This window comes from Gardnerella sp. KA00771 (assembly GCF_049244045.1).
GTDB lineage: Bacteria > Actinomycetota > Actinomycetes > Actinomycetales > Bifidobacteriaceae > Bifidobacterium > Bifidobacterium swidsinskii.
This window is the reverse complement of the sequence record NZ_CP058368.1, coordinates 1,326,441-1,384,111: the sequence shown is the minus strand read 5'-3', so window position 1 is coordinate 1,384,111 and position 57,671 is coordinate 1,326,441. Positions and strand designations below refer to the sequence as shown.

Genomic DNA, 57,671 nt, shown 5'->3' with positions numbered 1-57,671 from the left:
TTGTGCAGCGAAGTTATGGATGTTTTTGTAGATCATGGCGTTGCAGCTGAACGTTTGGCTTCGGCGTGCCAAGCTAAGTATGCGCAAACTGAAGCTGATTCGGATTGCCCACAGTGCGGTCTTGGTGGACCTGGCAGTGTGCGCGTGCTTGTGCGCGAATGTTCGGAAGCTGCAGTTCAAGCTATTTGTGAGGATTTGCAGAAGTTGGATGTTGTGTGTGGAAAGCCGCTAGTTTTGCGCGTTATAAAGTAGAGAAGCTGCAGGTGGTCGTATGAAGCCAGTGTGTAACAGTGTTTCCGTGCGCGTGCCAGCGACTAGCGCAAATCTTGGTTCTGGTTTTGATACAGCCGGTATTGCGCTTGATTATGCGGATTCTTTAGTTTTTACTCTGGATGATAATCATTCTAAAAATTCGCTTGATTATGCTGGAAACGTGCGCGTAATTATTCACGGCGAAGGCGAGGATACGCTTCCAAAAGATGAAACGCATCTAGTTGTAGCGACTTTTCGCAAAGCTTGCAAAATATTTGGTCTGCCAAACTTGCGATTTACGTTAGAAGCGCATAATCGGATTCCGCAAGCGCGCGGTATGGGCTCTTCTGCAGAAGCGATTGTTGCTGCAGTTGCTGCTGCTTGGGCTTTTGCGCACGAAGGTGAGCTTAATCGCGAAGCAATTTTCGAAATCGCGGCCGCAATTGAAGGTCATCCAGACAATGTTGCTCCTGCAGTTTTTGGCGGTTTAACGATGAGCTGGAAGCTTGATGCTGGGGAAGGCAAAGGTTCTGTGCGCGTGGCTGGAGATTGTGAAACTCCGCTTTCTACCGGTTTTCATACTGTGCGATACAAAGTTTCGCAAGATATTTCCGTGTCTGTATTTGTTCCTGATTTCGAGCTTTCTACAGAGCTTGCTAGGCGCGCGCTTCCAGCAAAAGTGCCGTATGGTGACGCAATATTTAACGTGTCGCGAGTTGCAATGCTACCGGTTGCTTTTGGTGAGTTAAATAGCGATTCTGAAAATGAATTAGGCACAATAAAATCTGATATTTCGAGAAATGCGTTACTTTTTGCAGCAACTCAAGATGCTCTTCATCAACCGTATCGTGCAAATCTTATGAAAGATTCATGGAAGCTAGTGGAAACGTTGCGCGAGCATGGTTTTGCTGCAGCGATTTCGGGAGCAGGATCGTGCGTTGCTGTATTTTATGCAGGAGACGCTGAGTGCAATAAGAGTGCGGTTCAAAAAATCGACGCGATTGCTGAGCCGTGGCTTTCGCGTGCTGGCTGGCGTGTTTTGCATGTGCAGGTTGATTCTATTGGCGTTGCAATAACTCGCGAATAACCTATGTGAAGTTGTAAAAGGGAAGGGTAAGGTATGACAGTTTCGTTGATTTTGGCCTCACAGTCTCCAGCGCGTAGGGCTGTTTTGGCGGCCGCTGGCGTGATTCCGGTAATTCACGTAAGCGAAGTGGATGAGCCGGCGGCTTTGCGTGATGCCGCTAGTGAGCGAGGTACGAGCGTTGAGCAGTTGAACGTTGAGCAGCGAGTTTCTATTTTGGCTCGTGCAAAAGCTCAAGCTGTGTACCATGCGTGGAAGTGTGTGGCGGATGCGGCTGCTTCGGCTAGTGGCGATTTAGTTGTGGGGTATCCGCTGGAAGCTGAACCTGCGGGATCTGAATCTTCTGAATCTGCTGGTAATGCTTTAGCAAGCGATTCGCAATCAGACGTAACGCATAACGTAGATACGGCGCAAACTCGCGATTTTTCAGGCGTTACTGTTCCTACAAAAACTTTCGATATTCACGATTTTGCATATACGAGTAAATCTTCTCATGATTGTAGCGGTGTGCTGATTGTTGGCTGCGATTCCATGTTCTTACTCGATGGTGAGTGCTACGGAAAGCCGCATACTCCTGAAGTGGCATTTGAGAGAATCAAGCAGATGAGTGGAAAAACGGGACAATTGTGGACTGGTCACTGCTTAATCGACGCAAAAACCGGCAAAACTATTTGCAAAACAAGTCATGCAAGCGTAACTTTTGCGCAAATGAATGACGCGGAAATTCGCGCGTATGTAGCAACTGGTGAGCCTCTGGAAGTGGCAGGATCCTTTACGTTAGAAGGTTTTGGCGGAGCTTTTATTGAAAGCATTAATGGAGATCCTCACGGTGTTCTTGGAATCAGCTTGCCGCTGCTGAGACAAATGGTTTCGGAGCTTGGATACGCTTGGCCGGATTTGTGGAATAAGGAAAGCTTGGAAGAAACTGGCGAAAAGAATGATCCGACTTCCACGGAAGTGCCTAAAGAAAATGTGCATCAGCCGGGAGATGGCTGGGTGCATTGCGATTGTGGCCGCAGACATTGGGGTCATAACGGAGCTGCTGGAGTGCTGCTTGCTAGGCGAGATGCTGAAACTGGTCGCGTGACGCACGTTGTGATGCAACATCGTGCTCTTTGGAGCGCTGAAGGTGGCACTTGGGGCATCCCTGGTGGCGCAATTTCCGACGGAGAAAGCGCGATTGAGGGCGCGTTGCGTGAGTCTTTCGAGGAAGCAAATATCACTTCGGGAGATATTGAAGTTGTTGGAGCTTACCGCGAAGATCATGGAAATTGGTGTTATACAACGGTTTTTGCGTTTGAAAAGCCGGGGCATAGTGTGGATCCTTGCGCGCACGACGACGAGAGTATGGAAATTAAGTGGATGCCGATTGACGACGTGCCTAAGCTGAAGCTGCTTACGGCAATGCGCACTGATTGGCCGTCGTTCCGCGCTCGTCTCGATTCTCTTGCCTCGATTCGCTAGTTGCGCAAAGGTAAGTGCGCAAAGATAGCTTCAATTTGGAAGTAGACTTCTAAGTATGAGTTAGTTTTGCGGAATTTGGAAGTAGACTTCCAACTTTTGCCATTTTGCACTAAACTTGGAAGTAGACTTCCAACTTGCGAAATTTTATTTAGAGTATTGTTTTGGGACTTAACTTTTTTATTTTATCTACGTGTTTGCGTTGCTTTTAATCTATGAAATCTTATAAAATACTACTTATGCGCTGGTGCATGCTAGTTTTCTGCTAGTTGTTAGATGTTTTGTGGCTTGTGCTTGATTTTGTAATTTTGCTTGTGATTCATGGGTTTTGTGTTAAGCGCATAGAAATAAAGTAAACAAATCAAATAAAGCAACTAATTGCGTAAATTTGCGTAAATATTAGGGGGCAATTATGTCTAATGCATCAAATATTAAAAAAGATATTATTACAGCAAAAGGCTTTACAATTCAGGTTTATACGGAAGATTTTAGGAATGATTACGTTAGTTTAACCGATATTGCGAGATATAAAAACAAAGAAGAGCCTAAAGATGTTGTTAAAAACTGGCTGAGAGTGAAGAATACTATTGAGTTCTTGGGATTGTGGGAGAGTATTAACAATCCTAATTTTAAAGGGGTCGAATTCGACTCCTTTAAGAATGAGGCTGGTTCTAATGCTTTTACTTTATCTTCTAAAAGATGGGTAGAATCAACAAATGCTATTGGCATAGTTTCCAAATCTGGTAAGAATGGCGGAACTTACGCTCATAAAGATATAGCATTTAAGTTTGCGGCTTGGATCTCAGCAGAATTTGAACTATATATTATCAAAGATTATCAAAGACTTAAATCTGATGAGGGTTCCAGGCTTTCGTTGAATTGGAATTTGAACCGTGAGATTTCGAAGATTAATTACAAGATTCATACGGATGCTATTAAAGAATATTTGTTGAAGGATTTGACTTCTGAGCAGTTGATGTATAAGTATGCAAATGAAGCAGATTTGTTAAATGTTGCATTGTTTAATAAGACTGCTAAGCAATGGAGAGACGCAAATCCTAAGTCAAAAGGAAACATTCGAGACGAGGCGAGTATTAATGAACTTCTGGTATTGGCGAATATGGAAAGCTATAATGTTGTTTTGATTTCTAAGGGTTTACCACAGGAAGATCGAATGGTGGAACTTAGAAATTTGGCGCGAGCGCAGATTTTATCCCTTGAGAATTTGAATAATTCTGGAATAAAGAGTTTGGATTCCGTGTTAAAAAGTTGAGTTTAATCACTTTTTTAATTCTGCACTTAATGCTGATATTTACCTCGTCTTCTGGTACGTGTGCAGTACAGTTTCCGCGCGTGTCTTGATTCTCTTGCCTCGACTCGTTAGCTGTGCAAAGATAGCTGCGCAAAGGTAGCTTCAATTTGGAAGTAGACTTCCAAGTATGAGTTAGTTTTGCGGAATCTGAGAGCAGACTTCCAACTTTTGCCAATTTGCATTAGGCTTTTTGCATGCTTTTATTAGTTCGATTAGCCATATTTTGATAATCTCTGGCACAATGTGATAATATTTCGTATACGAAAGTATTGAGAGTTGGGAGATAATATTTATGAAGGTTTTAGTGCATCCTAGAGTTATTCGAAAACGACCTTGGTTCAGCGAAACTGAAGTAATAAATATGTGGAACTCATCTTGTAGAGAGCTTCCCAGGCAAGGTGAATATGAGCTCTTTCCGCTTTTATTGACAATGAGAATCTTCGAGCTTCCCAGGCAAGGTGAATATGAGCCTAGTCAGATGCTTTCATTTGCTTGGGATTCTCGCGGAGTTATTACGGAACTTATTGCATATAAGGGCGAAGATGGGGAATGGATTATTTTTCATGTAGTGCCTGCAACTAAAAAGTTTCTTGCTGAAATGGGATTTAGTCAAGAAGAAATTAGACAAATTTTTGGTAGAAGATAGGTAGGAGTGATTATGGCTAATTTTCGTGGTGAAGGTGGCGTTGATGTCACTGATGAAATGCTTGATAAATGGGAAAGTGATGCTGAAAAAGGCAAATATCACGGTAAAGCTGGTAATTTGCGTATTAAAAAGCCGCTCGGCAGACCGCCTCTTTACAAAGAAGCTATGTTGCCTATAACTTTTCGTATATCTGCTGAAGATGCTGATGCTCTAAAAGCTTCTGCGGATAAGCAGGGTGTGAAGATTGGGGATGTTGTGCGCGAAGCATGCAAACTGCTTCTTGCTCAAAAAGCAAGATGATTACAAAGTGTTGTGATTGCAAAGTTCTACGATTGCGCGCGGATTAATCACCCCAAAATAGCGGCGATTACTGCTATGCAAATTGGGCTAGTGACAGTAGAAAACAGTATGCCGTCGCGCGCAAAACTTAAGCCGACGTTGTAGCGCGCAGCATAATTGTAAACGTTTTGACCGGTTGGAAGTGCCGCCAGCACAACGCACGCATACAAAGTCGCCCCGCGAAAACCCATAACAAAATAAGCTAGCAAAAATGCAATTGCAGGCATAATAAGATTTTTTAGCACAGCAACAGTGGCAATAGCAGCGCGATTGGAATCTTTTCGTAAAGGTTTGCTTCCGTAAAGCGACATTCCAAAAGCCATTAAAATCATTGGAACTGCAGAATCGCCAATCATCTTAATTGGATCGTAAAGAAAATTAGGAACAGGGAAGTAGCCAACTTTTGCGGAAATTGCAGAAATAATAATTCCACCAAGCGAACCAATTAAAAGTGGCTGTTTTAAAGGCTGCTGAGCGATGCGTTTAAGCGAACATTTTCCAGTAGTTGTAATGTCGAGAACCGTCAAACCAACAGGAGTAAATACAGCCTGTTGCATAACTAAAATCGGAGCAACAAGCGCAGGATTTCCCAAAATATAAGTCGCAACCGGCAAGCCAATATTGTTGGAATTTAAATAAAGAGAATTGAGAGCACCTACAGTGCAGTCGGCTGCAGGAAGATGGAAGCAAAAGCGATTAAGCAGCACGAACGCAACTCCAACAAGCATTGCAGAAAAGAATGCAACAAAAATCGAAGAGTGAAAAATCTCAAAAATAGGCTCTTTAGAAAGTATTGCAAACATTAAGCAAGGGCTGGAAACGAAAAAACTTACGCGATTTAGGACCATTTGAGCCTGTGAACCGCCAACGCGCATGCGAGCAGTAACATAGCCTGCAGCAATAACAATGCCAATTACGCAAAAGCCTTGCATTGCGCTGATTAAGCCCATTTCTTGCCTCCAAAATTCGTTAATTGCACGCAAATTGCATGCGTGCGAACCTATGCTGTAACTATAGGAGAGATACGCAACTTTTATGTGCGTTATGGATGAGTTTGAAATTATTGGAATTTTTAGTAACTGCTAATTGGCTTAAAACAGCGATGCAAATTTTAATATTCAACGAGTCATATATTTGACTCGGCAATATGGCATACTAGAGAGCGGTGGCACTGCAAGCCGCCAGGCAATCGATGGCGTCGATCCCCTCGTGAGCGTTTTCCGAGGCTGGCGTCCGCTGTCGCGCAGCTAGACTTTGTAAAGAGCTTTGGGGTGGCTCGCGCACGTGCGTGCTCAACTTAAAGCCAGGGATGCGAGGCGATGCAGCGTCTCGTGAGGAGCATAGTGCCCAGAATAATAAGAGAACGCTTCAATGAATCTGAAGCTGAAAATAGTAGAACTGTGTCTAAAACCGCTACTTCTGCGGAAATGTCCGGAATAATGCAATCTACAGATTTTGCGGAAAGTAATATAGCTGCCGGCGATACTTTGCAGCAAAGCTCTGGCGTTACGCGTCGCCGTCGCGGTCGACGAGTTACTCGTGGTGCCGGTGCGGCTGGAGAAGCAATGGAACTAAAAGTTGAGGATTCTAGTACGAAGGATTCTGAGCCGCATGTTGTTAAATCGCGCCCGATAACTTCGCTCCTATTCCAGGAGCCAGTTCTTCCTAAGGTAGTGAACAATCGTAGTGAAGAAAGCAGCAGTTCGCGTGATGACTTGCGTGACAACTCGCGTGATGTCTTGAATGATGATTTGCGTGATGATTTACGTGATATTTCTCGCGGAAGGCGCGGTGGACGCAACAGCCGCGATAGCCGTGATAGTCGCGATAGTCATGATAGCCGTGATAGTAGCGAACGCAAGTCACGTTCTGAAAGACGTGAGAATTCAAGCGAAATAAAGCGTGATAGTGGCAGAGGGAATAGTCGTGAAACATCGCGTGAAACAAGTCATTCTATGTATTCTCAAGATTCTGGGTACGCTAAGAATTTTCAGGATTCGCAAGATGATCGCGATGAAAAAACTCGCAAAAGCCAGCGTTCTCGCCGTTCTCGCAGATTGAATGCTGTTGAGCGACGTGCTGCAGCTGAAGTTGAGCAAATTGAAGAGGATCTTGCATACGACAATATTGTTTATGCTCCCATTGATACGCGCATCGATGAAACTCTTGATATTAGCGATATTTTATCTGCGGAAAATGCTTCAAATAGGCGTTCTAATCGTCGCAATATGTCGAATAACATCTCTAATGATGATGACGCTCGAAATGAAAATGGTGCAGTAGGCAGCAGAGATGGTAGCAATATCAGAGATAACAGAGATAGCCGCAATAGCAGTGACGAAGGCGATAACAGAGGTATAAACGACGATTATAATGCGAATAATGGCAACGATGACGATGAAATAATGATTACGCGTCGCCGTCGTCGCCGTCGTAGCTCTCGCGCTGATCGCAACGAAAGTCGCAACGAAAGCCGCGATTTTGACATCGATATTTCTAATGATATTGACGATGACGCGAATTCTCGCACAAAACGCGCAAGAATAGATGAAGTTTCTCAAGAAGATCGCGATTTAATTCCAGATCCAGAAGAACTTCGTGAGCAAGATGAGGAAGAAACTCTTTATACGCGTCGCCGTCGTCGCCGCCGTTCTAAATCCTCCGATGACGCAAATTCCGCGTCTTCTCAGGAAGAGTCATCCGACTACACTAATGCGAACGAGGATGACTTAACTTCTCGCCGCTCGCGCAAGCAGCAGTATATAGACGAAATTACGGATATTGAAGGCTCTACGCGACTTGAGGCAAAGCGCCAACGACGTAGAGATAATAGACGTGAGCGTAGCCGTCAGAACCTTCTTATGGAGCAAGATTTCCTTGCTCGTCGCGAAAATGTTGAACGATTAATGGTTGTTCGTGAGCGCGATCGCCACACGCAAATTTCCGTTATTGAAGACAATATTCTTGTAGAACATTATGTTTCTGATATTCAAGAAGTTGCTACTGTTGGAAATATTTATCTTGGGCGCATTCAAAACGTGCTTCCAAGCATGGAAGCGGCATTCGTAGATATTGGTCAAGCCAGGAATGGCGTGCTTTATGCAGGCGAAGTTAATTGGGATATGGCTCGTCTTGAAGGTCAGCCTCGTAGGATTGAGCTTGCGTTTAAGTCTGGTGATCCTGTGCTTGTGCAGGTTACTAAGGATCCAATTGGGCATAAGGGTGCTCGATTGACTTCGCAAGTAACTCTTGCAGGGCGTTTCTTAGTGCTTGTGCCATCTGGCGGCATGACCGGTGTGAGTCGCAAGCTTTCGGATCGAGAGCGCTCGCGTTTGCGTGCTATTGTGTCGAAGATTGCACCAAAAGATATGGGCGTTATTATTCGTACTGCTGCTGACGGCGCAAGCGAGGAGTCGATTGAAAAAGATTTAGATTCGCTTGTTAAGCAGTGGGAGCGCATTGAAGCTAAGCGCGAAGAATACTTGCATGGAAAGCGCCCTAAGCTGTTACAGGGTGAGCCTGATGTGGCAATTCGTGTCGTGCGCGATATTTTCAACGATGACTTCCAAAAGCTTATTGTTGAAGGCGAGGGAGTGCGTCAGCGAATTGATGAATATCTTGAGATGATGGCTCCAGATTTGCGCAGCAAGGTTGAATATTGGGATCCTGCTGAGCATGAAGGCAAGGACGTTTTCGATAAGTGGCAGATTGATAGTCAACTTCGTAAGGGTATGGAGCGTCAGGTTTATTTGCCGGCTGGTGGCTCTATCGTGATTGACCGTACGGAAGCAATGACTACGATCGATGTGAATACTGGACGATTTATTGGGCGTGGTAAGTCTTTGGAAGAAACGGTTACTCGTTGTAATTTGGAGGCTTCTGAAGAGATTGCGCGCCAGCTTCGTTTGCGCGATATTGGTGGCATGGTCATGATCGATTATGTCGATATGGTTATGCCAGCGAACCGCGATTTAGTTTTGCGTAGGCTTTTGGAATGCTTGGCTAGGGATCGCACGAAGCATCAAGTTGCTGAAGTTACGTCTCTTGGTCTTGTGCAAATGACGCGTAAACGCGTTGGTCAAGGCTTAGTTGAAGCGTTCTCTGAAGAGTGTCCAACGTGCAAGGGACGTGGGTTTATTTTGCACGATGAGCCTACTGTTTCTTCGGAATATGCAGATCCTTACGCGCTTAAGGGCGGAGATCCTTTTGTTAAAACAAACAAGTATGGTCACGGAAGCGCAACGGAACAGCCTGCGCCTGTTAAGCAGCAGGGTTCTAGTGCGGAAGTGAGAGCTAAGTTAGCGCGTATAGCTGCCGCGTCTGTAATTACTGACGCAGCTCATAAATCTGAAGAAGAAACGCAGTATAGCAATTTTTTGAATTCTGATGAAGAGTCTGTATCTTCTAAGGCGGATGAAACTAGCGAAGTTGCGGATGCTGGCGAAACCGCGGAAACTAGTGAAGTGGATAAAACTTCTGAAGACTTAGTTGAAAATAATTTAGAGGATACTACGCAAGAGATTGCTGAGTATACTGCGGAGCAACCTACGCAAGAAACTATGCAGGAAACTGCGCAAGATAATACGCAGGAAATTATGCAAGAAACTACAGAAAGTGATGATTGAGCCTCTGAATAGTGACTAAGTATATGCCTTGAGTACAATATTGAATATTGTCTGCATTGACTCATGAATCTAGCGACTTGACGTTAGTACATGGGTAGGTGTATTTTTGATAGTCGGTGTCTTGCCGCGCGTGTTTTGCTGTGCGCAAGGCAAAAGTAAGCTTTCAATTGAGCTAAGGAACGAATTATGTACGCGATTGTGAAGGCCGGTGGCCATCAAGAGAAGGTCGAGGTTGGCGACGCCATTCTCGTGAACCGTCTCGATGCAAAGAAGGGCGATACCGTGGAATTCCCGGTCGCGCTCGTTGTTGACGGTGCTAAGGTAACCTTGAGTGCCAAGGATCTTGCTAAGATCACGGTGAAGGCAGAAGTCTTGAACGACGAAGCCAAAGGTCCAAAGATTAGCATTATGAAGTATAAGAACAAGACTGGTGTGGCTCGTCGCAAGGGTCATCGTCAGAAGTTGACTCTCGTCAAGATCACGGCCATCGCCTGATTGACGGTGTTATAAACCTGAAAGGACAGTGAGATGGCACATAAGAAGGGTGCGTCTAGCTCGCGCAACGGTCGCGACTCACAAGCGCAATATCTTGGTGTTAAGAAGTTTGGCGGTGAAGCTGTAGTGGCTGGCAACATTATCGTTCGTCAGCGCGGCACTAAGTTCCACGCAGGTCAGAACGTTGCTTTGGGCAAGGATCACACGCTGTACGCTTTGGTGGACGGCAATGTGAAGTTCGGTATTCGTCGCGACCGCAAGGTTGTTGACGTTGTTACCGCCTGAATCTTAGCTAAGCCTAAACAGATTCGACAATAAGTCGACAATAAAACGTTTAAGCCGCACCCCCGTTCGGTGCGGCTTTTTTGTTCTCGCATGTTCCCGAGAATTTAAGTGTTTATCTTCGAGTAAGGTAGCAGTATGAGTGATTTTGTAGACCGAATAACAGTGCATGTAAAAGGCGGAGATGGTGGAAACGGATCTGCCGGAGTTCGTCGCGAAAAGTACAAGCCATTAGCAGGTCCAAATGGCGGTAATGGCGGTGACGGTGGTTCCGTTATTTTTGTAGCTGATCGTAACGCAAACAGCTTACTTGACTACCGCTTCATGCCTCACCGTACTGCAGAAAACGGTACGATGGGCTTAGGTGACACTAAAGACGGTTCAAAAGGTGCAGACTTAGTGCTTCCGGTGCCTGTTGGAACTGTTGTTTTTACAGCACGCGGTGCCGCAGGCTCTCAAAAGCGACCTGGCGAAGTTTTGGCGGATTTGCAACATGTTGGAGACAAATTCGTTGTGGCGCAGGGGGGTGCCGGCGGTCTTGGCAACGCAGCACTCGCAAACAAAACTCGTCGTGCCCCAGGATTCGCGCTTTTAGGCGAGCCTGGCGAAGAACGCGATGTAATTTTGGAACTCAAGTCTATCGCAGACGTAGCTTTAGTTGGATTCCCTTCTGCAGGAAAATCAAGCTTAGTTGCTTCAATTAGTGCAGCTAAGCCGAAAATTGCTGACTATCCGTTTACTACTTTGGTGCCAAACCTAGGTGTTGTAAGCTTCGGCAACTATCGCTACACAATTGCAGACGTTCCAGGCTTAATTCCAGGAGCTTCCGAAGGAAAAGGCTTAGGTCTTGAGTTTTTGCGTCATATTGAGCGCACAGAAATTATTGCGCATGTAATCGATTGCGCAACGCTGGAGCCAAATCGCGATCCAATTAGCGATTACCACGCTCTTGAGCATGAGCTTGCGCAATACGCTGATAAGCTTGAGCTTCCGTTGGGTGCAATCCCAATTCCAGAGCGTCCGCGCATTATTGTGCTAAATAAAGTCGATGTGCCTGAAGCTAAAGAATTGGCTGATTTTGTACGCGGTGAATTTGAAAAAATGGGATTGACTGTATTTGAGATTTCTACCGCGTCTCACGAAGGCTTGAAAGAGCTCGGTTTTGCGCTTGGACGATTGGTTGAAAAGATGCGCGAGAAGCTCGCTGCCGAGGAAGCAGCGCGTGAAGAAGAGCGTGTTGTCATTCAGCCTCTTGAGCAGCAGACTTCAGCTTTGCGTCGTCGCCGCGATGATGGACGTGGAAATAGTGCAGACTTTGAAATTAAGCGCGAGGAAGACAGGAATGGTGATTTTTGGTTCACTGTTACTGGCGCAAAACCTGAGCGCTGGGTTATACAAACGAATTTCGACAACGACGAAGCCGTTGGTTATTTGGCGGATCGCTTGGCAAAGCTTGGCGTTGAGGATGAATTGCGCAAGAAGGGCGCGCGTCCAGGAGACGAAATTCGTATTGGCACTAGGAATCATATGGTTTGCTTCGACTGGGATCCAAGTATCGCTGCCGGTGCAGAAGGATTGGACGGCGCTAACTTGGGTGCGCGTGGCAAGGATTTGCGAATCGAAGCGAACGATCCTCGCGGAGCAAGGCGCACGAATGCTGAGCGTAGACGAGATTATCACAGCATGATGGATGCAAAGAGCGCAGTTCGAGACGCGATGATGGCTGAGCGAAAGTCGGGTCACTGGGCGGATCCTTCTGTGGATGACGATCGCCATGATGAAAATAGTTTGTTTGGTCGTGGAGAAGAGCAGAAAAACTAGAAAAATCAAGGTCAAGGGGAATCTTATGAATAATCCAGAAATTGAGCTTACCGAAGATGGGGTTCGGTGTTCAATTCGTGAGGCGCGCACAATCGTTGTAAAAGTTGGCTCAAGCTCACTTACGAGCGCGTCTGGGCAGCTGGATGTGCAAAAGTTGCGCGCTCTTGTGACTGCAATAAGTCACGCGCAAATGCAAGGTGCTCGCATTGTGCTTGTGTCTTCTGGTGCAATTGCAGCTGGATTTGGTTTGCTCGGCTTTAATGAGCGTCCTAAAGATGTGCCAACTCAGCAGGCAACGGCTTCAGTTGGCCAAGGATTGCTTATGGCTCAATACGAAGCAGCATTTTCGCAATTTGGTTTCAGAGTCGGACAAATGCTTCTTACGGCGGACGTTACTATTTCGCCGTCGCGCTACCGAAATGCGCAACGCACAATGCTACGTTTGCTTGAGCTTGGCGTAATCCCAATAGTAAACGAAAATGATGCACTTTCTAGCAACGAAATTCGATTCGGTGACAACGACCGTCTTGCAGCTCTTGTAGCAAATATTGTGCGAGCGGAAGCTCTTGTGTTGCTTACGGATGTGGATTCTCTTTATACTGCACCGCCTAGTGAACCGGGTGCTAAACGTGTGAGTTTTGTGCCAGATGTGACGCGCGCGATTGAAGAAGTGAAAGTTGGCGCAAGTGTTTCGGGCGTAGGTACCGGTGGTATGGTGACGAAGATGGAAGCTGCGCATGTTGCTGCAGTTTCGGGAATTCCAACTGTGCTAACTTGCGCTGGAAATGCCGGTCCGGCACTGGCTGGAGATACTGTTGGTACTGTGTTTGCGCCGGTGCATACGCGCGATTCTTCAAGGCGACTTTGGATTGGTTTTGCTTCGCATCCGCACGGAGTTTTGGTTGTTGATAATGGTGCTGCGAAGGCGGTTCGCGGAGGTCGCGCGAGCTTGCTTGCGGCTGGTATTGTTGGCGTGCGCGGCGAGTTTTCGGCGACGGATCCTGTGTGGATTGACGATGAGCAGGGTAACCATTTGGCTAAGGGTTTGGTTGCTTTTGACGCGGAGGAAATTCCGGAGATTATGGGGCGTACGAGCGATGAGCTTGAAGAATCACTCGGCCGTCAGTATGCGCATCCGGTGGTTCATCGCGATAATCTCGTGCTTGTGTAATTGCTAGCGGCTTGTGTTTTGTCGATTTCATCGGTTGGTTTGGTGTTTTCGACAGTTTCGCTTGTTTCGCCCGTTTCGCGGCTTAAGGTTACACTGTAAATCATGGCAGAGAATATTGCAGAAACTTCATCCTCAGAAAATTGGCGCGTATTAAGCGAGCGTATTAACCGAGTCGCTCCGAGCGCAACTTTGGCAGTAGACGGCAAGGCAAAAGCTATGAAAGCTGACGGAATTGACGTCGTAAGCTTTGGTGCAGGAGAGCCAGATTTTCCTACTCCTTCTTACATTGTTGATGCTGCAACACAAGCGTGTAAAGATCCGCGCAACTATCGTTATACTGCTACTGCAGGTTTATCTGAGCTTAGAGAAGCAATTGCTCGTAAAGTGCAGCGAGATTCCGGATACGAAGTTTCCTCAAATCAAGTCGTAGTTACAAACGGCGGAAAGCAAGCTGTGTACGAAGCTTGCCAAATTCTTTTAAATGATGGCGACGAAGTTATTATTCCAGCTCCGTATTGGACGAGTTATCCGGAAGCAGTAAAGCTTGCAGGCGGCGTGCCTGTGCCGGTTTTGGCAGGTGCAGATCGCGGTTTTGAGCCAGATGTTGAGACAATTGAGTCCGCTCGCACTTCACGCACGCGCGCAATTATCGTAACTTCGCCTTCGAATCCTACAGGTGCTATTTGGAGCGCGCAAACTATTCGCGCAATCGGCGAGTGGGCTGTAAAACACCATATTTGGGTTATTTCTGATGAGATTTACGAGCACTTGCATTACGACGGCATTTCGACTTCGTATATTGGCGTCGAGGTGCCGGAAATTCGCGAGCAGCTGCTGATTTTGAATGGTGTTGCTAAAACTTACGCAATGCCTGGCTGGCGTGTTGGCTGGATGGTGGCGCCGGAAGATGTTGCTAAAGCTGCAATTAAGCTTCAAAGCCATATGACTTCTAATGTTTCTAATATTTCACAGCGCGCAGCAATTGCTGCAGTCGGCGGTTCGCTGGATGTGGTCGCCACTATGCGTGAGGCTTTTGATGCTAGACGCAAAGCAATTGTGGAAGCGTTGAACAATATTGACGGCGTTACTTGCCCTCTTCCTCACGGCGCTTTTTATGCGTTTGCTAACATTGAGGCGTTGCTTGAGCGTCCGCTTGGCGAGAAGCGCGAACTGCCGCATACTTCTTCTCGATTTGCTGAAATGTTGCTTGACGAAGCGCATGTTGCTGCGGTTCCGGGAGAAGCTTTTGGTGCTCCTGGCTATTTGCGATTCTCTTGCGCTCTTGCTGACGACCAGCTTGCTGAGGGCATGCGTCGCATGAAGAAGTGGGTTGAAGCTTAAGCAAGTATGTATTGCAAAATAAGAACTTGCTTGCCGTTGCACAATGCGACACTCGCTTTTTGTGCGACGATATAACGAAATCATGCCCATGAGATAGTATGTCTATCTGGCGGTTTGCTATTTCGTTCCTTTTGGGGTATGATGAGCGAGTTCACCTTAGGGATGTGGCGCAATTGGTAGCGCAACGGTCTCCAAAACCGTAGGTTGTGGGTTCGAGTCCCGCCGTCCCTGCCAGTTTTTTGTTCAAGTTTTTACACGAAGGATTCAAGCATGGCGCAGGCACGCAGTACTAAGAAAGCAGTAAAGCATAACTTGTTCGTGCGTATTGGCATGTTCGTTAAGCAAACTATTGACGAGACGCGCAAGGTTATTGCACCTCATGGCAAAGAGTTGTTTGCTTGGTCGTCTGCAGTTTTCATATTTGTTGTATTTTTGATGGCTTTCGTCACCTGCATGGACTTCGGTTTGGGTAAGTCCGTAATGTGGCTGTTCGGCTGAGTTGAAATTGGCTGAGTTGAAATTTTGAAGGTGTATGCAAGATGACTGATGAATTCAATTTCGAAGAAGCAAGTGAAGCTGATGAGGCTTTTGCTTCTCATGATGCTGACGAAGCAAACGAATCAGCTGTGAATAATGAAGTTGCTGCTTCTAGCGAGTCCGTTGAAGCTGATGTGGATGAGGAATCTGCTGATGTTGCAGCTGATGTAGCTGATGGCGCTGCTGCTGACAGTGTTGCTGATGTTTCTAACGAAACTGACGAAACTAGCGATGCTGATGAAACTACTGATGCTGACGATGCGAACGAAGCCGACCCAACTGATGCCGGCGCAATCGCTGTAGCAGAATTTTCTAAGAAACTTCGCACTTTGGAAGGCAAGTGGTACGTTCTTCACACGTATTCTGGTTACGAAAAGCGCGTAAAAACTAACGTTGAATCCCGCGTGCAGAACTTTGGTTTGGAAGATAAGATTTTCCAGATTGAAGTTCCTATGGAAGAAGTCGAGAAGCATACGGAAAAGGGTAAGAAGGTTATTACCCGCGTGCGTGTGCCAGGATATGTGTTGATTCGCATGTGGCCGGATGAGAACGCTCGCCGCATTGTGCGCGAGACTGAAGGCGTGACTGGTTTCGTTGGTCCTTCTAGAGAGCCTGCACCATTGAGCCGCAAGGAAGTTGTATCAATGATGGCTCCGATGATTGCTTCTGAAGCTTTGAAGAATGCTGGCGATAAGCCGGCTGCAGCACGTAAGCGTAAGGTTGAGGTTGCTTACAAGGTTGGCGATCAGGTAACAGTTACTGATGGTCCATTCTCAACGATGGCAGCTGTGGTTTCGGACGTGGAGCCTACAACTCAGAAGCTTACGGTGTTGGTTTCCATCTTTGGACGTGAAACTCCTGTGGAGCTTGGATTCAACCAAGTGGAGCCGATTGTTTGAGATGAAAGACTGATCCAAAAGCTTGAGTGAAAAGCTTTAAGTTTTTGTAACTTTTACAAACCGGGGTGTGTTAATTCGCGCCCCGGTTTTTATTATTTACTGCAACACGCCGTAAAATGGGGAAATAATCCTAAATTTTCTTGCAATTACAGTGCTTTTATCAATGTAAATAATAAATATTTCCAAATATTTCGTTTGGCTTGCAAATAGGCGTGGGGGGGGGGTATAGTGCTGAGTGTTTAAGCAGAGTAATTGAGTTGTTTTTTTTTTAAGTGTCATCGTAATGATGACATCATGATTCGTAAGCTTTGCAGATTAGAAGGTAGGTGTATATGTTTAATTCGCATATATTTAGCCGTTTCCTTCGACTAGTGCGCTCAATTCGTCGTTCGTTATTTGCTTTTTTCGTGGCGATTGCAATGTTGCTTGCTACATTTGTGATTGCTCCAACTTATGCGTTGAGTGCTGGTGAGAATACTACTGTTACTGAGAAGGTTGAAGGTGCTAAGTCTGGTTCTGCTAAAAATGATGATGAGAATAAGCAGCAGACTAAGCAGAGTGAATCTATTAATACTGAGCCTAATAAGAAAAATACTGATACTTCAAGTACTTTAAATAAAGATAATAAGGAATCGCAGTCTGTTAAGCGGCAGAAGTCTGATAGTAACAATGGTGTTGATAAGGCTAAGTTAGCTGAGACTGCTGTAAAGAAAAGCGTTAAAAAGAAAGACATTGATTCTGCGGAAGCTGTTAAAGGCACTGACAGAGGCGCGAATGAAAAGCCTGAACTTCCGGAAGCGTGCAAGAATAATAGAAGGTATAATACTCCTGAAAAATGCTACAGCATTACTTATGGTAATAAAACAATAAACATTAAAAGTAAGAATGGCGAGCCTTATAATAGGGTTCCTCAGATTCTTACTCCAACAATAAAAGTTGCAGGTAAAGTGCAGCAAACATTACCTGCTGGCGTGTGGCTTGGGTTGGAAAAATATAGTGGAAATAATGATTCCGTAAAGTATGCTTTTTTCAAGGGTGAGAATGATAGCTACACTGCTAAATCTACGAAAAATAGCGATGGTTCTATACGTTTTTTTGCGAGCAAATGGTTAGTAGCTAATACATATAGGTTTTATGTTGTAATACATTATCCAGGTGGTTCTAAATCCAGCACTAGGATTAAAGCGATACTTGCTAAGGATGATTTGCCTAAGGCTCAGCCCGATGATTTATCGCTGAGCTTATACGATTTTGGGAGTGCGCAGGATGGTGTTGCGGTAAGTGGTAATAAAATTATTATAAAACCAAAGTCTAAGGGTTCAACTCCTAGCGTAGGTACTGTTGTCAGTGATGATAATAAAGACGTTTACGATCCTATTAATAAGCTTTTTATTGAATCGAAATCGACAGATAAGCCTGGTTCTATCTATCACCGTATGATTTGCCATGAAAATGGTAGCGATAATTATACGTCAGACCGTGTTAATGATTTGAGTTTAGTTACGCAGACTCAGTTCAAGCATATGGAAAATCAGAATCGACCTGATAAAAATGCAGAGAATTCTGCTGTGTATGAGAATGATGATTATACTGAGCGCTCTCAAAGCTGGATTAGTGGCACGCCTAAAGAGGCTGGCACTTTTGAGTGCAAAGTGTTTGCTATTAAGGATGTTGACTTAAAACAAGACTTATCAACTCATAAAAAGCCACAATCGTCTAAATTGGCAGAAGAGTTTGGCAAAAGAGTCAAAACTAATACAGATATGAAGTTATTGTTCGATAATCCAGAACGAAACATTGTTGAAGATAAGTGGGACAATAAAACATCTATTGCGAAGGGCGTTGACTGGGATTATAAGACTGTAATAATCCAGTTTGGAGATAAGCCAAAGCCAAAAATTGGTGATAATGATCTTACGCTGAAAGTGTATCCGTTTAAAAACGGCACGGATCCGTTGCCAGCGGCGTTGACTAGCACCAATAACAATATTTCTGCGATGCTCGGTATGGAGCTTAAGCCGTTTGTTGATGCTACTTCTGCGGCGGATAGCACGAAGAAGATTACGTTGCGCGTGCTGTGCTCGAAGGGCGAGAAGAAGAATAAGTCTCTTGAATACAATACTTGGAGCAGAAATCTTGACGAGCTTGGGTTGAGTGTGCCTGGGGATAAGGATCAAACTAGATGCAATAAAGCAGGAAAAGGCGATAACGAATGTACTGCGATAAAGATTGCGTCTCAAGCTTCTATGGAAGTGAGCATAAAGCCGACTAAGGTTGGCGATTACAGTTGTGTTGTATACGCGCTGAAGCCTGAAGCTCTAAATAAGTTTGATACTTTAACAGGTACCTTAACTCCTGATTCAATAAAATCTGCGCTAACTTCTGCAACTCCTACTGCTTTTAAAGAAAAGAAGGAGTTTGCTGCTTTTACGTTCAATATTCACTTGGCGAGTAATTTTACTTTGCCGAATACGGGCGGTCAGAGTTGGAATTTGCAGTTTGGTATTCTTGCTGCTCTGTTGGTAAATCTGCTGGCGGCTGGCTTCGTGGTAAGTCAAAGTGAGTGCGCTCGCAAATTAATTTTTGGAAGGCGGCGAGGCTTATGCAATCACGTATGAAGCAGTTGTATATGCATTTACTCGCCGTGCTTCGCATAAGGCGACTACGTACGCATTTGCGCATCAAGCCTTCCTGTTTCGCGCATTGTTTTATTGCGTATTGTTTTATTGCGCAGTCTTTCGGGATTCGGGAGCGTGATAACACAAGGTAAATGCCAAAAATTTTAAAACTCTACTCGTCAAGAGCATTATCAATGCAAACTAATTCTCTACTTGCCGTAAAACGGCATACGAAAGGAGTGAACATGAAAAAGTTCACTAATAAATTCGTGGCGGCGGTTGCGTCGCTTGCGATGGCTGGCACGCTGTGCGTCGCTGGCGCTGTAACTGTGGCTGGAGTTGCGTGGGCTAATAAGCCTGGTGTTTCACAACCTTCTGTTAATAAGGGTTCTAAGGCTCCATGGGAGAGTAAAGCTCCGACAACCGGTAGTTTAACTATTGTTAAGTGCAGGAAAAAGGATGTCTCTACAACTACTACTACCGTTGCTTCGTCTAGTACTGCTAATGCGTCCGCATCTAATGAGACAGGCAAAACGCAAGATACATCTTGCCCTGCTGGTTTTGAATCTCTTAAAGATGTTAGTTTCACTGTAACTAAAGTTGCATCCATTAAGGAAGGAACTAATGATGTTACTTTGAATCTTGCTCAGTATGATTCTTGGCAGAAGATTGCTGGTATTGTTTCTAAGTTAAATGCTCATCCGGAAGAAGCTGGAGTTGTAACTCTTGGAACTGGAACTGATGTGCACAATATGACTGCTACAGACAAGGATGGTAAGTCTACACTTAATAATCTTTCTGTTGGTTTGTATAAGATTGTTGAGAAGGTTCCTGATGGTTATGGTGCTTACGATTTCAGTAGTTTCTACATGACTTTGCCTTTGATTGAACAGAAGACTGATAATGGCAAGACCACAACTGTGTATGAGTATAATCCTGTAGTTAAGCCAAAGAATATTGATCTTTCTTCTGCAATTAAGAAGAATGTTGATAAATCTCACATTTTTGCTGGTGTAAAAGATAAAATTTACTACACAATTACCGCAAAGGTGAACAAGACTAAGATTGACAAGGATTTGACTGAGAAGAATCTCAAGGATTACGCTGTGTTCGATGATGCTCCAACCTCAGCGTTTACAGAACCTAATAATCAGGGACTTGATGCTGCTGTGCAGTCTGTAAAGTTCGGTACAGGTAGTGATTCTACCTTTACTAAGGGTGAGAACAACGACTACACCGTTACTGCAATGGCTAATTCTGATAATGCTGAGATTACTACAGCTGGAGATACTAAAGGTCTTGCTGCTGGTCACACTCGCATTCTTGTGAAGTTCACTGAAGCAGGTTTGAAGAAAATTGCTTCTAAGTTGAATAACGTTGCTGCTGGATCTGAGGCTCCTCAAGTTGAGGTTGAGCTTGCGTTTGACATAAGTAAAGCCTTCAAGGATTCTACTACAGATAAGACTATTACTAATAAGTCTGGCTTCTTCCCAGCTCATGATGAGGGTACTACTGCACCGAATCCTATAATTCCTAATGTTGATGGCAGTAAGCCTACAGTCAAGTTTGGTTATTTGCAGGTTGATAAGTACAATTCTGAAGATGAGAGTAAAAAGCTTTCTGGTGCTGAATTCAAGATATTTACCGACAAAGGTAAAGCAGATTTGTGCACCAAGTCTCTTAAGGAAAATACAGCAGTAGATGCGAAAGATAGTCCTTGCAAGGCCGCTTCTGCATTTGATGAAACTACTGTTGAAGGCGGTAAATTCTCTAATCCTTACAAGGCTGAAGCTGGTTCAACGCTGTACGTTGTTGAGGTTAAGGCTCCTGAAGGATTTGCTTTGTCTCCTGTGGTTAAGGAAATAACTGTTAAGGATACAACTACCAACGATAATCCTGATACTTTGAAATTCCCTAACATTCCATTGCATGGTGAAAAAGGCGGTAACAAGTTCTGGTTCAATCTTCCTGCAACTGGTGCTGCTGGCGTGATTCTGTTTGCGCTTGCTGGCATGGGCTTGATTGCAGCAAGCGTGTTCCTCTACATGCGCAATCGCAAAGAAGAGGAACAGCAGCAGAACGCTTGATCCGCTTTCTAAAGCTGGTCTTGTAGTCTAATAGCAAAGTGTGAGTCTAGGGTTTACTGAACTAAATCCTAGACTCACTTGCTCTAAAAACGTGTGTTTTCACGCGTAATTTGAAACAAAATTTACGTGTATAAACGTTACAAGGAAGAAGCATGAAATTAAACGACGCTGTTGTTAAAGTATATGCTTTCTTCAAGCAACTCAAAGCAAAACCCGTCGCTTCTGCAACCGAAACAACACCAGCCTCCACAGCAACGCAAACCGCAGCCTCCGCAACTGCAACAAAACCCGCTAAAAAACCCAAATCCAAACTCCGCCGTATTTTAGAGCCAATCGTTCTCGCGCTTGCAGCGATTCTGTGCTTCACGTACCCGATTGCGTCAACGTTGTGGAATAACAAGGTGTCGAAGGAGATTTCTGTAGCTTATGATCGGCTGAGTCGTAAGCAGACTGCGAGCGCTAGAGAGAAGATTTTGAACGCGGCTCGTCGTTATAATGCGCGCCACAAGTCGATTATTACGGCTGATCCGTACGATGGCACGACGGATTATATGAAGACGCCGGAGTATAAGGAGTATGCGAAGCAGCTGGATGAGCCGATGGGGATTATGGGTATTGTGAAAATCCCGAAGATTGGCGTTAAGCTGCCGATTTACCACGGTAGTTCGCAGGAGGTTTTGGCGTATGGCGCTGGACACTTGTATGGCACAGATTTGCCGGTTGGGGGTAAAACGCGTCACGCTGTTGTGACGGCGCATACGGGTTTGCCAAATGCGACCATGTTTGATGATTTAGTGGAGTTGAAGAAGGGTGATTTCTTCTACTTTGACGTGCAGGGGGAGACGCTGCGTTACAGGGTATTCCGCATTAGCGTGGTCGATCCGCATGATATTAGGTTGCTTCAACGCGAGAATGGGCGTGATCTGGCGACGCTGCTTACGTGTACGCCGTATGGTGTTAATACGCAGAGATTGCTGGTGACAGGCTATCGCGTGCTGCCGGATCCTGTTTCCGCGCCGGGCGATAAGTTGCAGTGGCCGCTTTGGATGACGATGTTTGTGCTCGCGCTTATTGGTTGCGCTGTGATTCTTACGACGATGATTATTGCCGCGGTTCGCAAGCGCCACCGCCGTGCTGCTTCACTTGCTCATGCCAAACATATAACTGCTTAGAATTGCTGTAATGCAGCGTGTCGCGAAGATTTAGAGAAATAACACCTTGATTTTCGTGAAAATTCGGCATATATTTACCCCTGATTTCGTGAAAATTTAGCATAAATTGACATTGATTTTCGTGAAATATATACTATAAAACAATAGTATTTTCAACGGTTTTGTGGTAATTAAGAGTGGTGTTATATGTTAAGGCGAAAATTTTATCAAAAAATGCTCGATTGGAAGAATGCTGATCGCGGTTCAACAGCGCTTTTAGTAACAGGTGCTCGAAGAGTTGGGAAAAGTACTATAGTTGAAGAGTTTGCAAGAAACGAATACAAGTCTTATATTCTTATTGATTTTTCGCAAGCATCAAAAGATGCGCTTCGGCTATTTGAAGATTATCGTTCAGATTTAAGCACTTTCTTTACATACATATCTGCACTATATGGTGTGAAACTTTATAACCGTGAATCGGTAATGGTTTTTGACGAAGTGCAATTTTTCCCACAGGCTAGAGAATTTGTAAAACAACTAGTTGCAGATGGCAGATACGACTATATAGAGACTGGCTCGTTATTGTCTATTAAACACAATGTTGAAACAATATTGATTCCATCTGAAGAACAAGAAGAACGCATGTATCCTCTTGATTTTGAAGAATTTTTGTGGGCTTTTGGAGAAGAAAATCTATCGAAAGTTATTAAAGATTCATTTGATGAGTTAAATCCTTTGCCAGATGTTTTACATAAAAAAGCGATGCGACTTTTTAGAGAATATATGCTAGTTGGTGGCATGCCGCAGTCTGTAAATGAATATGTTGATTCGAGAGATTTTGCTCGAGTAGATAGGGTTAAGCGTCGTATTCTTTCGCTCTATAGGCAGGATGCTGCAAAGTTTGCAAAAGGTTATGAAATGAAAGTTATGTCTGTGTTTGATGGAATACCAGCACAGCTTTCCAGACATGAAAAAAGATATAGGATTACTTCCTTAGGTAAGAATGCTCGTATGCGTGACTATAAGGATGCGTTTTTTTGGCTTTCGGATGCGAGTATTACAAATAATTGCTACAAATCTACAGATCCAAATGTGGGATTGAATCTTAATGCAGATGATGCGTTAGTAAAATGTTATATGGCTGATACCGGTTTGTTGACTTCTATGATACTTTCAGATAGTAGTATTGCGTCTAATGATCTGTATAAAGAAATTTTATTTGGAAAAATCTCAATTAATGAAGGAATGCTAGTTGAAAACGTTGTTGCGCAACAGCTAATAGCATCTGGACATCGCCTATTCTTCTATTCAAATAGAGACAAAGAAAATTCGGAAAATACTATGGAAATAGATTTTTTGATTTCTAAAGCTTTTCAGGATTCTGCTGGCAAAATGCGTATATCTCCTATTGAAGTTAAATCTGGGAATGTGTTTAAAACAGTTTCTCTTGATAAATTTAAGAACAAGTTTTCAAAAAGAATTGGAACTAGTTATGTATTTGCTCCTAAACAGCTTAGCGTTAGAAAAGATTTGAATCTCGTAATATTACCACTTTATATGTGTGGATTGGTGTAGCGTTCCGACCTGCCTTCGCGCTGCTATGTAGTGCACTTATTCCTCACGGCTTAGCCGTTTGGCTGATTTGGCATGACATGCCGTAAATCAGGTACAAGCGCACTACATAAATGTGCTGTGCGTTTGTATTAAAACCGATTTTTTTGTTGCTTTTTATTTGTGGAATCTTATAGAATTATATTTATGCGCTGATGCATGCTAGTTTTGCTAGTTGTTAGATGTTTTATGGCTTGTGATTGATTTTTGGGAATAACCCTGATTGCTTGCGATTCATGGGTTTTGTGTTAGAAATGTAGTTTTTGTTGTACAGCGCTAGGTTTTACGCACATTTTTTAGGAGTGATCTTATGGTAGAGGGGAATAAAAATCTAATTATCGCTGACTCTAAAAACGCGTCTGTTGGAATGATAATAGACGCTGAAACAATAAAAGAGAAAATCTACAACATTCGTAATCAAAAAGTCATGCTTGATTTTGAGCTTGCTGAAATATATGGGTATACTACGGCAAGATTCAACGAGCAGGTAAAAAATAACATAGAAAAGTTTGATGATGACTTTATGTTTCAGCTAACTGCTGATGAGTTCAAAAACTTGATGTCGAAAAATTCTACATCAAGTTGGGGTGGTCGCAGAAAGCTTCCATATGCTTTTACGGAGCAAGGTATTTATATGCTCATGACTGTGTTAAGAGGCGAACTTGCCATAATTCAGTCGAAAGCGCTTATTAGAACCTTTAAGCAAATGAAGGATTATATTGTTGAAAATAAGGATTTTATTGGCGCGAAGGAATTAGCTAAGCTTGCGATTCAAACGAATCAGAATACTAATGATATAGCGGAAATAAAATCTCAAATGGCAACGAAGGAAGATTTTAATAAGGTAATGGATAATTTTATTAATCCAGATTCGTATAAACATTTTCTTCTTATGGACGGCAATAAAATAGAAGCGGATCTTGCGTATTGCAAAATATATAAATCAGCTAAGAAAAGCATTTACGTTGTTGATAATTATATTGGTCTTAAAACATTGGAACTATTACGGTTTGCTGGTGAAGGGGTTGAAATCGTAGTTTTTAGTGATAACGCTAGGAGCAAGAATATGCTTACGGAAAGCATGTTGGGTGATTTTGTAAGCGATTGTCCTGGTGTTGATTTGAAGTTTAAGACTGCTGGCAGAAAGTATCACGATAGGTATGTGGTTATAGATTATGGAACGGATGATGAGGCTGTTTACGTTTGTGCGCGACGACCTACCTTTGCGCTTAAAGCGTAGCGCGCAAAGGTAATTCGGAGCGCTGAGCTTGCTCAAAGTTGAAAGCACGGTGTGCTTTCAATGCAAGCGAAGACGTGAGCGCGCTGTAACGTGCGAGCGACAGGATCTGCCTTTGCGCTTGTATCATGCGATGTTTGATGAGTTGTTAAAGAATCCTGAGTTAGAGTTTTAACATTTTATAATGTTCTAGTGTTTTGCGCTCAACTTGGAAGTAGACTTCCAACTTTTGCTGTTGCGCAAATGTAGTTGCGCAAAGGGAGGTGCGTATGACAACAATCTTTAACGTGGCATCGTACATCCTTGATATTGCTGGAACTATTACTACTATGAAGCTTCAGAAGTTAGCTTACTATTCGCAAGCGTATTCTTTGGCTACTACTGGATATCCATTATTTAACGAGGATTTTCAGGCATGGAGAAATGGTCCTGTTTGCCCAGAATTATTCGCATTGCATCGCGGTAAGTTTTTGATTCGTAAAGGGGAGTTTGTGCTTCCTAGCACTGATAAGTTGAATGATGATTCTTTAACAGATGGTCAAAAGCTTCTTGTGGAAAAAGTGTGCAAAAAGTTTGCTGAGTGTTCTGGTAGTGATTTGAGTGCTATGACACATCGTGAGGATCCATGGAAGAATGCTTATGATGCTACTAATAGTTCGGCAATATGCGTTCAAAAAATTACTAAGGATTCTTTGAAAGAGTACTATTCAGTTCATAATTTGCTTAAGTAAATGTGATATTCTCTTGTTCTCTTATTTGCTCTGAGTTAGTTATAGCGTTGCTCGAGATTTGTGGAGTTTGTATTAAGAGCATAGAAGTAAAGCATGATATGGTAGCTTGAAAACAACGCAATACTTATAATTCATGCAAATCGTCTTACAAAGGGATTTTTACAAGAGATAAGGGATGCGAGATGACTAGGGATACGTATACTGCGGAAAACGGATTCGTTATTACGGACGATATTGTTGATAAGTGGGCTGAGGAAGCAGAAGATAATTTTTCTGGTACCACTATTACACAGTTTGCCGGAAGAGCTTGGGAAGATGAAACTCAGCCGTTGAAACCGCGTACTGTTAGGTTAAGTGATACCGTTTGGCATTTAATCGAAGCCGATGCGAAGCGTAGAAAGATGACTGTAAGTGCGTGGACTAGAAACGCTATACTTAACGAATTATCTAGTGAGATAGTTACGCAAAAATAGCTATGTAAAAATAGCCGCAGCTTTCGTAATGATGCGTGTCGCGAAGATGTGGCATAATAGGAAGGCTTGTGACTGGAGGAGGAATCCGCTAGCACAGCACAGCAATACAAGATGCGGGAGGAAGCTGCAAAACAGCTTTATAGCAACGTTTCGTAAGTGCTTTACTTCTGTAAGAAGCGACTATATCAGCGTTTGCAACAACCGTTTGAACCGCTTGTACAAGAAAGAAGAACCATATTATGGCTCCGAAAAAGAAAGTCTCCGCGCTTATTAAGCTCGAGATTCAGGCTGGTAAGGCAAATCCAGCCCCACCACTGGGTCCAGCATTAGGCTCCCACGGCGTGAACATCATGGACTTCTGCAAGGCGTATAACGACCAAACGAAGGACAAGATGGGCCAGATCGTCCCAGTTGAGATCACCGTTTACGAAGATCGTTCCTTCACCTTCATTTTGAAGACCCCACCAGCCGCTGCTTTGTTGCTTAAGGCTGCTGGCATTCAGAAGGGCACCGAGAATCCATTGACTCACAAGGTTGGTTCTGTGACCAAGGCTCAGGTGCGCGAGATCGCCGAAATTAAGATGCCTGACCTCTCCGCACGTGACGTCGAGGCCGGTATGAAGATCATCGCGGGCACCGCTCGCTCGATGGGTATTACCGTTACCGACTGAAAGGGAGTGTAGAAATGGCTAAGCGTTCTAAGAAGTATCGTGAAGCGGCTGAGAAGATCGACCGCAATAACCTGTACACCCCAGCTGAAGCTATCGCTTTGTTGCAGAGCATGCCAAAGCACGCTTTCGACGAGTCCGTTGAGGCTGTTATGCGCCTTAACGTGGATCCTCGCAAGGCTGATCAGTTGGTTCGTGGCGTAGTTAACTTGCCAAACGGCACCGGTAAAACCGCTAAGGTTTTGGTGTTCGCTCGTGGCCCAAAGGCTACTGAGGCCCAGGAAGCTGGCGCCGACATTGTTGGTGATGACGAGCTTATCGAAAAGGTTGCCGGTGGCTTCCTTGACTTCGATGCAGTCGTTGCAACCCCAGACATGATGGGTAAGGTTGGTCGCTTGGGTCGTGTTCTCGGTCCTCGTAGCTTGATGCCAAACCCAAAGACTGGCACCGTGACTATGGATGTAGCCAAGGCTGTTGCTGATATTAAGGGCGGTAAGATTGAGTTCCGCGTGGATCGCCAGGGCAACCTGTCCTTCCTCTTCGGCAAGCTCTCCTTCGATGCTAAGGCTCTTGAAGAGAACTTCAAGGCTGTCGCAGACGAAATCCGCCGCTTGAAGCCAAGCACCATCAAGGGTCGTTACATTACTAAGGTAACTGTGACTTCTACGATGGCTCCTGGTGTTCCAGTGGATATTGCAAGCATCGCTGCCTGATTTATTGCCTGCGTAGCTTATGCGAAAGCATGGCTGGTAAGTAGTAAATTAAGTTTAGAACTTATAAACGCTGAAAATGTGCTCTTTTGAGTCATGTTTTCAGCGTTTTTTGTTACTTGCGTTACTGCATTTCTGCGTTAATAACGAATAATTGATGTTTTGCGTTACTGGCGCAGTACGCTATCTGCATTAATAACGAATAGGTGATGGGAGAGGTTACGCCTCTAGAGAGTTCGCGGCGCATGTAGGCGCGCGGCGTGTCGTCCAGGAATGGCGGTTTTGCAACGTTTTGTGGCGCGATGGCCTGCTTGAGTGTAGCATTGCGCGCACGAAAGCAACTCGGAGCGCCGAGCTTGCTCAAAGTTGAAAGTCCAGTGGACTTTCAACGCAAGCGAGGACTGCCTGAGTCAGTAAAGACGAAGGCAGGGTAGATTTGTGTGGTATTGCATTGGGAATTCGATCGCGCTTACGCAAATGTAGTTTCGGCGTGTCGCGCAAGAGTGGCTATATTGCAACGGTTTTGCGGCTGGTCTGGGGAGTATTCAGGAGTTTTCTGAAAGTTTTCTGAGAAAAATCTTTAAAAACCTTGAAATTGATATTTTTACGAAAAGTAACGCATAATACTGTATTTTTTATTCTTAAAAATAGTTTGACTGAAATATTTCCGTAAAAATATAAATGTTTTCTGTTAATGAGTTGTGCGTCTGCTCTTGACTTTTTCGAACGGGGGGGGGGGTATGTTAATAACAGCTTTCAGCTAGATGCTCTATCTGAAAGTTATCCACAAGAGATTGATTTTGTGGGTTTATGTTTTTCACCATGTGTTTTAAGCGTGGTGGAGAAGAAGAAAGGAAAATATTATGTTGAATAAGAAGGCTATCGCCGCATTCGCTGCTGGCGCAACTTTGCTTTCCGGTCTCGCTTTCGCGGCTCCAGCTTTCGCTGAGGGTGCCGGTGATCAGACTACTCCAAAGACTGATCAGACTACTCCAAAGAATGATCAGACTACTCCAAAGAATGATCAGACTGCTAACGATGATGATAATTGGCAATATGAGACTGAGGACCCTGGTGCTCTTGCTGATCGTTTGAATGCTGAGAAGGCTGCTAAGGTTGCGGCTGACGAGAAAGATAAGTATGAGCATACTCCATTTGGCAATATGGACACGGATTACAAGAAGTGTGTGAAGCTTTACGGTGAAGATGCTCTCGAGTGCAAAGCTGTCGCTGACTACCTCAAGCGTCATGGTCAGAAGGTTGATGACAAGGCTAACGACAAGAAGTCTGATAAGAAGTCTGAAGCTAAGAAGTCTTCCGAGAAGAAGGCTGCTCCATTGGCTAAGACCGGTGCTGCTGTAGCTTTGGCTGCTGTTGCTGCTTCTGTGCTTGCTGGCATGGGTGTTGCTCTTCGCAAGATCCGTCACTAAGCTTTTAGCACATTAAGTGTGTTGATTGTTTAATGATTTGTGAGCGCACTGTATGTGAGTATGGTGCGCTCACTTGTTAAATCTTTCACTCAACGTGCTGCGAATGCTGTTTAGTGTTTTGTGGCGGGTTTGCTTTCGGGCTTTTGCATGATTCTACTGTTTTGCCAAATCTCTTTCTTCACGGTAGTGTTGTGCGCTGGTTTTCGGGGGCGTGACTGTTGAGTGTTTGGCTGGCTTGTTTGTTAGGGAAACGAGTCGGTTTTGTTAAAGGGCTTGGGTTTGGTGCTACTAGGGGCATCAGGCTCCAAGCCCTTTCTTCGTATGTGTCTGCTTGCTGACTGTACTATTGCTAGATGTTGTTGTTGCGATGCGACCAAAACGACTCAGCGGTGAGTAGTTTAGGTCGCCTACGCAAGAAAATCCGGTCTAAACATCACGCGCGCGAGTAGTTTAGGCCGCGCGTCTTTATTGTCGTGCACTTCGTTTTAGTGCGAATCACGAATTCTACCAATTGTTATAGCTGTTTGCAGCACATAAGCGGCGCGCGGATCCGTAGCATCCCATCCTGTAGTTTGCGCAACTTTACGTAAACGGTAACGAACAGTATTTGGATGCACATTAAGTTCGTGTGCTGTTTGGTCAAGAGCTCCACCAAAGCGCAAGAACATGTCAATAGTTTCCAGAGTTGGATCGTCATGATTGTAAGGAGCCAAACTTTGATACACCTTGTTGTAAAGAGTATCAAAAGCTGTGGCATCGCCAATAAGCGCTCGTTCTGGAAGCAAATCATCTGTGTGAATGATTTGCGGCAAATGCTTTACTGCTGGAGCAACAGCAATCGCGGCAAGAGTAGCAGTAAGAGCGGAAGAAATCTGCTCAACGCCTTCAACCATGCTGCTAACACAAATCGTCTTATGAGAATTCTCAAAAACTTTGCACAGCTTCTCTAAAGCCTGATCGCTAGGATTTTCGCGCACAGCAAGCAAAATAATATGAGAAGGCGCTGCAAAAGTAGAAGAATTTTTCGTAGATGCCGATATCAGTGCTTGCGTTTTTTGCCAAGCTCCCGTAATGCGCTGCAAAGCACTACTTTGTGTGCGCTCAACTATTGCATCATACGCATTGCAACTACCAAGCTGTGGCCAAATATTTCGGCGCAAAGTGTCAGTGTTATCAGGTGGAATATCTGGTGCTGGCTTGCGATTTGGTCCGTCATCTGGCTTAATTGCAGTGCCGAAAGTTCCTGCAATAACAATAACTTTTGGCGAATCTGACCATTGAAGTAAATGCATGAAAGCGTCAATACGAGCGTCTGCAATACCATTCATTAAACACGTGGCAATAATCGAGTGTAATTGCAAGCGCATCGCCGCGTCAAAAACTTGGCCATCACGATTGTCGAAAATTCTAAGCGGTTCCGAGCTAGTTGATTTTTGCGCGCTGGGCAATGGAGTAAAACTCGGTGAATTATTACCTTTAGTATTTTCAGAAGATTGACTTGAATGACTCGAACGACTTTGATTTGATGAAAGACGATGCCACAAGTGGTGTTTGTGCTTTTCTTCGTTTTCTTGCTCTGCTTTAGATTGCTTTGCTGTAGAAGATCTTTCTTGATCATTTGATACAGCGTTTACTTGCGTTTTGTTTAACTGTTGGTTCTCAAGAGAATTGGCAATATTAGAATCCTCCGCGTGCTTTTCTGCTGCCTGTACGCTTGCTAGTATCGAAAGAAAATCGCTACTAAGTAAGCTGTTTCCTGCAAGTTTATCTTCATAATTTTCTTCGGACATAACAGAAGAAGCAGCGCTGCTATCTTGCGCAAACTGAGGTGTATTCTTCTCGTCCATCTTATGCCTTTAATCCTAACCTTCTCTACTATTATAGCGCGATTGAGTAAAAGTATCTCGCCAAAAAGTAAGTGCTACAAAGCAGAAAACAAAAGCTAACGGTAGCATGTGTCGCTCAAAATTATTAGCTGGAGCAAGAATCATAACTCCAACTAGCAAGGCAAGTGGAATGTGCCATAACAATGTGCGCCAACGGCGAAGAATAATTTCTGCAACTCCAATAAGTAGTGTAAAAATAACGAAAGTATTTCCGTGAATTGGCCAACTTAAAACAGGAATATCACTAAACGTGCTAATGTCTTCTGCAAATTTAGTTCGCCACTTAGGATTCCAATATTTAATCCAATCAGATTTGTGTATGCTGTCAGTGTCTATGTAATATTCTGGCCCAACATACGGGCGGTCAAAAATATCAAAGTATCCGTAAGTCTTCGCAAGAAAAGCGTCAGTTGCAACGAGTGGACTATGCGTAATCATTTGCCACCAAGCGAAATCTAATTTACGAATATTATCTTTAGTAACGTATCGCCAACGATAACTCACTTTTTTAGACTGCAATCCGGAAGATTTCACAGGATCTGCGTCATAAGGTTTGTATGCTTCTGCAGTTTGATCCAGATTAAAAATTGGTGCAATAATGCGCTTTGCGCTACGCGGTATGCTATGCGGATCGAGCTTAGCTATACGTGCAATTTGTTGTAACTGAATGCCGCGACTCTCAATAGGATCGCCGCTAATAATAGCACCGCTCGAAATAAGCATAATTAACGAGCCGTGAATCACAACGATTGGAAGCAAAATTCCGCAAACCCACAAACGCCAGCGTTTGCGCTCAAAAATAATCAAAAGCACGAATTGAACAACCAGAATATACCAAGCGTATTTTGCAGCAATAAGCATTACGCACACTGAAACAATTAATTCCAAAACAGTGTGAAGTCTAGGCTTTTGCGCATTTGGCTTTGTGCTAGGTGTATTTTTAGTGTCCTTCGCATGATAGCAATTAGTTAACTCGTAATTTATACCAAACCACCAAACAAAAGCGAATGCAAAAAGCGGAGATTTTGTAAGCGCAATAGTTGAGCACAACACAAGCGGATTAAGTAAAAACATAAGCAGAATAACGAATCTTGCAAAAGTTGTTGTGCTGCAATTTGTTGAGCTAGATTCTGCATCAAGCCAAGGTTTGTTTAAGAAGCGGTGTGCTGTTGCAGAAACGCACCATGCTGCAAATACAAATTGTGCAAAGGCAAGAACTACAATTCCAGCGTCGTTTGAGTCGGTAAAGTATCTGGAGACTGCTGTTGTTGCGCCATAAATAACAGTTAGAACAATGTTGTGCTGATTTGTTAAATAAGTTGGATAAGTTGGCCACAAGTAGTGCGCAGTTGGGTAAATATCCATTGGGACAAAGCTAAAGAAGCCGATATAAGGCTGATCTAAGCCTGTAATTTTATTCCAAGTCCAACTGTACTCGCGAATTTGCGAGCATATATCTGCACCGTATGCGGCAAGTAACGTAACTGGAACCCAAATCCAGCCCACGAAAAAAGTAAGAAGTAGGTTTCTTCTGTTGCGAGTGGAGTGGTTAATGAACCATTTAGCGCAATTAAAAAATAGTTTTGCAGATTTTAAAAGAAAATGCGAAATATTGCGGAAAATAGTGTGTTTAGTAGTAAAAATTTGTAATTTTGAATGTTTTTTATTTTCACTATTTTTTCTTAACGCAATTGACTTTATTAATTTCGTAAAACGTTGATATTTAGGCAAAAACTTTTTATTTTTACCATAGTAAATAAGCGCAGTCAGTATTAATGCGTATATTATGAAGGCAGCAACGAAAATAAAAGCATTAACCAACGAAAAATCAGCGATTGATCCTAAATGAACTTTAATATCTTGACTGCGGAAAATTGGTCCCAAGCTAGTGCAAAAAGCAAGTACAAAGCATAACAAAGCAGCAAGAGTGTAATCTAAAAAACGTGCTACAACAGCACGCAATTTGCGCGGCTTCTTGTACTGCGTTTTGCGACGTATGCGCTCCATGTGTTAACACCTGCTTAATTGATGCTCAGCTACTTTGTTTGCTATTGCGCGCAAAACATGCAATGACGCGCGCAAAAATATAATCTGATGTAAATTATACATATGACTATTTTTTCTTCGCAAAGTGTGGCATTGATGCCGCAGACATCAGAAGTAGCAGATTTGGTAAAATATTTCGCAATTACAGATTCTACGCAAAATATTGCGCGAGAAATGATACAAAAAGGCGAAATAATCGCGCGAGATGACGGAAAGCCAACAATAGTTGCGATTGTGGCATACGAGCAAACAGCAGGAAGAGGACGATTAGGGCGTGCGTGGGTAAGTCGGCCGGGAGAAAGCTTTTTAGTTTCATTCGTAACGTTGCTGCCGAAGTCAATTGTTATGGACGCAAGTCACAATGGCTGGCTGCCTATTATTGCAGGGCTTGCAGCTCGTGACGCACTTCTAGAAACGTTTAAAGAGTGCGGAAGTTCGCCGATACACGGTGATGCTTGCGCGATAAAACTTAAATGGCCTAACGACGTGTTTTTGCACGATTGTAAAGAAGGCGGAATCTTAACAGAAATTGTAGCCGATCCAAGCAAAGACAATGTTGTTGGAGTAATTTTTGGAATCGGATTGAATTTGTGCGTGCCGCAAGAAGTGCTGCCAATTAAGATGGCAACTTCGTTGCAAATGCATATGACTGATTTGCCGGAATCTAAAGAATTGCGTGATACGATTGCTGCAAAAATAGTTACTGGATTGAGGACGAGATTGTGCGATTTTATGCGTGATTATCCAAGTAACGCTGCCGATTTGCTTAAAGAGGTAAATGGTGTGTGTTGGACTCTTGGACGCGAAGTTAACGTGCATCCAATTGACGGAAGCGTGGTGACAGGAACTGCTGTGCGGCTTGGAGAAGATGCGTCGCTTACAATTCGTGAGGCATCTGGCGAGGAAATTGTGGTAAAAAGTGGCGATGTGCACGCAGTTGCGTATGAAGCGCGACGACATGCTTGAGCGCAGCACAGCGCGCGAAAGCAACTCGGAGCGCCGAGCTTGTACGGAAAGTCCAGTGGACTTTCCGTGCAAGCTCAACAGCGAGCGCTTAAAGCGCAAGCGTCAGCTGTTTGCTAGTTATCTCAGTCAAAGAGCAAGTGCGCGGCAATCTTATACAAAACGGCATTTCCTTTACAGTCGTGTAAAGGAAATGCCGTTTTTCTGCAATATAACGTTTCTGTTATGCACGCTTTTTGTTAAGTGCGTTGTACAAGCCGGAGCAAGCCGCGCTCGCAACAAAAGCCTTAATCAAATCGCCAATCATGAAGATAATCAAGGTTGCGGCGGCAGTTGAAAGTGGCATGCCAGTTAGGTAGCTTTGACCGAAAATACCGAATGCGTAAATCACGATCGTGCCGATTATAGAAGCTACAGAGTAAGTGCAGAAGCGTGCGAAAGTCTTCTTGAAGGAGTTTTCTTGCATCATTGCGTCAAGAGCTACGTCAAATACGCGCTTCAAAGCTGCAGTTGCAGCAACACCAAATATGAAACCGGCTAAGAATCCTGCAGTAGGGCCAACAAAAACAGCCCAGCCGCCCTTAAAGCCAGCAAACACAGGCAAACCTGCTGCGCCAACAGCAAGGTACATAACTACAGAAGCTACGCCTTCGCGCCAGCTCAACGTTAAACCAATAATGCACAAAACAAGAGTTTGCAACGTAATAGGCACAGGAGTAATAGGAAGATAAATTGCGCCTGCCATGGTAGAAAGAGCCAAAAGCACAGTGAGAAGCGCTGGCTTTGCAAGCCATGCTGCAGCTACTTTCAACTTATTTGCAACGTTTGAATTTGCTGATGCTGTTGCTGCATTATTTTGATCTATGTTGGTCATGAAAACCTTCTTTTGGTTATTTCCGGTTTGCCGTTTGCAGCTAATAGGTTGTCAATTAAACGGTTTTGCCGGTTGTTTTCCGTTTCGCTAATCACATTACGTGTTATAAAAATCATGTGCATTGGAGAAGTGTACAAAATTTTGCTCTAGCTTTTGTGTATGTCGACTCATCCGTAAACGCAACTTTTCTAATATCTTGTAACGTATGGTTACGAATATCAAAAAAATCCTCATCGCAAACCGCGGTGAAATTGCCTTGCGAGTTATTCGCACGGCTCACGAAATGGGCATTTCTACCGTTGCTATTTACGCACCGACTGATCGCAACGCGCAGTTTGTAGAAATGGCAGACGAAGCGTACGCACTTTCCGGAGACACATATCGCGATACTTATTTAAACGAAGATGCGATTCTTGACATTATTAAAAGAAGCGGCACGGATGCTGTGCATCCGGGTTACGGTTTCCTTTCGGAAGTTGCGTCTTTTGCGAAAAAAGTTAACGATGCTGGAGTTATTTGGATTGGTCCTCGTCCGGAAGCGCTTATTGATTTGGGAGATAAGATTACGGCTCGTCGCGTGGCAGTTCGCGCGAAAGTGCCGCCAGTTCCAGGAATTTCGGAGCCTGTGAAAGATATTCGAGAACTTTTAACTTTTGCGCAAACTCACGGCTATCCAGTGATGATGAAGCGCACGGATGGCGGCGGCGGACGCGGCATTACAGTCGTTCGTAACGATGACGAGTTGCGAGGCTTTTATATGAATCACGACGCTCTTCAAGGCGGCGACTTAGATGAATATTTTATTGAGCGTTTTATTGACAAAGCTCGCCACGTAGAAACGCAGTGCGGCCGCGACGCTCACGGAAATTTCACCGTATATTCCACGCGCGATTGCTCGGTGCAGCGCCGAAACCAAAAGTTGGTTGAGGAAGCTCCTGCACCGTTCTTGACTGACGATGAAAAGGATCAGCTTTACCGATATTCTCGTAACCTATTTGAAGCTGTTGATTACGTTGGTCTTGGCACGTGCGAATATATGGTGACTTCTCAGCATAAAGTCTACTTCTTGGAAGTTAATCCGCGATTGCAAGTTGAGCACACGGTTAGTGAGGAAGTTAGTGGACTTGATTTAGTGCGAGAACAGCTCAATATTGCTGACGGCGGCGAGTTGATTAAGGATCCAGAGCCTCGCGGACACAGCTTCGAGCTTCGCATTACTTCGGAAGATCCTGCTACGAATTTGACTCCAAGTTCCGGCACTTTGACGAAAATAAAGTGGCCTTCCGGTCCTGGTATTCGCGTCGATTTTGGTGTTGAAGTTGGCGATAATATTTCGCCAAAATTCGATTCGATGATGGGCAAACTTATTATTACTGCGCAAAGTCGTGAAACTGCTGTCGCTCGTGTGCGTCGCGCTTTGAAGGAACTTTGTATTGAGGGCGTGCCAACTCCTGCGAAACTTTTTGAGCAGATTTTTAACGACCCTGAGTTTACGGCAGAAAATCACAGTTTTGACGTGTCTACTAAGTGGATGGAACGCAAGTATTTGAACCGCGTTCCTGCAGCTTCTTTGGGTGGTCAGCCGGCTTCGCTTGTTTCTGGAAAGTCTGCGGATGAATCCGAAAATAAGCAGCCTGCAATGGAATCCTTCATTATTGAGGTTGATAATAAGCGCGTAAAGCTTACGATTCCGCAAGATATTGTTGACAATTTGACCGGCTCTGCGCGAGTTCGTAGCGTTTCTAGAGCTTCGCAGCCTTTGCGTGGACGTTCGCTTCGCGGAAGTACTCACAAATCTGAAGAACAAAAGCAGATTCCTGGCGTAATCGCAGCGCCTATGCAAGCTGTTATTACGCGCGTGAATGTGGCTGAAGGTCAGCAGGTTGCCAAGGGTGATTTGCTTGTGGTGCTTGAGTCTATGAAAATGGAAAATTACGTTTACGCTCCTGCAGCTGGTACTGTTACTGGAATTTTTGTGGGTCCTGGTGACGGCGTGGAATCGGGTGCAAAGCTTGTGACGATTGATCTTGCTGGAGATAAAAGCGCGGATAAGAGCGCAGATAAGTCTTCTGAATCTTCTGAATCTTCTGAAAAGTCTTCTGAAAAGCCGGAAGGAGAGCAGAAATGAGTACTTTAGCAAAAGAAAAGTCTGAAATCTCTGAAACTTCAGCGAAAACAGTTAATAACTCTTCTGTTAATAGCTCTGCTGACGATACAAACTTGCAGCCTCGTCGCGGGAAAGCTGCAGTTCAGCACGCAGCACAACTTGCTCGTGACGCAGAACAAAAAGCTTTAGAGCGTCAGCACGCAAAAGGTAAAAGCACTGCTCGCGAGCGTCTTGACTTGCTTTTTGACACCGGCTCATTCGTGGAAATCGGGCGTTTTAACGGCGGTGACATAAATAACGACGTTGCCGGATGCGCTGTAATCACCGGCTTTGGCGAAGTTTATGGCAGAAAAGTTGCAGTTTACGCACAAGACTTTTCTGTGCGCGGTGGAACTTTAGGCAAAGCTGAGGGCGAGAAAATCTGCCATCTTTTAGATATGGCTGTTGAACTTCGCGTGCCAGTTGTTGCCGTAATTGATTCCGGCGGCGCTCGCATTCAAGAAGGCGTGAGCGCGCTTATGCAATACGGGCGTATCTTCAAAAAAACTTGCGAAGCGAGCGGCTTGATTCCGCAAATCTCAATTATTCTAGGTCCTTGCGCTGGTGGTGCAGTTTATTGCCCTGCATTGACAGATTTGATTATTATGACTCGCGAGCACTCAAATATGTTCGTAACTGGTCCGGATGTTGTTAAAGCTGCAACCGGCGAGGCTATTAGCATGGACGATTTGGGCGGCGGTCTTGTGCATAACGCAACTTCCGGTGTCGCTCACTATTTGGGAGAGGATGAAGCTGACGCAATCGACTACGCGCGCACAGTTTTGGCTTATTTGCCATCTAGCTGTGAGGTAGAGCCTCCAACTTTTGCCTACGCTGCAACGCGCGCGGATCGCGAAACTGCGCGCGAGTTGGTGAATATTGTGCCGGATAACGACCGTCAGCCTTACGATGTGCTTGACGTGATTCGCAGAATAGTTGACTACGGTGAGTTCGTGCAAGTGCAGGAATTGTATGCTGCTTCTGCAGTGGTTGGTTTTGCTTGCATTGAGGGTCATCCTGTTGGAATCGTAGCAAATCAGCCGAAGGTGAACGCTGGTATTTTGGATGTAAATTCTTCCGAAAAAGTCGCGCGATTTGTGCGATTGTGCGACGCGTTTAATTTGCCTGTGGTGACTCTAGTAGATACTCCTGGTTATAAGCCTGGTTCAGATCAAGAGCACGCAGGAATTATTCGCCGAGGTGCGAAAGTGATTTATGCGTACGCGAACGCGCAAGTTCCGCTGGTTACGGTGATTTTGCGCAAAGCTTTCGGTGGAGCTTATATCGTTATGGGTTCCAAGTCGATGGGTGCGGACGTAAATTACGCGTGGCCAACCAGCCAGATTGCAGTTTTGGGTGCGCAAGGTGCCGTAAATATTATTCACCGCAAGGATTTGCAAAAAGCTAAAGAGCGTGGGCAAGACGTTGCAGCTCTTAGAAAGCAGCTGGTTGACGAGTATGAGGCGACTACTGTGAACGCAAATCTTTCGTTGGAAACTGGTCAGATTGACGCAATGATTGACCCGGAGCAGACTCGCGATATGATTGCCGGCTCATTGAAGCTTTTGCGAAGTAAAAAGCGAGTTTCCAGAACTGGAAAGCATCACGGGAATCAGCCAATGTAAGTGATTTATAAAAATTATAGGGGTTATCAAACTTATAACTAAAAACTATAGAACTTACAAAACTTATAAACCTTACAAAACTTACAGAATTTATAAAACTTATCCAAATCAACGAGAAGGAAACATCATGACAACATACTTTTTCGACCAACTCGCTAATAATCCGCACGCACTCGTGTTTGCAGGTCAGTCGACTCCGTGGGTTGAAGCTTTGCGCGAGCTTGGTTCAGACGAAGAATTAAACGCAGAACTTCATGAGTACGAAGCAGGCGCAAAAGCTTTGCTATCGCCAATTTATTCTGAGCTTTTAGCAAATGCAGGCGGCGACATAAACGTGTTTGACGCGCTAGAAAATAAGCATATTAACGCTGCAAACGCGCTTCTTAGTGTGCCTGGAATTACGCTTGCACAATTCGGTGCAGTGCGCGACTTAACAAATCTTGGATACAACTTTGAAGTAAACAAGCCGTGCGCAGTTTTGGGTCATTCTCAAGGCGTAATCGCAGCAGAAATGGTAAAAGCTCGCATAAAAGCAAAGTCTTGGCAAAAAGCTCGCGCGCAAATCGAAGAATTACTTGCAATTGCCTACTTAATTGGAGCTGCAGGAGATCGTGAATCTCGAATGCTTGAAATTACTGGTGACGGCGAGCACACGCCAATGCTGTCACTTAAAGGAGTTACTAAAAAGCAGGCAGAAGCGTTAATTTCCCGCGTAGAGCGCACGCGCGGTGAAGTGTCAATTGCTGTTAAAAACGCTTACAATCACGTGGTTATTGCAGGATACCCGGAAGATATGGAAGCTGTTGCAAACGAAGCGCAAAAAGAAACAAAGCGTTCGAAAAAATTGCGCGAAATGAAAGTTCGCGGTGGAGCTGTATTTGCGCCAGTTGCTGAATATTTGGATGTTACAGTTCCATTCCATTCGCCAATGCTTCAATCTGCAGTTGAGCAGGTAGTAGAGTGGGCAAATGAGGCTGGTTTGAACACTACAGTTGCTCGCGAATTGGCTGATGCAGTGCTTGTAACTCCTGTTGATTGGGCTACGCAAATTGGCGAAGTTTTGGAGCAAAACGACGCGCGCTCGCTTTGGATTTTAGACATGGGTCCTAGCGAAGTTCTCGGAAAGCTTACTGGAGTACTTGTGCAAGGAACCGGCGCTGGAATAGTAGAGGCTGCTACCTTGCGCTCGCGTGCAGAGCTTTCGACAGCTGACTCTGCTTCTGAGCCAGAGCGTACGGGCTGCTGGGCTGATTTTGCGCCTCGAGTAATCAACACGCCTGCAGGACGCAAAGTACTTACCAAATTTAGCAAGCTTACAGGCAAAGCTCCTGTGCTTCTTGCAGGAATGACACCAACGACAGTAGAGCCGGAAATCGTTGCTGCAGCAGCAAATGCAGGCTACTGGGCTGAGCTTGCTGGCGGCGGTCAAGTAACTGCAGAAGTTTTTGATCGTCATATGAAGTCGCTTGAAAATCAGCTTCGTGAAGGCGCAACTATTGAATTTAACGCCATGTTTATGGATCGCTACCTGTGGAATTTGCAATTTGGTTCGAAGCGAATCGTGCCAAAAAAGAGGCAGTCGGGAGCTCCTATTGATGGTGTAGTTATTTCTGCAGGCATTCCAGAACTTGACGAAGCCAAGGAATTAGTAGCATCCTTGCAAGCTGATGGATTCCCTTACGTAACATTTAAGCCTGGAACAGTTGATCAAATTCGTCAAGTTGTGCGAATTGCTAAAGCTGTTGCTCCAGCAACGATTATTGTGCAGGTTGAGGGCGGTGCTGCAGGCGGTCACCATTCGTGGGAATCTCTTGATGATTTGCTTATGACAACTTACGCGCAAGTGCGTGAGTGCGAAAATTTGGTGCTTGTTGCAGGTGGCGGTATTGGCACTCCTGAGCGTGCTGCAGACTACATTTCTGGCGAATGGGCGAATGAATACGGTTTACCAAATATGCCAGTTGATGCTGTAATGATTGGCACAGCTGCAATGACAGCAAAAGAAGCGCATACAAGCCCTGAAGTAAAGCGTATGCTTGTGGAAACTCCGGGTATTGCGATGCCGAAATCTTCCAGCATTGAAGGTTTTGATGAGGATCCGTTCGCACCTTTGGGTGAGCGTTGGGTGCCTTCTGGCAAAGTGATTGGCGGTGTGACGAGTGGTTTAAGCCATTTGCACGCAGATATTTACGAGTTAGAAAACGCTTCTGCTCGCTGCGGTCGGTTGCTCGTTCATATGATGAAACATCCTGAAGAGCTTGAAGCGCGTCGCGATGAAGTAATCGAAGCACTTAACTCTACTGCAAAACCATATTTTGGTGACGTAGAAAGCATGACTTACGCACAATTTGCTCAACGTTTCCTAGATTTGGCATACCCTTGGGTGGATCCGACTTACGTAGATCGCTACATGCATTTGTTGCAGCGTATTGAAGCGCGTTTAATTAATCAAGATTCAGGCGAATTTACTTCTATTCTGCCTTCTATCGAAGAAGTTTCTAAGCACCCTCAAGCTGCTTTATATACGCTGATTGACGCGTTGCCTCAAGCTCGCGAGATGAACGTTGTGCCGATGGATGCCGCTTGGTTCCCAACTTTGGTGCGCGAATATCCTAAGCCAATGCCATTCGTGCCAGTTATTGACAACGATTTGTTGCGTTGGTGGGGTCAAGATCAGCTTTGGCAGTCGGAAGATTCGCGTTACTCAGCAGACGCTGTGCGCGTAATTCCAGGACCGATTTCCGTGGCTGGAATTACGACTATGGATGAGCCGATTGCCGATATTCTGGGACGTTTTGAAGCAGCTATGCTCAATCGTGCAGAATTTGGCTCGGAAACTGGAGTAGAAGCAGAAAATAAGGAAAATGCTGCAAGCAAGTCTTCAAAATCTGCTTTTAGTCAGATTGCTGATGCTAAAAACGTTGAAGCTTACGTGCGCGCATGCCCGAATATTTCTTGGGTTGGTCATGTAACTGCAAACCCTGCTTACGGAACGTCTTTAGGAGACGAAAATTACGTAATTACAGTAACTTCTAGTAATAATGACGTAATTTCGCTTGATTTAGATATTAAGCTAGATACATTCTGGGATGATCAAGAAAATCAGGAAGCACAGAATGCTGCTAAACACTCTACAAAAAACGCTGCAAACTCGCTAAAACGCAAGCACGCGGTACGAGATATTGTAATTCCGCTAACTGTTGATGCAAGTCAAGCTGGAAGCATACCAGTAGTTGACCGCGAGCGCTTGCCAAAGCACGTGTACGAAATGCTTGCAGCAACCGCAGGTATTGGAAATACAGCGATTACTGGCGATGTGCTTGATGCTATGCCTAAGGTTGAAACAGTAAAAGAAGATGGCAGTTTGGCAAAATTGCCGGAAGATTTGCTTGCAGAAGGTTATAGAGATTTCCCATTTGGATTGGTTCATTCTTCCTATACTTTCTCGAGAAATCTTGGAATTGACCACGAGTCTGCTACTGCTGGAAGACTTCCAGATGGATTGCTTGCTTCTCGCATTGTGCCAGACGCGTTAGTAGGCCCTGCTTGGCCAACTATTTACTCGGCTTTGGGTTCCGTAATGGTTGATGGTTACCCGATTATTGAGGGTCTGCTTAACGCTGTTCACCTAGATCATTTAGTAGAGCTTGACGTCGATGCTGAAGCCTTTAAAAAGTATGTCGACAAGCGAATTAATTTACTAGGCTGGGCTGAGCCGTATGCAGAATCCGCTTCTGGACGCGTGGTAACTATTCACGTAGTGCATACTGCAGCTGACGGCACGCGACTTGCTCACGAAACTGAGCGTTTTGCTATTCGTGGACGAAGCTTCAGCAATGCGCTTCCTGCTCCAGCTGCGCAATATGGCGAAGCTGCAGGATTGCACGGATATGAAATTGAAGACACGCCTCGCAGAGCTTTGCGCAGAGTAGTCGTTCGCGCTCCTCACGATATGACCGCTTTTGCGCGTACTTCTGGAGATTTCAACCCAATTCACACTTCTAAGCGAGGTGCTGCAATTTCCGGTCTTTCTGCTCCTTTGGTACACGGTATGTGGCTTTCTGCAACAGCTCAACATGTGGCTCAAGCAGTTGATGAAAAAGGTGCTCGCTACGAGCTCATTGGCTGGTCATACAACATGTACGGCATGGTTCAACTTGATGACGAAGTAGAAATCACAGTTGAGCGCGTTGGAAAAGTTCGTCGCGGCGGACTTGCTTTGGAAGTTACGTGCAGAGTTGATGGGCAAATCGTGTCTAAAGCAAGCGCGCTTACTCGCGCTCCACGTGCAGCATTCGTATACCCAGGTCAGGGTATCCAAAAACAAGGAATGTCGCTGGATGAGCGCGCAAAGTCGCCTGCTGTGCGCGATACTTGGGAGCGAGCAGACAAGCTTACTCGCGAAAAGCTTGGATTCTCAATCCTCGCAGTCGTGCGCGATAATCCAAAGGAGCTTACTGCTCACGGCGTAACTTATCATCATCCTGAAGGATTGCTTAATTTAACACAATTTACGCAAGTTGCGCTCGCAACAGTTGCCTTTGCGCAAACCGCGCGTTTGCGTGAAGCAGGATGCGATATTTGGCCTGCTTACTTTGCAGGACACTCGCTTGGAGAATACAATGCTTTGAGCTCCTTCGCGCAAATTATTCCACTCGAAACTGTGCTTGAATTGGTGTTCCACCGCGGATCTACAATGCATCACTTGATTGAACGCGATGCGCAAGGTCGCTCGAACTACCGCATGGGTGCGCTTCGACCAAACCAGTTTGGAGTGTCAGACGAAGGTGTGAACGCTTACGTTAATGGCATTTCCAAGGCTACTGGCGAATTCTTGCAAATTGTAAACTACAACTTGGCAGGTCAGCAGTACGCAATTGCTGGAACTATTAAAGGCTTGAAGGCATTGGCTGCAGACGCTTCTAAGCGCGCTAAGGAGTATGGTGGTAAGCCTCCATTCATGTTTGTTCCAGGAATTGACGTGCCGTTCCACTCTCGAATTCTTCGAAAGGGTGTGCCGGAATTCCGCGACAAGCTCGATTCGCTGCTGCCGAAGCATATTGATTACTCTGTGCTTGTAGACCGTTACATTCCAAACCTCGTGGCTTGCCCGTTTGAGCTTACGCGAGAATTTGCACAAAAGATTTTGGATGTTGTGCCATCTGAGCGCATTGAAGCAGCTTTGGAAGATGAAACTACGTGGAAATCTTATGCAGAGGATGAGCAGAAGCTCGGTAGATTGCTTCTTACGGAGCTTCTTTCATGGCAGTTCGCTTCTCCAGTTCGTTGGATTGAAACGCAGGCTCTTATGTTTGCCGATCGCGCTCGCGGCGGTCTTGGCGTTGAAGAGTACGTTGAAGTTGGTTTAGGAAACGCGCCAACTTTGGCAAATCTTGGCGCTAAAACTCTTGCTTTGCCGGAGTTTAGTGGCGAAAAAGTGACTGTTTACAACGTTGGTCGTGACGAAGGTCGCGTTTATATGACTGACACGGATTCGCTTGTGCCTGAAGTGTTTACTGAGGAAGATAGTCAAGAAGTAAGTAGCACTGCTGATGCAGCTGCTGCTCCTGCAGCTCCTGCCGCAAATGTTGTCTCTGCTGCTCCTGCGGCTGCTCCTTCTGCTCAAGTTGCTAACGCAGCAGCAAGCGGACCTGTAGCAGACTTGCCGTTCAAAGCATCCGACGCAATCTCAATGCTGATTGCGTATAGTGCAAAAATCCGTCTTGACCAAATCGGCGACACTGACACAACTGATACGCTTACAAACGGCGTATCTTCGCGCAGAAATCAGCTTCTTATGGATATTAGTTCCGAGCTTGGCGTGGCTAGCGTGGACGGTGCTGCAGAAGCTCCAATGAGTGCGCTTAAAAAGTTAGTTGATTCGGTTGCTCCACGCTACAAGGCTTTTGGTGCAGTGCTTTCCGATATTGTGCGCGAACGTTTGCGTGCACTTTTCGGTGCAGCCGGTGTGAAACCAGCGCAAATTGACAAGCGTATTTCGGAAGTCTGGCAGCTTGGCGAAGGCTGGCGTGCGCACGTGCTTGCGGCTTTGGTTTTGCAAACGCGTGAAGGTGCTAGCGTGCGCGGTGAAAATCTTGCGCAACTTTCAACTGATCCTGCAAAGAATACTGCTGCAGCTGACGCTTTAATCGACGCAGCAATTCAGCAAGTTGCACAAGCTCACGGCGTTAGCGTTTCTCAGCCTGGTGCTGCTGGCGCAGCCGGTGGTGCTGTTGTTGATTCTGCAGCTCTTGACGCTTTTGCGCAGCAAGTTGTTGGCGCAGACGGCGTACTTGCTGCAACTGCTAAGTTTGTGCTAGCAAAGCTTGGTGTTGAAGCTCCTAAAGCAGAAACTGAAAGTGACGAAAATGCTGCTGTTGTAGCTGCTGTTGAAGCAGAATTAGGTGCGGATTGGCCAAAGCAAGTGGCTCCTCGATTTGATGAGCGAAAAGCGATTCTTTTCGACGACCGCTGGGCTTCGGCTCGCGAAGACGTTGCTCGCTTGTACTACAAGTATGCCGGAAAGAATGTTGATATTCAGGTAAATGAAGTTTCTGAAATCTTAAATGATTTTGGTAGTTTCCTCGGTGCCGGGGAAGCAGTAGCTTCGGAAGCTGAGTGGTTTGCAAGTCTTTCTAAATCTCGCGAATTAAACAATCTTGCAACAATATTTAATGGTATTGCTCGCGATTCTCGCACTAAACTTGCACAAAACAACGCCGATACTGCTCAAGCAACTCGTTTTGCAGGAGAAGTTGCAGTAGTTACAGGCGTTGCTCCTAACTCGATTGCTGCTCGCGTAGTAACGGGTTTGCTTAAGGGTGGAGCTACGGTTATTGCAACTTCGCACAGTTTCAAGCCGAGCGTTAAGTCTTGGGCGAAGAAAGCGTATCGCGAAAACGCTCAAATGGGCGCAAAGTTGTGGCTTGTGCCAGCAAACTTGTCTAGTTATCGCGATGTCGATGCGCTTGTAAAGTGGGTTGGCACGGTTTCAAAGAAAGTAAGTGGCGCAACTACTACTATTTTGAAGCCTGCTTATGAGCCGAGCATGTTCTTCCCGTTTGCAGCTCCTCCAGTTCACGGTACTTTGTCTGATTCTGGTTCGCTTTTTGAATCGCAATCGCGCTTAATGCTGTGGGGAGTGGAGCGTGCAATCGCTGGATTTGCGCAGATTGGAGCAGATACAGATGTACAACATCGTATGCACGTTGTGTTACCTGGCTCTCCAAACCGCGGTATGTTCGGCGGCGACGGTGCTTACGGCGAAGTCAAGAGTGCTTTCGACGCGATTGTGAACCGTGCGCATGCGGAAAGCGTGTGGTCGGATCGCGTGACTTTCGCGCATCCTAAGATTGGATGGGTGCGTGGAACCGGCTTAATGGGCGGAAATGATCCGCTTGTGGCTGTAGTTGAGCGTCACGGATTAACTACCTACTCTACGCAAGAAATGGCAGATCGTTTGCTCGATTTGTGCACGAAGGAAGCGCGAGAGCAGGCAGCAATTGCGCCTTTGGATGTTGATTTTACGGGCGGATTAGGCAAGGAGCCTCTTGATTTGAACGCGCTTCGTGCAGAAGCGTTGGAAGATCAGAAGCGTGCTGAAGTTGCGGAAGAAGCGGTGGAAGCTGTAGAAGAAGCTGCAGAATCTTCTGCTAAATCAACCAACAAAGCACTTCCAACTCCTTACGTGCCAACTCAGCCGCGAGTCAACTTGGCTGATTGGAAGAACGTAACAGCGCGTCCAGAAGACGAAATTGTGATCGTCTCCGTTGGCGAGCTTGGACCATGGGGTTCCGGACGTACTCGTTTCGAAGCAGAACTTGGAATTCGCGAAGACGGTTCCGTGGAGCTTTCTGCAGGAGCAGTACTGGAATTGGCTTGGAATATGGGCTTGCTTACTTGGCAGGATTCGCCAAAGCCAGGCTGGTATGATGCGGACGGCACGCTTGTTCCAGAAGAAGATATTGCAGAGAAATATCGCGATGAAGTAGTAGCACGTTCCGGTATTCGACCATTCGAAACCGGTATGGGCGGCGATTACAAGGATGGAGCAAACGAAGAAGAAGCAGAAATCTTCCTCGATCACGACGTGAGTTTCAGCGTTCCAACAGAAACAATTGCGCGCGAATACGTGGCACTTGACGAATCGCATACTGAGATTGCTCGCGATGCAGAATCTGGCGAATGGACTGTTACGCGCAAGGCAGGTTCTATGATTCGCGTGCCGCGTAGGGCTGCAATGACCAGAACCGTCGGTGGACAATTCCCTAAGGGCTTCGATCCGCTGAAGTGGGGTATTCCAGCTTCAATGGTTGGAAGTGTTGACACGATTGCGCTGTGGAATATTGTCACAACTGTAGACGCTTATATTTCTGCTGGTTTCACGCCTTCGGAGATTTTGCAATCTGTGCATCCGTCAATGGTTGCTTCCACGCAAGGAACCGGTTTCGGCGGCATGAGTTCAATGCGAAAACTGTATTTGGATCGCTTCCTTAACCACGAAATTCCTACGGACGTATTGCAAGAGGCGCTTCCAAACGTTGTTGCAGCTCACGTAATGCAAACCTATATCGGCGGCTACGGAAATATGGTTCAGCCGGTGTCGGCATGCGCAACTGCGGCGGTTTCGCTCGAAGAAGGCGTCGACAAGATTGCTCTCGGCAAAGCTGATTTCGTAGTAACTGGCGCAATTGACGATATCGGCGTGGAATCCGTAGTTGGCTTCGGCAATATGAACGCAACTGCCAATAGCGAAGAAATGTATGCGAAGGGCATCAATCCACGATTCTTCTCTCGCGCAAACGATCGCAGACGTGGAGGCTTCCTTGAAGCACAAGGCGGCGGTACGATTTTGGTTACGCGCGGCGATATTGCTTTGAAGCTTGGCTTGCCTGTTGCTGGTGTGGTTGGTTTCATTCACTCCTACGCTGATGGCATTCACACTTCTATTCCTGCTCCGGGCTTGGGTGCTTTGGCTGCGGGCATGGGTGGAGCTAAGTCTAAGCTCGTGCGTGATTTGGCAGCTCTCGGCGTTACTCCGGACGATATTGCTGTGGTTTCTAAGCATGATACGTCTACGAATGCAAACGATCCGAACGAATCTGAGCTGCACAATACTCTTGCGCACGCAATCGGACGCACGGACGGAAATCCGCTGTTCGTAATCAGCCAAAAGACGCTGACTGGACATGCAAAGGGCGGCGCGTGCATCTTCCAAATCAACGGTTTGACTCAACTGTTTAGAAGTGGCGTAATCCCTGGAAACGCATCACTTGACTGCGTGGATCCTAAGCTTGCGCGCGACGACCACATGGTTTGGTTGCGTGAGTCGATGCGCATTGGCGATGGTGCAGGTTCTTGTGCAGTGAAGGCTGCTCTCGCAACTTCGCTCGGCTTCGGTCATGTTAGCGGATTTGTGGCATTGGTTCATCCTGGTGCTTTTGAGGCTGCTGTAGCTGCTAGCGCAGGTGTTAATGTGCTTAAGAATTGGCGTACCAAGGCGAATGCGCGTTTGGCTGCGGGTCAGAGGCGATTTGAGGAAGGCATGATGGGTCGATCTGTACTGTTCGAGCCTGTTGAGAATCGTCACTTGCTGAAGGATGGCACGCGCCTTCCGGATGGCACTCGCTACGATGGTCACGAAGCAGAAAAGGCGATGTTACTTAATCCTGAAGCTCGCCTTAATGCGAACGGATACTACTGCTGAGTCGCTGCTTTAGCTGCTAATGTATCGATGCTTAATTGCGGATGTATTGACGCATTGAAATAAGTGCGAAACCAGAGCGGAAACATTTGCTGTGAATATTCCCGGCATTTGTTTTCGCTCTGGCTTTATTTGACCACATTTGCAGGAAAAATGTAAGGCGATTGGAGTTGCGTTAACAATCACGTAAGTAGCTCTGTAGTTCAGTATGCCATATTTAGTACGTGTAGCATTGCGTATGTCGCCTGATATTACTTAATGTCAAGTACGCTGTCATTATCGCAGTGGTGTGCTATCTCGCTACCAGTACCCAGATCATTTAATGGCATCTATGTATCGCACCTATACCTCTATGGCCTATAGCTCTACAGATTTACTACAGATATAACAATGCTCCGTGGTTGAAGGGTTGTCGTAAATTTCGCGAACCCTTTTATCACGGAGCATATGTATATTATTTATTCAATTTTAATATTTGTTGCAACACCAACGTTTAGTCGCGCTTCTTCCTGCGAATAATGACTGCGAGTGCAGCACCTATTGCGGCTGCGAGTGCAGCAACAGCACCTGCTGCAGCAATTGCAGAGCCTGTGTTGGTTAACTTTGATTGCGCAACCTGGCCGGAGGAGTGACGTGCAGGAGACTTAGGAGCTTGTAACTGAGTGTTATTGCTCTTATTCCTGTTGTTTTCACTGTTGCCAGTGTGTTCATCAGAATCATGAGAACCAGATTCATGTTCTGGGGTTGGAGCAGGGGTCGGTGCAGGTGTTGGTTCTGGTTTCTTGGTTGGGTTGTTTCCGACTTTACCGTTTGCCGTGTTGGATGGTTGACCATTCTTCTTGGCTTGCGCGGTAATCGTACTACCATCCTTGATTTGGGTTGCAGGGATGGTGACTTTACCAGTCTTAGGATCAACAGTCACGCCGGTTGGAGTGTTACCGTCAATAGTCCAGTTACCATTCTTATCTTTCTTCACGGTAATTGTTACAGGAGTCGTTGTATCGCCTTCTGGAGTATACGTGATTTCGAGAGTATCAGCGTCTGCTGGTGGGGTAACAGTTGCGGAACCTTGCTCAACACCATCTTGTGGCGTGAGTATAGTCGGCTCACCCGCAGGCGTTGGTGTTGGTTCTGGTGCAGGCTGCTCCTTTTCGCCAACTTTAGCAGTTACCACTTCTGACTTGCTCTTGCCAGTCTTATCGCTACTGTCTTCTGATTGCGCAGTAATAGTGCTACCGTGCTTAATCTTGTTTGCTGGAATCGTAACAACGCCAGTTTGCGGATTAACGGTTACGCCTTCTGGAGCGTCTCCGTCAATCTTCCACTCATGCTTGTCGCCTTCAGCAACAACAGTAATCGTTGCGGTTGTTTCACTGCCTTCTGGAGTGTAAGTAACTACAACCTTGTTCACGCGCGTATCCGTGAGATCAGGCGTCACGCTAGCACCACCCTCGGCTGGAGTGTCAATCTTTGGCTTAGTTATATTTCCGTTGACAGTAATATTTACGCTATCGCCTGTCTTTGCACCATCACCCTTACCGTTGGTTGGTGTGAGGGTGACGATGGCACCAGGCTTTTGCTTGTCGATAGTAATAGTGAAGTTGCCATCTTTATCTGCGGTACCAGTTCCGATTTGATTGCCATTGTTATCGGTAACAGTTACTGTTGCGCCCGGAAGAGTCTTTCCAGTGATGATTTGTTTAGTAGAATCATCTGGATTGTCTTTTAGCGTTTGCTCACTAATCTGTGGAGTCTTAAAGCCAGTTACAGCAGTAGCGGGATCAGATGGTTTGTCCGTCTTGTTCTTAGATACTGCAGTAATAGTGCTGCCGTCTTCCAAATTCTTTGTTGGAATAGTAACAACGCCAGTATCTGGATTAACGATTACGCCTTCTGGAGCGTCTCCGTCAATCTTCCACTTACCATTGTTATCCTTCTTAGCAATAATTGTGCGAACTGGCTGTTCTGGACCATTGATTGAATTTGGCTTAGCATTGATTTCAATTTTCACAACCGTTGTGTCATCAGTTGGCGGAGTTACAGTTACGTTTCCGTCGTTCTTCTGGTTGTCGGTTGGTACCGTAATCGTTGGCTTTTGTGGCTTAGCTGTGACGATTACAGTAGTTGCGTCACCATCAACTCCACCCTTGCTTGGAACAAGCTTGAGTGTTGTGCCAGGATCCTTCTTATCGATTTCGATAGTGAAGTTTCCGTCTTTGTTGGCATCTCCAGTACCAACAGTATTACCGTCATTGTCTTTGACAGTTACTGTGTTTCCTGGCTGAGTTTTACCAGTAATAGTTGTCTTATCAGACTTATCTGGTGTGTTTTCTGCTTTGCTACCATTAATAAATGGCTTGTTCTGTGCCACAACGTTTACTGTTACTGGTACGTTCACAGGATTTGCGATACCCGGAATAGTTACCACGACAGTGCCGCTCTTATTGTTTCCAGCTGTCTTGGTATCTGGCGTACCGTTAGTTGCCCAAGCAAACTTGGTTCCGTTAGGTAACTCATCCTTATTGGCAATGCTGTTTTCTGCGCTTGGAGAATCACCAACATGTACGCTCACCGTTTTACCGGCTGGATTTGGCACAACGAGCACGTTGACTGGAATGTCAATATCTGGCTCGCCTGGCACCTTAACGGTCACAACGCCTGGTTGGTTGCCAGTCTTTGAGGTATCAGGCTTCTTCTTCCAAGAAATACTAGCATCCTTAGGTAGATCCTTATGATTCTTAATAACATCCTCTGGCTTAGGGGTAGTGTCAGTTGTGTCACCATTCTTCTTTTGCAACACAGTTACGTCGTTTGCAACAGGTGCTGGTGTCACAGTAATTGTTACTGGCACTTCTTGAGGTGCTTGCCCTGGAATCTTGACAATCACTGTTCCACTAGCAGTGCCTGGCTTGTCGGTCTTTGGAGCAGCATCTTTCTTCCACTCGAATGTGGTTCCCTTAGGGAGTTTGTTGTTGTTATCAATGCTGTTCTTAGGATCAGGATTGCTGTTCTGTGGGACGGTGGTTTCCTTCGCGATAGGCACAGGGTTTACGTTCACTGTTACAGGAACATCAATCGTATAACCAGACTTGCCATTTACGCCTGGAATGGTGACTTTTACTTTACCGCCTGTCTTTTCTCCAACGGTATCTGTAGTTGGTTTGTCACTGTCTTCCCACTCGAACGTAGTGCCATTAGGGAACTTATTCTTATCGGTAGAATCCTTAATAACATCCTTAGCTTCTGGCAGTGTGCCATTTAGTGGAACGTTCACAACATTCGCTTCTGGCTTTGGCAAAACGTTCACTGTTACAGGCACTTCTACAGGGGATTGACCTGGGAGGGTAACAATAATCTTGCCATTCTTTGCGCCAGGATTGTTAGTATCTGGTTTATCTTCAGGTTTCCACTCGAACTTAGTGCCCTCAGGGAACTTACTCTTATCGCTAGAATCCTTAATAACATCCTTAGCTTCTGGCAAATCCTTGCCCTGCGGCACGTTGACTTCAGATGCACTTGGGTCAACAACGTTAACCTCTACTGACACTTCTTGAGGAGTATCAGATCCAGGAATAGTAATCTTTACTTTGCCTTTTACGCTGTTACCTTCCTTAGATGTGTCTGGTTTTCCGTTGTTATCCCACTCGAACTTAGTGCCATTAGGGAACTTATCCTTATTGGCAATGCTGTCCTCTGGCTTAGGCTCCACACCCTTTGGCACAGTTACAACTTTAGTCGTAGCAGTTGGAGCCTTAATAGTTACAGGTACGTTAATAACAGTTGTTGATCCATCCGGATACGTAACTGTTACAGGCACTTCAAACTTGCCAGCCTTATCTCCATTAGGGATCTTAGACTTATCTCCCTCAGCAATAGAGTAAGTTGGCTTATTTGCTTCGTTCGTTGGCCAGGTAGGAACACTTACTTTGCCGATAATTTCGTCGTCCGAAGGCTTTTGACCATTATCTTTTTCAAGATTATCTGCCTTAGGTGGGTAAAGTTCAGACTGCTTATCGCTAATAGTTACTGGCACGTCAACAATGTCAGTCGTGCCATCTGGGTAGGTGACTTTAACCTTAACAGTAGAGTTTCCAGGAGTCTTACCATCTGGAAGCTTTGTGTTAGGCTCGTTCAACTCAATCTTTGGTTGTTCCTTTGAATCTTTTGACCAATTAGGAACAGTTACATTGCCTGTTACATCATTAGATGTAACCTGCTTGCCAAACGGCTTAACAACAGGCTTTGCTTTTGGCTCGAAAGTATCCGACTGCTTGTTCTTAATAGTCACATCAACAGTAACTTCATCAGTTGTGTTATCTGGGTATGTGACTTTAACCTTAACATGATAGGTGCCAGGGGTATTGCCGTCTGGAATATCCTTATCGTCGCTTGTAATGGCGACTGTTGGCTTATCGCCGTCCTTCTTTGGCTTAAAATCAGGAACAGTTACAGCCTTCTTAACAGCTTCCTTGGTCTTTTCTTTATCAGTGCCATACGGCTCTTCCACAGGGTCAACTGCAGGAGTGTTCGCAGTGGCATCAGTGTCTGTAACTACTACAGGCACTTGCACAACAGTGCTGGAACCATCTGGATATGTGACCTTAACAGGTACGTTAGTTGTGCCAGTCTTATCTGTAGTTGGTAGAGGAGTTTTTGGATCTACAAGCTCTACTGTTGTTTCCTTTGGAGCAGGCTTATCCTTAACTGTAGAAGTCTTTACAGCCTTCTTGATTTCATCAGCATCAGGAGCTTTCTCATTACGCTTCTTGTTGATAGCTTCTGCGCCTGGCTTGTAGGTCTCGTTATCTGGATTGCCAACTGTTACAGGAACTTCCACGTGATCCTCAGAACCGTCAGGATACTTAACAGTAACCTTAACGTTTACGGTTCCAGGAGTCTTAGTGTCGATAGGTGTTTGACCTTTATCAACCGTAATTGTTGTACCGTCTGGTTGGTTTGGAACAGTGACTTTAGTAATGATGTCACTGTCAGAAGGACCACTTTCTCCATACTTCTTAGTGATTCCGCCGTCAACCTTTGGCGTATGAGTTTCACTCTGAGGCTTTCCTACAGTAACCTTTACTGTTGCGTGATCTTTAGAACCATCCTTATATGTAATGGTTACAGGAATATCGAAAGTACCAGGCTGAGTGCCATCTGGAACAGTCTTAGCTTTGTCGTCAATAGCAATACTTGCGCCTTCTGGAAGAGAAGTAAGTTCTTTATCTCCCTGCTTTAGCTTAATGCCATTGCCGTTTCCAATTCCAGTAATCTTGCTTTCAATGGTAGTATTCGGCGTCTTATTGTAGTCAATGTTAATTGTTTGACCTTCTGGCGTATAAGTTTCGCTTTGTGGCTTCAGCACTTTAACAGTTACTGTTGCAACGTCACTAGAGCCATCCTTATACGTAACTTTAACTTGTACTTGTCTCTCGCCAGGCTTATCGGTGCTTGGAACGTCTTTCGTGTTGACGATTTCTACTGTTGGATCTTGCTTTGGAGAGTTGCCGTTCCACTTCAAGCCATTGCCACTGCCAAACGACTTAATTTTCTTAGTCAATTCTTCTGGCTTAGTGTTCCATGGAACTTCAACTGTTTGACCCTTTGGATCATAATCCTTAGCATCCTTATGAATCAACACAGGAACATTAACTATTGTAGTTGAATGATCCGGGTATGTAATTGTTACAGGAACAGTGTGAACACCATCATCTTGAGGAATATTTCCAACTGTGAAAGTCAAATCTTTCTTATCAATTGGGGTCTTCTTCGGGTCATCCTTCTTGGTAATAGTAATTGCGTTGGTAATTGCGTTTTGGTCAGGATTCTTTGGTGTAGCATTAGGAGCAGCATTATGCTCTTCAGCATCCGTGTATACGGAAATCTGAACCTTAAGCTTAGACTCGTTGCCAGCTTCGTCTGTAACAACAAGCTCACGAGACCACTTATTGTCTGACGAATTGGTTATATTCGCATCTCGCTGAGCAGTGCCTTTAATATGAATAGTCGCAGGCTTTTCTGCAGAATTCCCGTTTTGATTGTCAATAGTGATTTTTCCGTCATGACCTGGGAATGTTGCTATTGTTGCACTCTTAATCTTTCCGCTGTTGTCATAAGCGTTGATATCAATGCTGAACGGTTTGCCATTATGTACCTTGAACTGGTAGTACTCAGGTGTTTTATCGGTATCTGCTCTCTTTGCCTTATTGGTACTAGGTGTGTTAATAACAGGCGCGATATCGTCCTTAACGGTAACGGTTGTAGTAACGTCTTTAGTTGAACCGTCCTTAAATGTTATGCGAACTTTAGCATCTTTCTGCTCGCCAGGCTTATTCCAATCTGGTTCCTTAGCCCAAGAGTAGGTAGCGTCGCTAGGTAGTTTCTTTAGATCATCTGCATTAATACCGCTCTTAGGATCTGGATGCTTTGTGCCGCTGCCCATGTTGTACGTAACAGGCCTGCCTTTAACATCACCATATTTGTCGGATTGCGGCTTAACAATAAACTTAACAGTTACTTCATTAAGATTGCCCGAAGGATCCACCGCTTTTAAGGTACGCGTATACTCGCCAGGCTTAGTGTTGAGCGGAGTAGTGCCATCAAGCGTCAAAGTCTTAGGATCTGTAGTTGTGCCAGTTCCGGTAGGAGCTTTTTCTGTTTCTCCTGGAGTTTTAGGCGTTAAAGTAAGAGTTGTAACGTTGCCACTGTTGTCTGTTGCAGTAATCTTAATATCGTTCTTATCACCGCGGTATGTAGTAATAGTTGCTGTTTTAGTAACGACTTTTTGTGAACTATCAACAGTAATCGGAACATTGTTATAGTTGCCATCATTGCCTTTTTGCTTAATCGTAACTTCAGGCTCTTTATGATCCTTAACAGTTACCTTAACGTCAACAGTTTCAACGCGCGGATTCTTTGGATCGTTAGTAGGAATAGTTACAATAACTTTTCCAGTCTTTTCCTTGCCAACAGTGGAAGTGTCTGGAGTTCCGCCAGTTTCAGTGCTCCACTTGAAGGTTGCGCCTGCTTTTTTAAGCTTTCTTCCGTTGGCAATAGCTTTTTCGGCGTCTTTTTCGGTGAGCTTGTGACCTAAGTCAACAGCAATATTCTTTGACTTAATGTCTTCTTTTTTCTCCACTTTTACAGTCACAGTTTTTTCTGTTTTGTGACCAGCAGCATCAGTTGCGGAGAACGTAAGAGTATAAGTGCCAACTTCTTCAGGCTTAAAGCCGGAGAAGCTATAAGTGAAAACCTTTTCCTTATCACTATTCTTCGTGTAATCAGTTTTTGCACGCGCTGCGACAGCCATCATCTTACTGAAATCATTTCGAGCAAAAGCCATCGTTGCTGTTGCTGTGTCAATAGACTCAATCTTTACATCATCTTTTGCAGTAAGCTGAATCTTCAGATCTTCGCCAACTTTTACGGTAACACTATCAGGACCAGTTAATGTTGGCGCTTTGTCATCCTTAGTAGCATTCTTAGGGTCGCTTACTGGCGACTGGACCGACTGCTCCTTAGTTGGATCTGCAGGATTTGTAGACGTTACGGCAGTTACATTTCCAGCAGGAATGCCGTCTTTAACAGTAATCGTAACTTTGCCATCGGCTCCAACTTTTCCAGTGCCGATTGCATTCTTACCGTTATCCTTAAGAGTTACAGTGCTTCCAGCTGTGCCAGGGCCTGCATTAACTACAACTTCCTTGCCCTTTACGCCTGCAACACCAGTCAAATCAGTTTCAATCTTAGGCTTTTGAGGGCGAACCGTGAAAGTAACCTTTTCTTCCGCTGTGCTGCCGTCATTAAACGTGACTTTAGCAGTGTAAGTTCTCTTTCCTGCAACGTCTGTGGAAGGCTCGCCATTAACCCACTCTGCACTCTTGATGTTATCTTTAACCTTCTTATCGGTTATACCAAGATATTCCTTAGCGTCAACCTTGTTTTCTGTTTTAGTAAGAGTGTCGCCAACATTTACTTTAACTTCGTGATCTTTCAGCTCGCTTTTGTGTTGCAATGCGAGCGGCTTTCTGACAATTACAGGAATCGTAACAATATGGTACGAATTGTCTGAATATATTACTTTTGCTGATGTGGATGTTGTAGCAGTATCTTTCCCATTAAAAGCTATATCTGGTAGTTTAGTCTCTGGGAAAGTATTGAAATCTAGTTGTCCACCGCCTTCAATATTAGAAACATGTTTCTTTAATTCTTCATTAGTTGCCTTATGTCCCCAATCAACAGTAATCGGTGTAGTGGTTGGAGCCTTGTACTTCTGGTTCAGATTTTTAAGATGTACTGTAACTTTCTTTTCTACTTTGTTTCCAGAAGCGTCGGTTGCAGAGACAGTAACCGTGTAGTCAGTATTTGCTGGCGTGTTGCCGTTCTTATATTCAAACTTAACTCTATTAACAACATGGTTGTGATGCTTAGCTTCAGTTGCTTCCATGCCATTACTGTTTTCAGTGACATCTCCATTACCGTTAGGAAGACCCTTAACTGAGAAGCTATTAACCTTTCCGCTGTCATCTGATGTGCCGAAAGTGATTGTAGGAATATCTCCCTGATACACGGTAATGCTGTTGTTGGAGTCGTCAATCTCCTTGCCGTTTAAATACAGCTTTGGAGGGATTTTATCGCTTTTTGTGCGCTTAAGATTTTGTTCAGTCCAGCGCTCGCGACCAGAAATAAAGGTGTATGCTGAGTTAGTCGTTCTACCATAAGTACTTGTATTTGCCCATGTATAAGCATCTTGGATGTCGTCAAGAGTGACTCCTTGACGTAACTTTACTTTGCAATGCATGTGTACTGCATAGTCGACGTTTGTAGTTCTTAAGCCGATGCCGTAGCTCTTGCCGCTATATACGCCTCTCAATGTTGTAGCATTGCTAATAACCCCGTCGCCTGCATTATTGTGGAAAGTATCACTCAAATCTTGCTTGTTGCTGTTTCCTCCTCTTATGCCTAAGGTTATTTTGTATAAAGAGTTTCCAAGGTGCTGATCATCTTTCAAGGGATCATTAAGATTTTTTGACTGGCTATTTTCTTTAGTGAATAATGAAAAATCGCGTGAAAGAACAGCGTTTGTTGTTTGTGGACTAGTGCCATTTCGTTTATAAAAATCAAAGCTTAAATCACTTAATGTGTCTCCATTGTAATAACCATTATTTAAGTCAGCAACTGCAAAAGGAATTTGCCAAACATACTGTTGTTGTTTGGAAGCGCCAGTCATATCTTTACCGTCGTTGTTAAAGAACACATCGAAGACTAAATACTTAGCACCGTTGTTTTCTTCAAGGTGTGCATACATATCCGACTTTTTAGTAACATTACTGTAATCACCCAAACCGTCGGATCCTATTTGACCGATTGTTCCATTGCTGTTAGCAAAGCGATACCTTTGGAACTCAAGAATGTTTGGCGTATGTAGCCAAGGAGTAGGGTCTGCGT

General features: G+C 45.0%; 33 protein-coding genes and 1 tRNA gene (2 of these 34 cut by a window edge). 29 read left to right on the top strand and 5 right to left on the bottom strand.

What is annotated here, in order from left to right; all coding sequences use genetic code 11:
* The 6 genes from HXT57_RS05605 to HXT57_RS05580 form a co-directional block, all read left to right on the top strand.
* Positions 1 to 252, top strand: partial view of a homoserine dehydrogenase gene (locus HXT57_RS05605; RefSeq protein WP_421783517.1) — the 3' end only. Its footprint begins 1,119 nt before the window's first position; only the last 252 of its 1,371 coding nucleotides appear in the window; its start codon lies beyond the left edge, outside the window; it ends in the stop codon at positions 250 to 252.
* Positions 253 to 271: 19 nt separating this feature from the next.
* On the top strand, positions 272 to 1,339 hold the full coding sequence (thrB, locus tag HXT57_RS05600) for a homoserine kinase (protein ID WP_076003080.1): 1,068 nt from the start codon (positions 272 to 274) through the stop codon (positions 1,337 to 1,339).
* A gap of 33 nt (positions 1,340 to 1,372) precedes the next feature.
* The gene (locus HXT57_RS05595; RefSeq protein ID WP_012914485.1) at positions 1,373 to 2,800 is read left to right on the top strand and encodes a Maf family nucleotide pyrophosphatase; all 1,428 of its coding nucleotides are present in this window, start codon (positions 1,373 to 1,375) and stop codon (positions 2,798 to 2,800) included.
* Between the two features lie 409 nt (positions 2,801 to 3,209).
* On the top strand, positions 3,210 to 4,070 hold the full coding sequence (locus HXT57_RS05590; RefSeq protein ID WP_421783514.1) for a KilA-N domain-containing protein: 861 nt from the start codon (positions 3,210 to 3,212) through the stop codon (positions 4,068 to 4,070).
* 331 nt (positions 4,071 to 4,401) lie between these two features.
* On the top strand, positions 4,402 to 4,755 hold the full coding sequence (locus HXT57_RS05585) for a hypothetical protein (RefSeq protein ID WP_421783513.1): 354 nt from the start codon (positions 4,402 to 4,404) through the stop codon (positions 4,753 to 4,755).
* Between the two features lie 12 nt (positions 4,756 to 4,767).
* Positions 4,768 to 5,055, top strand: a complete 288-nt coding sequence (locus HXT57_RS05580) for a hypothetical protein (RefSeq protein WP_004109139.1) — start codon at positions 4,768 to 4,770, stop codon at positions 5,053 to 5,055.
* A 47-nt stretch (positions 5,056 to 5,102) separates the two neighbouring features.
* On the opposite strand, the gene HXT57_RS05575 is transcribed toward HXT57_RS05580, so the two are convergent.
* Complete coding sequence (locus tag HXT57_RS05575) at positions 5,103 to 6,044, bottom strand: AEC family transporter (protein ID WP_004109142.1); 942 nt, start codon at positions 6,042 to 6,044, stop codon at positions 5,103 to 5,105.
* A 393-nt stretch (positions 6,045 to 6,437) separates the two neighbouring features.
* Between HXT57_RS05575 and HXT57_RS05570 the strand changes: the two genes are divergently transcribed.
* From HXT57_RS05570 to HXT57_RS05480, 19 genes are all read left to right on the top strand, one after another.
* The gene (locus tag HXT57_RS05570) at positions 6,438 to 9,719 is read left to right on the top strand and encodes an Rne/Rng family ribonuclease (protein ID WP_064621513.1); all 3,282 of its coding nucleotides are present in this window, start codon (positions 6,438 to 6,440) and stop codon (positions 9,717 to 9,719) included.
* Positions 9,720 to 9,905: 186 nt separating this feature from the next.
* Positions 9,906 to 10,214 carry a 50S ribosomal protein L21 gene (gene rplU / locus HXT57_RS05565; protein ID WP_004111933.1) on the top strand — a complete coding sequence of 103 codons (309 nt, stop codon included), beginning with the start codon at positions 9,906 to 9,908 and terminating at the stop codon, positions 10,212 to 10,214.
* 33 nt (positions 10,215 to 10,247) lie between these two features.
* Positions 10,248 to 10,499 (top strand): 50S ribosomal protein L27, encoded by a 252-nt coding sequence (gene rpmA / locus HXT57_RS05560; protein ID WP_004106248.1) that lies wholly within the window; start codon positions 10,248 to 10,250, stop codon positions 10,497 to 10,499.
* Positions 10,500 to 10,634: 135 nt separating this feature from the next.
* On the top strand, positions 10,635 to 12,317 hold the full coding sequence (gene obgE, locus HXT57_RS05555) for a GTPase ObgE (protein ID WP_421783510.1): 1,683 nt from the start codon (positions 10,635 to 10,637) through the stop codon (positions 12,315 to 12,317).
* Positions 12,318 to 12,342: 25 nt separating this feature from the next.
* Positions 12,343 to 13,488: a glutamate 5-kinase gene (gene proB / locus HXT57_RS05550; RefSeq protein ID WP_421783508.1), complete on the top strand. Its 1,146-nt coding sequence runs from the start codon at positions 12,343 to 12,345 to the stop codon at positions 13,486 to 13,488.
* 102 nt (positions 13,489 to 13,590) lie between these two features.
* A complete protein-coding gene (locus tag HXT57_RS05545; RefSeq protein ID WP_076003075.1) occupies positions 13,591 to 14,829 on the top strand; it encodes a pyridoxal phosphate-dependent aminotransferase in 1,239 nt (412 codons plus the stop codon).
* Positions 14,830 to 14,987: 158 nt separating this feature from the next.
* A tRNA-Trp gene (locus tag HXT57_RS05540) sits at positions 14,988 to 15,063 on the top strand.
* A 36-nt stretch (positions 15,064 to 15,099) separates the two neighbouring features.
* Positions 15,100 to 15,327 (top strand): preprotein translocase subunit SecE, encoded by a 228-nt coding sequence (secE, locus tag HXT57_RS05535; RefSeq protein ID WP_004106254.1) that lies wholly within the window; start codon positions 15,100 to 15,102, stop codon positions 15,325 to 15,327.
* Positions 15,328 to 15,368: 41 nt separating this feature from the next.
* Positions 15,369 to 16,265, top strand: coding sequence for a transcription termination/antitermination protein NusG (gene nusG / locus HXT57_RS05530; protein ID WP_410311055.1), 897 nt, complete (start codon positions 15,369 to 15,371; stop codon positions 16,263 to 16,265).
* A 332-nt stretch (positions 16,266 to 16,597) separates the two neighbouring features.
* Positions 16,598 to 18,883, top strand: a complete 2,286-nt coding sequence (locus tag HXT57_RS05525) for a hypothetical protein (protein ID WP_116431527.1) — start codon at positions 16,598 to 16,600, stop codon at positions 18,881 to 18,883.
* 245 nt (positions 18,884 to 19,128) lie between these two features.
* Positions 19,129 to 20,970, top strand: coding sequence for a SpaH/EbpB family LPXTG-anchored major pilin (locus tag HXT57_RS05520; protein ID WP_116431528.1), 1,842 nt, complete (start codon positions 19,129 to 19,131; stop codon positions 20,968 to 20,970).
* Positions 20,971 to 21,122: 152 nt separating this feature from the next.
* Positions 21,123 to 22,142 carry a class C sortase gene (locus HXT57_RS05515; protein WP_102703256.1) on the top strand — a complete coding sequence of 340 codons (1,020 nt, stop codon included), beginning with the start codon at positions 21,123 to 21,125 and terminating at the stop codon, positions 22,140 to 22,142.
* A 186-nt stretch (positions 22,143 to 22,328) separates the two neighbouring features.
* Positions 22,329 to 23,696, top strand: coding sequence for an ATP-binding protein (locus tag HXT57_RS05510; protein WP_033888488.1), 1,368 nt, complete (start codon positions 22,329 to 22,331; stop codon positions 23,694 to 23,696).
* Positions 23,697 to 24,042: 346 nt separating this feature from the next.
* A complete protein-coding gene (locus HXT57_RS05505; RefSeq protein WP_410309319.1) occupies positions 24,043 to 24,972 on the top strand; it encodes an ORF6N domain-containing protein in 930 nt (309 codons plus the stop codon).
* Between the two features lie 266 nt (positions 24,973 to 25,238).
* Positions 25,239 to 25,700 (top strand): Panacea domain-containing protein, encoded by a 462-nt coding sequence (locus HXT57_RS05500; RefSeq protein WP_012914475.1) that lies wholly within the window; start codon positions 25,239 to 25,241, stop codon positions 25,698 to 25,700.
* 182 nt (positions 25,701 to 25,882) lie between these two features.
* Entirely contained in the window at positions 25,883 to 26,173 is a 291-nt protein-coding gene (locus tag HXT57_RS05495; RefSeq protein ID WP_081378949.1) for a hypothetical protein, read from the top strand.
* Between the two features lie 239 nt (positions 26,174 to 26,412).
* Complete coding sequence (gene rplK, locus HXT57_RS05490) at positions 26,413 to 26,844, top strand: 50S ribosomal protein L11 (RefSeq protein WP_004118588.1); 432 nt, start codon at positions 26,413 to 26,415, stop codon at positions 26,842 to 26,844.
* 14 nt (positions 26,845 to 26,858) lie between these two features.
* Entirely contained in the window at positions 26,859 to 27,554 is a 696-nt protein-coding gene (rplA, locus tag HXT57_RS05485; protein WP_004106273.1) for a 50S ribosomal protein L1, read from the top strand.
* An 860-nt stretch (positions 27,555 to 28,414) separates the two neighbouring features.
* Positions 28,415 to 28,981 carry a peptidase gene (locus HXT57_RS05480; RefSeq protein WP_415693488.1) on the top strand — a complete coding sequence of 189 codons (567 nt, stop codon included), beginning with the start codon at positions 28,415 to 28,417 and terminating at the stop codon, positions 28,979 to 28,981.
* Between the two features lie 485 nt (positions 28,982 to 29,466).
* On the opposite strand, the gene HXT57_RS05475 is transcribed toward HXT57_RS05480, so the two are convergent.
* Positions 29,467 to 30,828 carry a PucR family transcriptional regulator gene (locus HXT57_RS05475; protein WP_119522622.1) on the bottom strand — a complete coding sequence of 454 codons (1,362 nt, stop codon included), beginning with the start codon at positions 30,826 to 30,828 and terminating at the stop codon, positions 29,467 to 29,469.
* A 15-nt stretch (positions 30,829 to 30,843) separates the two neighbouring features.
* Positions 30,844 to 32,874: a DUF6020 family protein gene (locus tag HXT57_RS05470; protein WP_116994975.1), complete on the bottom strand. Its 2,031-nt coding sequence runs from the start codon at positions 32,872 to 32,874 to the stop codon at positions 30,844 to 30,846.
* A 102-nt stretch (positions 32,875 to 32,976) separates the two neighbouring features.
* Between HXT57_RS05470 and HXT57_RS05465 the strand changes: the two genes are divergently transcribed.
* The gene (locus HXT57_RS05465) at positions 32,977 to 33,879 is read left to right on the top strand and encodes a biotin--[acetyl-CoA-carboxylase] ligase (RefSeq protein ID WP_116431538.1); all 903 of its coding nucleotides are present in this window, start codon (positions 32,977 to 32,979) and stop codon (positions 33,877 to 33,879) included.
* A 220-nt stretch (positions 33,880 to 34,099) separates the two neighbouring features.
* On the opposite strand, the gene HXT57_RS05460 is transcribed toward HXT57_RS05465, so the two are convergent.
* Positions 34,100 to 34,750 carry a biotin transporter BioY gene (locus HXT57_RS05460; protein ID WP_410309316.1) on the bottom strand — a complete coding sequence of 217 codons (651 nt, stop codon included), beginning with the start codon at positions 34,748 to 34,750 and terminating at the stop codon, positions 34,100 to 34,102.
* Positions 34,751 to 34,955: 205 nt separating this feature from the next.
* Between HXT57_RS05460 and HXT57_RS05455 the strand changes: the two genes are divergently transcribed.
* The 3 genes from HXT57_RS05455 (at position 34,956) to HXT57_RS05445 (ending at position 48,227) form a co-directional block, all read left to right on the top strand.
* Positions 34,956 to 36,878, top strand: coding sequence for a biotin carboxylase N-terminal domain-containing protein (locus tag HXT57_RS05455; protein WP_116994973.1), 1,923 nt, complete (start codon positions 34,956 to 34,958; stop codon positions 36,876 to 36,878).
* Entirely contained in the window at positions 36,875 to 38,521 is a 1,647-nt protein-coding gene (locus tag HXT57_RS05450; protein WP_102703251.1) for an acyl-CoA carboxylase subunit beta, read from the top strand. Before HXT57_RS05455 ends, HXT57_RS05450 begins: the two co-directional genes overlap by 4 nt.
* A gap of 127 nt (positions 38,522 to 38,648) precedes the next feature.
* Positions 38,649 to 48,227: a fatty acid synthase subunit beta domain-containing protein gene (locus tag HXT57_RS05445; protein ID WP_415697820.1), complete on the top strand. Its 9,579-nt coding sequence runs from the start codon at positions 38,649 to 38,651 to the stop codon at positions 48,225 to 48,227.
* A 490-nt stretch (positions 48,228 to 48,717) separates the two neighbouring features.
* Here the strand turns inward: HXT57_RS05445 and HXT57_RS05440 are convergent, their stop codons facing one another.
* Positions 48,718 to 57,671, bottom strand: the 3' portion of a protein-coding gene (locus HXT57_RS05440) for a Rib/alpha-like domain-containing protein (RefSeq protein WP_421783502.1). The gene runs 220 nt beyond the window's last position; the window shows 8,954 of its 9,174 coding nt (coding positions 221-9,174); its start codon lies off the right edge, out of view; it ends in the stop codon at positions 48,718 to 48,720.

What these genes read in the sequence shown, in the direction of transcription:
- thrB (WP_076003080.1), top strand. Translation starts at nt 272, where the DNA reads ATGAAGCCAGTGTGTAACAGTGTTTCCGTGCGCGTGCCAGCGACTAGC.
- HXT57_RS05595 (WP_012914485.1), top strand. Translation starts at nt 1,373, where the DNA reads ATGACAGTTTCGTTGATTTTGGCCTCACAGTCTCCAGCGCGTAGGGCT.
- HXT57_RS05590 (WP_421783514.1), top strand. Translation starts at nt 3,210, where the DNA reads ATGTCTAATGCATCAAATATTAAAAAAGATATTATTACAGCAAAAGGC.
- HXT57_RS05585 (WP_421783513.1), top strand. Translation starts at nt 4,402, where the DNA reads ATGAAGGTTTTAGTGCATCCTAGAGTTATTCGAAAACGACCTTGGTTC.
- HXT57_RS05580 (WP_004109139.1), top strand. Translation starts at nt 4,768, where the DNA reads ATGGCTAATTTTCGTGGTGAAGGTGGCGTTGATGTCACTGATGAAATG.
- HXT57_RS05575 (WP_004109142.1), bottom strand. Translation starts at nt 6,044, where the DNA reads ATGGGCTTAATCAGCGCAATGCAAGGCTTTTGCGTAATTGGCATTGTT.
- rplU (WP_004111933.1), top strand. Translation starts at nt 9,906, where the DNA reads ATGTACGCGATTGTGAAGGCCGGTGGCCATCAAGAGAAGGTCGAGGTT.
- rpmA (WP_004106248.1), top strand. Translation starts at nt 10,248, where the DNA reads ATGGCACATAAGAAGGGTGCGTCTAGCTCGCGCAACGGTCGCGACTCA.
- obgE (WP_421783510.1), top strand. Translation starts at nt 10,635, where the DNA reads ATGAGTGATTTTGTAGACCGAATAACAGTGCATGTAAAAGGCGGAGAT.
- proB (WP_421783508.1), top strand. Translation starts at nt 12,343, where the DNA reads ATGAATAATCCAGAAATTGAGCTTACCGAAGATGGGGTTCGGTGTTCA.
- HXT57_RS05545 (WP_076003075.1), top strand. Translation starts at nt 13,591, where the DNA reads ATGGCAGAGAATATTGCAGAAACTTCATCCTCAGAAAATTGGCGCGTA.
- secE (WP_004106254.1), top strand. Translation starts at nt 15,100, where the DNA reads ATGGCGCAGGCACGCAGTACTAAGAAAGCAGTAAAGCATAACTTGTTC.
- nusG (WP_410311055.1), top strand. Translation starts at nt 15,369, where the DNA reads ATGACTGATGAATTCAATTTCGAAGAAGCAAGTGAAGCTGATGAGGCT.
- HXT57_RS05525 (WP_116431527.1), top strand. Translation starts at nt 16,598, where the DNA reads ATGTTTAATTCGCATATATTTAGCCGTTTCCTTCGACTAGTGCGCTCA.
- HXT57_RS05520 (WP_116431528.1), top strand. Translation starts at nt 19,129, where the DNA reads ATGAAAAAGTTCACTAATAAATTCGTGGCGGCGGTTGCGTCGCTTGCG.
- HXT57_RS05515 (WP_102703256.1), top strand. Translation starts at nt 21,123, where the DNA reads ATGAAATTAAACGACGCTGTTGTTAAAGTATATGCTTTCTTCAAGCAA.
- HXT57_RS05510 (WP_033888488.1), top strand. Translation starts at nt 22,329, where the DNA reads ATGTTAAGGCGAAAATTTTATCAAAAAATGCTCGATTGGAAGAATGCT.
- HXT57_RS05505 (WP_410309319.1), top strand. Translation starts at nt 24,043, where the DNA reads ATGGTAGAGGGGAATAAAAATCTAATTATCGCTGACTCTAAAAACGCG.
- HXT57_RS05500 (WP_012914475.1), top strand. Translation starts at nt 25,239, where the DNA reads ATGACAACAATCTTTAACGTGGCATCGTACATCCTTGATATTGCTGGA.
- HXT57_RS05495 (WP_081378949.1), top strand. Translation starts at nt 25,883, where the DNA reads ATGACTAGGGATACGTATACTGCGGAAAACGGATTCGTTATTACGGAC.
- rplK (WP_004118588.1), top strand. Translation starts at nt 26,413, where the DNA reads ATGGCTCCGAAAAAGAAAGTCTCCGCGCTTATTAAGCTCGAGATTCAG.
- rplA (WP_004106273.1), top strand. Translation starts at nt 26,859, where the DNA reads ATGGCTAAGCGTTCTAAGAAGTATCGTGAAGCGGCTGAGAAGATCGAC.
- HXT57_RS05480 (WP_415693488.1), top strand. Translation starts at nt 28,415, where the DNA reads ATGTTGAATAAGAAGGCTATCGCCGCATTCGCTGCTGGCGCAACTTTG.
- HXT57_RS05475 (WP_119522622.1), bottom strand. Translation starts at nt 30,828, where the DNA reads ATGGACGAGAAGAATACACCTCAGTTTGCGCAAGATAGCAGCGCTGCT.
- HXT57_RS05470 (WP_116994975.1), bottom strand. Translation starts at nt 32,874, where the DNA reads ATGGAGCGCATACGTCGCAAAACGCAGTACAAGAAGCCGCGCAAATTG.
- HXT57_RS05465 (WP_116431538.1), top strand. Translation starts at nt 32,977, where the DNA reads ATGACTATTTTTTCTTCGCAAAGTGTGGCATTGATGCCGCAGACATCA.
- HXT57_RS05460 (WP_410309316.1), bottom strand. Translation starts at nt 34,750, where the DNA reads ATGACCAACATAGATCAAAATAATGCAGCAACAGCATCAGCAAATTCA.
- HXT57_RS05455 (WP_116994973.1), top strand. Translation starts at nt 34,956, where the DNA reads ATGGTTACGAATATCAAAAAAATCCTCATCGCAAACCGCGGTGAAATT.
- HXT57_RS05450 (WP_102703251.1), top strand. Translation starts at nt 36,875, where the DNA reads ATGAGTACTTTAGCAAAAGAAAAGTCTGAAATCTCTGAAACTTCAGCG.
- HXT57_RS05445 (WP_415697820.1), top strand. Translation starts at nt 38,649, where the DNA reads ATGACAACATACTTTTTCGACCAACTCGCTAATAATCCGCACGCACTC.